Source organism: Amycolatopsis jejuensis (assembly GCF_000717335.1).
GTDB lineage: Bacteria > Actinomycetota > Actinomycetes > Mycobacteriales > Pseudonocardiaceae > Amycolatopsis > Amycolatopsis jejuensis.
In genome coordinates this window covers 114,115-171,785 of sequence record NZ_JNYZ01000016.1, presented here as the reverse complement: position 1 = coordinate 171,785, position 57,671 = coordinate 114,115, and the positions used below count along the sequence as shown (strand labels likewise).

Sequence of the window (57,671 nt, the reverse complement as noted above, 5' to 3'; positions counted from 1 at the left end):
CTCAGCGGCGACACTCGCCGCAACCGCCCGGCCGGCTTCACCGGTGGCAGACACCCGCACCAGCAATTCGCCGCCCCACGGCAACGACTCCGTACCCCGCCGAACCCAGCCACGGCCGAACCGCCAAACCCCGCCCCGACCAGGGTGTCGCCTCCGAGCGGCAACACCGGAGCCCGCCGAAGCAAGACCGCGTAGCCACTCAACGGCGACACCGAAACCGCACCCCGAGCGAGATCCCGTAGCACTCAACGGCCACTCCGACTCAGATGTCTTGCACCGGATTCGTCAGCGTGCCGATGCCCTCGATCGTGATGGACACCGACTGCCCGTCGACGATCGGGCCGACCCCTTCCGGCGTTCCGGTCAGGATCACGTCGCCGGGAAGGAGCGTCATCACGCGCGACACGAATTCGACCAGCTCCGGCACCTTGTGCACGAGATCCGACGTACGGCCGTCCTGCTGTACCTCACCGTCGACTTCGCTGCGGAGCGCCAGGTCGGACGGATCGATCGACGTCTCGATCCATGGTCCGAGCGGGCAGAACGTGTCGAAGCCCTTCGCACGGCCCCACTGCCCGTCGGACTTCTGGAGGTCACGCGCGCTCACGTCGTTCGCCACCGTGTACCCCAGGATCGCACTCGCCGCGCGCGCCGCCGGCACGTTCTTCACCGGCTGCCCGATCACGATCGCGAGCTCACCCTCGAAGTCGACCCGGCCGACGTCTGACGGCCGGCGGATCGGCACATTCGGCCCGACGACCGTCGTCGACGGCTTGATGAACAACATCGGCGCGGACGGCACCTCGTTGCCGAACTCCGCCGCATGCTTCGCGTAGTTCCGGCCGACGGCAATCACCTTCGACGGCAGGATCGGCGCAAGCAGCCGGACATCGGCGAGCGGCCAGCGCTTACCGGTGAAGCTCGGCTGGCCGAACGGGTGTTCCGCGATCTCCAGGACCTGGGCGTCACCGCCCTCGCCCTCGATCGAAGCGAACGCGACACCACTGGGATGAGCAATACGAGCTAGACGCACGAGCGCCAGTCTACGTACCCCCACCGTCACCCGCGCACCCCGAGCACGCACGACAGTCCCCCTCGCGCCAGACCCGCGCGAAAAGACCCATCACGCCACCGAACCCGGCGCACCACCAGCGCCGCGAACGGACCACTCGCTCCGCGGCGAGACACGCCCGTCGCCCCCAATCGACGACACCGCACCATCCCGCGGGACAGACCCGATGCCCAATGAACACCGCCCCAGCGCAGCCAGTACCCGTGCGCGACGCAAGCAGCCACCGCCGAAGCCCAACGACCACCAAAGCACCACAACGGACAAGGCTCAGCACCAAGGCACACGACGCAACGTCAACCCACGCGACACGAACCATCGCACGGCGTCAGCCAACCAGCCGACACCAGAACTGTCGTGCAACACCAGTCGCGGCCAGTCAACATCAAGACCATCGCGCAACACCAAACCCTGGTCAGCCGACACCAAGACCGTCGCGCGACATCAACCCCGGCCAGCCAACACCAAGACCATCACGCAACATCAACCCGGCCAGGCACCCCACGATGACCGCGCACCATCAACCCAGCCAGCAGACCAACCCCAATCACGCCAACCGCCGCAGCCCGCCGACCGACCGGCCCACCTCACCCACCCACCGCGGCCACCCCCTGCTCAGGCACCGGCGTGACAGTCAGATTCTTGTGCACCAACGCATCACACAACGCCAGCCAGCTGGCCTCGACGATGCTGCCGTGCACCCCGACCGTGGTCCATTCGTGTTCCCCGTCACTCATCTCGAGAAGCACCCGCGTGACCGCGTTGGTACCAGGATTGGAGGGCAGGATCCGCACCTTGTAATCAGCCAGCTCAACACTGTCCAACCAGGACAGATGGGGCGTCAGCGCCTCACGCAGTGCAGCGTCGAGCGCGTGCACCGGGCCGTTCCCTTCCGCCGTCGCGATGACCCGGGCTCCCGCGACGTGCACCTTCACGGTCGCTTCGGACACGACCTGCCCGTCCGGCCGGTGGTCGAGCACCACCCGGTACGACTCGAGCTCGAACGGCGGCGCGACCGGCTCCTCCCCGGACACCTCCACGACCTCACGGCGCAGCAGCAGGCCCAGCGAGGCGTCGGCGGCCTCGAACGACCAGCCTTCCGACTCGAGTTCCTTCACCTTCCGCACCGCGTTCGTCAGTGCGTCGGGCCGGCCGGCAAGGTCGACCCCGAGTTCACGTCCCTTGAGCTCGAGGCTGGCCCTGCCGGCCATCTCCGTGACCAGTACCCGCATGCCATTGCCGACAGAAGCCGGATCGATGTGGTTGTACAACAACGGATCCACCTTGATCGCACTCGCGTGCAGCCCCGCCTTGTGGGCGAAAGCGGACGACCCGACGTAAGCCTGGTGGGTGTCGGGTGCGAGATTGGCGATTTCGGCCAGTGCATGGGAGACGCGGGTGAGCTCGGCGGCTCCTCCGGTCGGGAGGACCTCCATGCCGAGCTTGGTCACGAGGTTTCCCGTGACGGCGAACAGGTCGGCGTTGCCGGCCCGCTCCCCGTAACCGTTCGCGGTGCACTGCACGTGCGTCGCGCCGGCCTGGACCGCGGCGACGGAGTTCGCCACGGCACAGGAAGTATCGTCCTGACAATGGATTCCGAGCCGGAATCCGGTCTTTTCCTTGATCTTGCTTACGGTTTCGGCAAGGCAGAGCGGCAGCTGGCCGCCGTTGGTGTCACACAGCACGAGGACGTCCGCGCCGGCCTCAGCCGCTGCGTCGAGCACCCGCAGCGAGGTTTCGGGTGAGTAGGCGTAACCGTCGAAGAAGTGCTCTGCGTCAAGGAAAACGCGTCGCCCTTCGCGGGTGAGGAACGCGACCGTGTCACGCACCATCGCGCACGCCTCGTCGACGTCGACCCGCAGCGCTCGCTCGATGTGCCGAAGGTCCGATTTGGCGACCAGCGTGATCACCGGCGCTTCGGAGTCGAGCAGTGCGCGGACCTGCGGATCCTGCTCGGCCGTGGTTCCCGCCTTGCGCGTGGACCCGAACGCGACGAGCGCGGCATGCTTGAGCGACAGCTCCCCCTTCGCGGCCCGGGCGAAGAACTCCGTGTCCTTCGGCAACGCACCCGGCCAGCCACCTTCGATGAACCCGACACCCAGCTCATCCAGCAGGCGCGCGACGGCCAGCTTGTCCGTGACGGAGTAGGTGATTCCCTCACGCTGGGCGCCGTCGCGCAAAGTGGTGTCGTAGAGGTGGAAGGCATCACCGAGCGGTGTGCCGGCGGGCTCCGTGCGGGTCACGGTGTTCTCCTTGTGGCGGGGCAGAACCTGGTACAGGCAACAAAAAAACCTCCCGCATGGGTGCGAGAGGTTGCGCGCCGGTAGCTCTTGTGGAGCTTCTATCCGGCGCGCACAGCAATAATGATCGAGAACGCGGTCATGCGATCATCATGCCACAGCTTCGCCCGGCTTCCAAGCGCCGGGCGAAGCTTCCCACCTTCTGGGAGCCCTCAGCCGGGCAGTTTCGCCAGGTAGCGGCCGAATTCTTCGACCGCGGACGCGTTGCGCGGGCCCTCCACCAAAGCCGCGTACGGCAGCGCGAAGAACCGTCCTTCCTTGACCGCCGGGATGTCGCGCAGGCCGGGCCGCGAGCGGAGGAAGTTCTCCTTGTCCGCCACGCTCCCGACCTCGCCGCCGTAGTCGTTGATCAGGATCACGTCCGGCGCGCGCTCGATCACGGCCTCCCAGCTGACACTGGTCCAGCTGTCGTCGAGATCGGCGAAGATGTTGGCGCCACCCGATTTGGTGATGATCTCGTCCGGACCGGCGTTGCGTCCGGACGTGAACGGCTGGTCACGGCCGTCGTCGTAGAGGAAAACCTTGGGCCGGGGACGTCCGGCCGGCACCGCGTCCGTGACAGCGGCCACCCGGGCGCGGTAGTCTTCGATCAAACGTTCTGCATGATCACTTACTCCGAAAATCTTGCCCAGATTGCGCATATCCGTATACAGCGCGTCGAGCGGGCGCATGATGCCTCGTTGCTTGCCACTGCCATTGCGGCACGCCTCGGTGAGCAGGTAGCTGGAGATGCCCAGCTTCGCGAGGGAGTCCGGCGTGAAACCGGTTCCCTCCGAGAAGCCGTAACTCCAGCCGGCGAACACGAGGTCGGCACCCGCTCCCTGCACCACCTCACGGTTGATCTTCTCCGCGAGCTTGGGAACTCGGTCGAACTCGGCTTTCCAGGGCGACGATGCCACTCCACCGGACTGTCCTTTGTCGACCACGTAGCCGGCCATCCGGTCCCCCAGGCCCAAGGCGAACATCAGCTCCGTGATGCCGATGTCGTTCGTCACCACTCGAGAAGGAGGTTTCGCCACGGTCAATGGAGTACCGCAGTTGGTCACGGTCACCGGGAATCCCGCCGGTGCGGCTGCACTGTCCTTTTCGGACACTTGAGCACCGCATCCGGTGGCGACGAGCGTGGCTGTCAGCACCATCGCGACTGTCTTACGCATGACTGTCCTCCTGGGACTCGAGACGGTCGAACAACAACTGCGGACGCCCCGAAGCCGGATGCGGCACCACATGCGCACGCACCCCGAACACTTCGGCGAGCAATGCCGGAGTGAGCACCTCGGCGGGAGTTCCGCCTGCCACGAGGCGGCCGTCGTCAAGGACGTGCACCACGTCGCACATCGCGGCGGCCAGGTTGAGGTCGTGGAGTGCGGCCAGCACCGTCGGCCCGCTCACGCGCACGAGTTCGAGAACCTCGAGCTGGTGCCGGATGTCGAGGTGGTTCGTCGGTTCGTCGAGCACGAGGATCCGCGGCTGCTGGGCGAGTGCGCGGGCGATGAGCGCCCGTTGCCGTTCGCCGCCGGACAACGTGAGCACGCCGCGGTCCGCCAGGTGCGTGAGGCCGACCTGGGCGAGCGCGGCCGTGCACAGCCGATGGTCCGCCGCGGTCATGCGATCCAGCAGGCCGTGGTGTGGCAATCGGCCCATTGCCACGACCTCGGCCACGGTGAAGTCGAACTCCGCGGACGATTCCTGCGCGACCGCGGCGATCGCGCGCGCCCTTTTGCGTGCGGCCATGTCGGCAACCGGAAGGCCGTCGACCAGCACCGCGCCGGCCGACGGCGTGAGGACTTGGCAGACGGCGCGCAGAGTTGTCGACTTTCCGCTGCCGTTCGGCCCGAGCAGTCCGACGAACTGTCCTTGGCGGGCTTCGAGAGTCACGTCTTCGATCAGCTTGCGGCCAGCGACCGTCACGCTGATGCCGTGCAGTGAGAGGTCCATTCACGCGCCTCCGAACACGTACGCGCGCCGGCGCATGAGGAGCAAGAACGCCGGGACGCCAACGGCTGCCGTAAGCACGCCGATCGGGAGTTCCTCAGGCGCGGCGAGCACGCGCGCCGCGACGTCCACCCACACCAGGAAAACCGCACCGGCCAGCGGCGCAACGGCCAGGACCCGGCGGTGATCGGCGCCGACGACGAGACGGACCAGATGCGGCAGGATCAGCCCGACGAATCCGATCGCGCCACTCACCGCGACCAGGACTCCCGTCATGGCCGCGCTGACGATGAACAGCAAGGCGCGCAACTTCGCGACGTCGACCCCGAGGGTGGTCGCCGCTTCGTCGCCCATGGCAAGCGCATTGAGCCGCCCGGCGAGTGCCCACAACAGGAGAACACCGGCGGACACCACAATCGCGGCGATCGGCAGCGTGCCCCAGTTGGCGCCCGCGAGACTGCCGAGAAGCCAGAAGAGCGCCGACCGCGCGGCCTCCCCGTTCGGCGCTTGGAAGACGACCACGGTGGTGATGGCGAAAAACCCGTACGACAATGTCGTTCCGGTGAGCACCAACCGCAGCGGGGTAAGCCCTTGCCGCGTACGGGCGACAAGGTAGACGATCAGCGTCGCGCCGAGCGCAGCCAGGAACGCACCGACTGACAAGGCGTAGATCCCAAACGAGGCGAAAACCCCGAACAACGTGACCGCAGTCGCCCCGACCGACGCCCCGGACGAGATACCCAGGACGTACGGCTCGGCAAGCGCGTTGCGGACCATCGCTTGAATCGCGACCCCGACGGTCGCCAGCCCCGCGCCGACGATCACCGCAAGCAGAACCCGGGGCAGCCGGAGGTCCCAGATGATCCGATACTGAGCCACGTCGTCCGGACCGATCGTCCCGCCGAACAGCCCGGCGCGGAGAAACCCCCACGTATGAGTGACGGGCACCGCAACAGTCCCAATCCCGACGGCGACCACCACAGACCCGACCAACACCACCACGAGCCCGGCAAGAACCGGTGCAAGACGCCGTCGCCGCTGAACGGCAACACCCTCGACCAGGACTTCACCACCTGGGGACGCCCGCCGCCCACCTTGAGACTCACCACCCGGCAGCGATGCCTGCCGCCCACCTCGATGCTCGCCAACTACTGGCGACGCCCGCCGCCCACCTTGAGACTCGCCACCTAGCGGCGACGCCCGCCGCCCACCTTGGGGCTCGCCATCTGGCACTGACGCCTGACGACCACCTCGGGGTTCATCGCCCGCCGCCGACGTCCGCCACTCGCCCCCAGGTTCGCCACCCGGCGACGACGACTGCCTCCCGGCTGAGGACTCGCCCCCTGACGACCACGCTCTCCGGTCGGACTGGGACTCGCCGCGCGAAGGTGAAGTGCCTTCGCCCTCGCCGCTGGAAGGCGAATCATCGAGGACCTCGCCTGGAGGAGGCGAACCATTACCGCCATCGCCGATGAAAGGCGAAACACCGCGGGCGTCGCCGCTGGACGACGAAATGCGACCGCCGCCGCTGGATGGCGAACTCCGGCTACCGCCAGAGGCACCCCGAGTCTCGCCGCCCGGAGACAACCCATCCTCGCCGCCAGAGACCCGCCGAATCTCGTCACCCGAAGGCGACCCACCCTCGCCCCTAGAGGCGGCACCCCCAACCTCACCAACCGAAGGCGACTCAGCCTCGCCCCCAGAGCCACCCCGAGTCTCGCCGTCGAAAGGCAACCCACCGACCTCCCCACCGTCAAAACCGGAAGGTGCACCAAATCGGTCAGAGGGCTTGCGAGAGGAAGACGACACCAGCGGAGACCCAATCGAAGTACCGGGCCCGCGGGGTAAAAGACGGCAGCCGCCTGCGTCGAGGAAAACGGCGGGGTGTCGTCTCCCGCAGACCACGACGGGAAAGGACAGGTCGAAAAGGGGGTCGAGCCCCCGCCGGTGTCGGGCTCGCCTTCGGGTCCCAAAAGCTGGGGCGAAGGCCTACCGTTGCGGGTCAGCGCCGGATTTCGACCGGTCTTCCGCGGCGGGGGTTCGAAAAGCCGGGGTCAGCCGGCCGTGCGGACGTTCGACGAGACGAGCGCGGCGAGCCGGTCGCCGATTGCCTGGGTGGCGCCCGGCGAGGACTGGTCGCGCGTGGCGAGGTCGAAGGCCACCGAGGCCTCGATGCGCCGCGCCGCTTCCTTCTGGCCAACGTGGTCCATCAGGAGCGACACCGACAGCACTGCGGCGGTCGGGTCGGCCAGGCCCTGGCCTGCGATGTCCGGGGCGCTGCCGTGCACCGGCTCGAACATGCTCGGGTTGCGGCGGGTGATGTCGAGGTTCCCGCTCGCGGCGAGGCCGATGCCGCCGGTGACCGCGGCTGCCAGGTCCGTGATGATGTCGCCGAAGAGGTTGTCGGTGACGATCACGTCGAACCTCGACGGGTCGGTGACCAGGTGGATGGTCGCGGCGTCCACGTGCGAGTACGCGACGGTGACCTCCGGGTGCTCCAGCGACACCTCCTCGACGATCCGCGACCACAGCGAACCCGCATGCTCCAGCACGTTGGTCTTGTGGACGAGCGTGAGGTGCTTGCGCGGCCGCTCCTCGGCACGGTTGAACGCGTCGGCCACCACGCGCCGCACGCCGAAGGCCGTGTTCACGCTGACCTCGGTGGCGATCTCGTGTTCGGTGTCCTTGCGCAGCAGACCACCGTTGCCCGCGTACGGGCCTTCGGTGCCTTCGCGCACCACGACCATGTCGACGTCACCGGGGTCGGCCAGCGGGCCGCGCACCCCCGGGTACAGCCGCGCGGGGCGCAGGTTGACGTGGTGGTCCAGCTCGAACCGCAGCCGCAGCAGCAGGCCGCGCTCGAGGATGCCGCTGGGCACCGTCGGGTCGCCGACCGCGCCGAGCAGGATCGCGTCGTGCTGGCGCAGCTCGCCGAGCACCGACTCCGGGAGCAGCTCCCCGGTGGCGTGCCACCGCGAGGCACCGAGGTCGTAGTTCGTGATCTCCGCCGTCGGTGCTACCTCACCGAGCACCTTGAGCGCCTCGGAGACCACCTCGGGCCCGATCCCGTCCCCTGGGATCACCGCGAGCCGCATCCACACACCTCCGTAGACCAGGCCATCGGCGCACCGATGGCCCATTCGCACAAAAACGCCAGCAGCGGAAGGTTACCGGCCGTAGACAGGCCGCCGTACCCGCACCACCCTTATGCCGCATCCTCCCACAGGGTGAGACACCTGTTCGGGGGAACGGAAACGGGGGCTTTCCCAGGCCGGACAGCCTGGGAAAGCCCCCGCGTCCCGAAATGCGGCCACTTCCGCGGCGCAGGTCAAGTTCCCCTGAACGGGTGAAGCGTCAGCCGCGTGGAACCGCCGATTCGATCCGCACGACCGAAGCGCGCTGCCCGGCCGCGTTGTGGTGTTCGATTGCCAGCAGGCCCTTCGCCTTGTCCCCGGCGACGGCGGCCTTGTTGCGGTTGACCACCAGAGCTGTACCCGGCTTCGCGACATAACCCAGCGCCGCGTCGCCGCCACCCTGTACCGAGTACGCCGGCGCGAGCGCGTCGAACGACAGCGGCGTGCTCACCTGGTCGATCAACCCGTTCGTGGTACCCGGCGCAACGTAGTACCCGCTGGTGCCGACCGTGTAGCTGATCCGGTGCGTCGGCTTCTTCGGGTCGATCCCGAGCGCGGCGATGCTGACCGGCAGCACCATCACGTTGGAGTCGAACACATTCGTGTCGACGTCGCCGAGCTGTCCGTTGATCGCCTGCAGATCGACCGACGGGAAGCCGGGCTTGGTCAGCGACACCGTGTTGACCAGCAGCACGTCGGTCCCCGTCGCCTTCGTCACGAAGGTTTCGAAGTCCGGCTTGCCGTCACCGGTGGTGTCGATGTCCACGAACGGCACCGTGTTGCTGCCGAGGTTCGCGAAATCGCTCCACGTCGTGATCCCGAACGCCAGCACCGCGTTCTCCGGCTCCCCCTGCGCCTTGGCGAGCGGGGCGGTGGACGCCGCACCGATATACCTCAGGTCGCCGCCCTTGGCAGTGCGGTTGAGCGTGCAGTCGGCCGTGACGTTCGCGTCGCACTCAGGCAGCTGTGGCGATTCGGCCTGCAGCTCGAGCACACTGATCAGCGAGCGGTACCGCTGAGCGCCGCTGCCCTGGTCGACGCCCTTGCCGCCCAGGTTCAGCACCGCCTGGTCGGCACTCGGGCCGAACCGCACACCACCCGGCGTGGTGATCGCCGAAACCGGCTTCGGCGCCGAGTACACAGCCACCCGCAGCGGCACGGTCGTGCCGTTCTTCGGGGTGAACGCGACGCGGCCCGAGGCGTCGGCCACGAACTGCCTGGCCAGCCCGGCCTGCGCGGACGCCATCGTCGGGTCGAGCACCTTGCGCAGCGCCTTCGGGTCGGTGATCTTCAGCGTCACCTTCACCTTCGCGACGCCGCGCGGGTTCAGCTTCACCGAGCTCTGGTCCACTGTGTACTCGACACCCGGCAGGTTGTTGACCGCCTCGTAGCCCACCGAGTACTCGACCGGCTTCACACCCTTGTTGACCACCTTGATGGTCTTCGAAAGTGTGACCGGACCACCCGCCTCGACCGTGCCGAACGTGACGCTCACCGCGCCCGGGTCGTCCTGCACATATGCGAGAACCTGGTTGTCCAGCGCGGCTTTCGCGTCGATCCGGCCCGCGCCGACCCGCTGCGGGCCGTAGACGTGCCCGGCGCCGTCGTTGATGTCATGCACCGCCGTGCCGACGACGTCCGCCTTGACCTCCTCCACGCTCCAGTCCGGATGCGCCTGGCGGACCAGCGCTGTGATCCCCGACGTGTGCGGCGCCGCCATCGACGTGCCCGAAATGACCAGCCGTCCGTTGCCACTGCCGCGGAACGCCGACGTGATCGTGTCGCCAGGCGCCGCGACGTCCGGCTTGACCGACGGACCGCGCCCGCCCCGCGAAGTGAACGAGCTCGGGGTGTCCACAATGGACTGGTCGTAGGTCTGCAGCGTCGTCCGTCCGGCGCCGAACAGGCGCACGCTGAGGGTTCCGGCGGTCAGGCCCGGCCGTACCGCCTGCGTGGCCTTGCCGGTGAGCTGGAACATCGGCACGGCCGCGTTACCCGCGATACCCGCCCCGAAATGCTCCAAAGTGGACGAAAGCAGCGCACCTTTGGCGCCTGCCGCCTGTGCGTTGTTGGCCCGCGCCGCGGAGCCACAGGCGCGCGTGGCGTCGTTGTCGTCCCATTCCAGCCAGACGATCTTGCCCGCGACCTTCGCCTTGTCCTCGGCGGAATAGGCGGTGCAACCCGCGTTGTTGGCCGCCGAGATCGGGACCACCGGCGCGGTGAGGTCGAGCGTGTCGTACCCGGTGAAGTCCTGGCTGTACTGCCCCGGCTGCTGTCCGGCGACCGGCGCCTTGACCTCGATGGCGTCCCGCAGCTCGCCCGCGTCGCGGCTGCTGGCCACGGTGAGCGCCTCCGGGGTGTTGCCCGGCGAACCGGCGATGTCGTTGATGTCGCCGCCGTTGCCCGCCGAGATCACCGGCAGGACGTTGTTCTGCGCGAGCTTGCGGACGAACAGCGAGTCGGGGTCGTCCGGTGCGCCGAAGTCGCTGCCCAGCGAAAGGTTCACGACGTCGAGGTGGTCGGTGAAGTCGCCGTCACCGTCGGGGTCGAGCGCCCAGTCGAGCGCCTGCGCGGTGACGTTGGTGGAACCCTTGCAGCCGAACACCTTGATCGCGTACAGCAATGCCTTCGGCGCGGTACCCGGCCCGATCCGCATGGCGTCGAGGGACTGCTTGTCCAGCTTCCGGTAGTCGCCGGTGAACGTGCTGCCGTCGGCGTTGACGCCGAAGCCGCCGATCGTGCCCGCGACGTGCGTGCCGTGCTCGCCGCACGCGATCGGGTTGGGGTCCGGTTTGGGCGTCGGCGATCCGGTCTTGCCCGCGGAGTCGTAGTCGTCGCCGACGAGGTCGGTCCCGCCGACCACCTTGGCGCTCGGGAAGAGCGGCGACGGCTTGGTGCGGTCCATCGATTTGTACGCCTCGGGCGTACCGGGGCCGCCGAAGTCGGCGTGGGTGTAGTCGATGCCATCGTCGATCACGCCGACGCGGATGTTGTCGCCGAGCTTGCCGGTTTTCTGCCAGCTGACGAGGGTGTTCGTGAGCTGCTCGGAGCTTGCGTTGGTGCGGTTTTTCGGCACGACCGTGCGCACCGACACGACGTCCGGGCGCTCGGCGAGCTGGCGGATCTCGGCCGCGTCCGCGGTGACCACGGCACCGGCGATGGCGTTGGCCGTCTGCGTGACCAGCTTGGTCCCGGCATCCGCGGACCGCAGCTGGCCGACCACGGAGCTGACCGCCGCCGCGACCTCGGCCTTCGCCGCTTTCGCGGCCTCCTTGGCCTTCTCCTTGCCCTTGCCCTCTTCGGCCTTGAACGCGTCGACAGCGGGCTTTTTGGCCAGCTCGACGAACGCGGTGATCTGCCCCTGCGCGGCGCTCAGCCGCGGCGAGAGCTTGCCCTGGACCTTGCCCGCGTCGACCTTGGCCGGGGCGACCGGCTCGGCCAGAGGTGCCCCCTGCGCGGACGCCGAAGGCACCCCGGCGACCGCCGCCGCCAGTACCACCACGGAGCCCACGACCACCGATCGGGCGACCCACCCGGGCAACCGGGTTCTGCTCATCAGTAACCCCTTCTCGAGGCCCGGATCACGACCTGCCCGCACTCCCCACCACAAGCACCCCCGACGGGTGAGCACCGGCGCCGCACCGTGCTCTCACGGCGCGTGGTTCAGCCTCGCGGCAAGAACCTAGCCGCCCGAAACACCTACTTTCGTGCGGAAAAAGCTCCGTTATGCGAATGTTGCCGGTACGGGTGAACAAACAAGACGGCCCCTTCCCCCGGACGGGGAAAGGGGCCGTCTTCCGGGTCTAGCTGAAGTCGACCGCGCGGATGGTGTGCGCGCCGACGGTGGCCCCGATCGGCTCGAGGACGTTGCTGTCCACGTGCCGGTCGACGCGCAGCAGCATCACCGCGTCGGACCCGTCGGTGGTCTGGCTGATCTGTGCCGCCTCGATGTTGATCCCGGCTTCGCCCAGCAGAGTGCCGACGCGGCCCATCACGCCGGGGCGGTCCGGGTACTCGAGCAGCAGCACGTCGCCCTCGGCGCGCAGGTCGAAGTGCCTGCCGTTGACCTCGACGATCTTCTCGACCTCGTCCTTGCCGGTGACCGACCCGGACACGGTGAGCGTCGCGCCGTCGCCGTGCACCGCGCGCACGGTGACCAGGCTGCGGAACTTGGGGCTCTCCGACTCGGTCACGAGCTCCACCTGCACCCCGAGCTCCTCGGCGAGCCGCGGTGCGTTGACGAAGGTGACCTGGTCGTCGACCACGCCGGCGAACAGGCCACGCAGCGCCGCCAGCTGCAGCACCGAGGTGTCCTCGCTGGTCAGCTCGCCCTTGACGGTGACGGTCACCGACGTCGGCGCCTTCGGGTTCAGCGCGGTGAGCACCTGGCCGAGCTTCTGCGTGAGCGCCAGGTACGGCCGCACGTGCTCGCCGACCGCGCCACCGCCGGACACGTTGACCGCGTCCGGCACGAAGTCGCCGCGCAGCGCCAGCAGCACGGACCGGGCGACGTCGGTGCCCGCACGGTCCTGCGCCTCGGCGGTGGACGCGCCGAGGTGCGGCGTGACCACGACGTTCGGCAGGTCGAACAGCGGGCTCTCGGTGGTCGGCTCGGTGACGAAAACGTCGATGCCCGCGCCGCCGACGTGGCCGCTGCGGATCGAGTCGGCCAGCGCCTCCTCGACGATCAGTCCACCGCGGGCCGCGTTGACGATGATCACGCCGGGCTTGGTCTTCTTGAGCGCCTCGGCGTCGATGAGGCCCTTGGTTTCCGGCGTCTTCGGCAGGTGGATGGAGATCGCGTCGGCGCGTTCGAGCAGCTCGTCGAGGGTGACCAGCTCGATGCCCAGCTGGCCGGCGCGCGCGGCCGAGACGTAGGGGTCGTACGCGATGATCTTGGTGCCGAACGCGGCGAGCCGCTGGCTGAACAGCTGCCCGATCTTGCCGAGCCCGACGACGCCGATCGTCTTGCCGTTGATCTCGACGCCCGAGTACGAGCTGCGCTTCCACGCCCCGCCCCGCAGGCTCTGGTCGGCCGCAGGCACCCGGCGCGCGACGGAGAGCAGCAGCGCAACGGCGTGCTCAGCGGCGGAAACGATGTTCGACGTCGGCGCGTTGACCACCAGCACGCCACGCTCGGTGGCGGCCGGAACCTCGACGTTGTCCAGCCCGACCCCGGCCCGCGCGACGACCTTCAGCTGAGTGGTCGCCCCGAGCACCTCGGCGTCGACCTTGGTCGCGGATCGGACCAGGAGCGCGTCGGCGCTCTTCACCGCCTCGAGCAGCGCGGGACGGTCGGTACCGTCCACATGCCGGACCTCTACCTCGTCACCGAACACACTCAGCACGGAGGGCGCAAGCTTCTCCGCAATGAGGACGACGGGTTTGCTGGGCTTGGTCACGATGCAGCTCCCACTATCTGGTCACGAAATCGAGGACGCTCTACCTGCGGCGCACGCCGTTGTGCCCGGATGGGCCGGAGTTTAACCGGGCGGGCCGCCGTCGCGCGCCCCACGTTGGCCACGTCCTGGCAATCCGGCGGCTACTCGGCCCCCTGCCGGCTGGCGGGCGGTTGGTGCGTGGAGATGGGATGCGGTGCGGGGCAAGGGAAGTGTCGCGGGCGGGGCCGGTGGCTGGGTTGTTCGGCACAGGTGTCCACAGAGTGAGACGGGGTGGACGGGGAGTCCTTTTTGCTCTGTTTCCTCTTTGGGCGAGTGGACGGGGCTTGGGTGGGGTTGGGTGGACCGGGCTGAGCTAGCTGGATGGACCAACCTGGCTGGGGTGGCTGACTGAGCTGACGTGCTTGGCTGAGCTGAGCTGACCTCGCTTGGCTGGGGTGGCTGACTGAGCTGAGCTGGGTTGGCTGAGCTGACCTGGCTGGGCTGGCTGGGCTGGCTTGGCGTGGGTGGCTGGGCTGGCTGGGCGTGGGTGGCTGGGCTGGCTGGGCTGGCTGGGCGTGGGTGGCTGGCTCGGCTGCGGGCTGGGCTGGCTCGGCTGTGGGCTGATCAGGCTCGCAGGCGGGCTTCCCGGCGGCGTGGTTCCGGTCGTGCTCCAAGAGCGGCCCGCGGTTATCCACCAAAACCCGCGGCGTCGTCCAAGCCCAGCGACTCCGCGCTGATCTGATCTGTACCGCCCAGTGCCGCGCTGACCTCACCCATCCGACGCTGGCGCCCGTCCGCCCAGATATGTCCGCCCTAACCTCTATGTCCGCCCTCACCTCGCGGACCCTGACAACCATCGGCCCAGACGTGTCCGGTCCCCACCCGTCGTGTCCGGTCCCCACCCATCCGGCGTTAACGCCCGTTCACCCAGACATGCCCGTTCCCCCACCGATCCAACAACCACCCAGCCATATCCAGTCCCAGCGAATAGCCGGTTGACCGAACTCCCACCACATCCGACCGTTTCCCCCTCCCCCACCATCACCCGGGCCACCGCGCCGAACCACCGGATCCCGTGTTGCCGGATCTTTCCCGCAGAGCATTGGAAAACACAGTTCACACCCACCTCGCCGGAAGCTCCGGTTTCCGGAGCCCGGCCGGAAGACAGACGTCACCGCTCCTGGCACCGCATCACCGCCGCCCGACGACCGCCTGCGCTACAGTGGCCTTCGCGCGGCAGGGGCCGCGTCCTGTCCGCGGAAAGGGCCGAGCCCACCCCCGATTCACGAGTTGCCGAGCGATCTCCTTCTTCCCTGCCCGGTGCCGGCGGACCACGGGCGCACGAGGGAAGGAAGGACCCCGATGACCGCTCTGCCCGCACGACCCGACCTCGGCCAGCTTCGCAAGCAGGCGAAGGAACTCGCCCGCGCCGAGTCCGTCGCCCTGTCGGAAGCGCAATTCCGCGTTGCCCGTCGCTACGGTTTCCCCAGCTGGCCGCAGCTGCAGGCGTACGTTCGCCGGATCGCCGAATACGGGCCGGACGTCCAGCACGCCTACCACCAAGACGTCGAGCACTACCGCGGCCGCGCCGGTGGGCTCCTCGCGTCCGCGGAGGACGGGACTCCGGGCGCCCGCGAGGCGTTCGAACGGCACGAACAGCCGTTGAACCGGACCGGTGCGCTGACTGTCGTCGCGCGCGAGCACGGGTTCCGGAATTGGCGGGCGCTGCGGGCGCACGTCGCGGAGTTGCCGAAAAACGGCGAACCGTTCTCACGGGCATATCAGCTGGTCGAAGCCCACGACGTCGACAGTCTTACGGCGTTGCTCGACGAGGCACCGCACCTCGCGAGCGCCCGCGGCACCAACGGCAACGACCTGCTCGGCATGGCGTCCGCGACGCACGACGAGCGTCTCGTACGCATCCTGCTCGACCACGGAGCCGACCCCGCGCGGGCCAACGCGCACGGGTGGACCGCGCTGCACCAGGCCGCGTACAGCAACATGCCACTCATCGCCGACGTCCTCCTCGAAACCGGCGCACCACTCGACGTGTCGGGCCGCGGCGACGGCGGCACCCCGCTGATTGTGGCCTTGTTCTGGGGAAACCAGGCTGTCGCCGAAAAACTGGCAACGCACGAAAAGTCCCCGCACAACCTCCGGGTGGCCGCCGGTCTCGGGGACGCGACGCTGCTGGACGAACTCGTCAGTCCGAAAGGGACACTCGCGCCCGCGGCCGGTGCGCACCGCGAGTTCTATCGCCCGCACAGCGGCTTCCCGTTTTGGCGTCCGAGCGACCATCCGACGGAGATCCTCGACGAGTCACTGAGCTGGGCAGCCCGCAACGACCGGACCGAAGCCTTGCGCACCCTGGCGGCGCGCGGCGCGAACCTGAACGCCGACGTCTACCGTGGCACCGCGCTGACCTGGGCAGCAGCCCGTGGCCACTCAGCGGCAACAGAGACGTTGCTGTCGCTCGGCGTGGACGTCAACCAGGTCGGCACCTTCGGCGGGCCGCAACACGGCGTCGGCGTGACCGCGCTGCATCTGGCTGCCCAAGGCGACCATCTGGAGGTCATCGAGATCTTGGCGAACGCCGGCGCAGACCTGACCGCCCGCGACGCTCTTTGGGACAGCACTCCCGAAGGCTGGGCAGAAGCATGCGACAGCCCCGCTGCGCAGGATTTGCTACACCGCCTCCGCTGACCTTCGCCTTCAGTGAACAAACGGAGTCGTCAGTCCGTATCGTGAACGCGTACCGGACCGACGACTCCGTTTGACCTCTACCGGGAGGACCCATGGCCACCGCGCACGAACTGTTAGACCGGCTTTCCACCGGCATCACCGAGGGCCGTTTCGCCGAACTGTCGCAGCTCTATGCGGAGAACACCGTCGTCGAACACCCGGGCGCGGTGCCGCGTCCAGGACGGCTGGAGGGTCGCGCCGCGGTGCACGACCGGTTCGTCAGCGGCCTCGGGCAGACCCTCCGGCTCAAGCGGCACGACGTGATCGTCCACGAAACCACTGATCCTGAGGTGGTCGTGGCCGAATACCGGTACACCGCGGAATCGCTGCGCACCGGCCGGACGATCGAGACGGCCAACATCCAGGTACTACGTGCCCGCGACGGATTCCTTGTGCACACACGGGATTACCACGATTACCTCAAGCTCGCCGCAGTCCAGGATGCGACAACCGGACTGCTCGAGGCATATGCAGAAGCCCCCGCGTACGAGCCGCCTCCCATCGCGCCACGCCCGGCCGAATCCGGGCCCCCGGACAGCCGGGAGGGAGTGTTCCGGCAAGTCGTATTCGGCGTGTCCGACGGACGGTGGTCCGAACTGCCGGACCTGTACGCGGAAAAGACCGATGTCCGCCACCCGTTCCTGCCCGGCGCCCCCGTCCTCCGCACCCGAGACGACCTCCGCACCCACTTCGCCGCCGGCGCCGACTCAGGTCTCGACATCGAGGTGACCGACCTCGTCCTTCACCTGAGCACCGACCCGGAGGTGATCATCGGCGAGTCCACCTACGTCGGCGAAACCGCGGCGGGCACGCCATTCCAGCTGAACAACATCTTCGCCATGCGCATCCGCGACGGTCAGATAATCGGATCCCGCGATTACGGCGACCACCTGGCGATGGCCGCCGCCACGGGTCAGCTACCCGAACTGATCGCCCGGGTCGCCGAATAACGGCAACACCTCCCCAGGCGCCCACCGGGCGAGCCGGGTACGCCGGGCAGGTGGCACCGCCGGCGCAAGCCGGGCAGCCAGGTCAGGCCGGGTCGTCAGGCCAGGCCAGCCAGGTCGGGCTGGGTAATCAGGCCAGGCCAGCCAGGTCAGGCCGGGTCGCCAGGCCAGGCCAGCCAGGTCAGGCTGGGTAATCAGGCCAGGCTGGGTCGTGTCAGGCTGGGTCGTCAGGCCAGCGAGGTCAGGCGCAGGCGGGTTCCAGGCCCCGTCGCCGATCGATGGCAACGCCAGCCCAAGCCCGATCTGCCACTCACCGGCGGACCGCAGACAGCCGTCGTCGCCGCTCGGCGAACTCCGCGGCACCATGGGTCCCGCCACCGGTTCAAGAGCGACTCCGACTATCACACCCCGAGTCGCCGCTTCGGGGCAACTGCCCAGGCAATGGCCGTCGCCGTTTCGCGGCAAAAGCCTCTGAACTGCGGAAACATTGGGTCGCCCACCATCAACCGCGACCAGCCGATCAACACCGCGCCTGATGCCCGTGACCAGACGCTCGCCATGACGCGAAGCCCGATCCTGGGAGCCTAGACCCCGAAGGCCATCACCCCGAAGCCCAACCCACGGGAGCCCAAGCACCGAAGCTCACCACCTGACGCCCAGACCCCGGGAGCCCCGGACCCGGAAGCCCAGACCTTGAGGCCCAACCTCGGGAGCCCAGACTCCGCAGCCCAACCCCGGGAGCCCAGGCCCCCGAAGCCCCATCACCCCGAGCCCACCACCCGAAGCCCAGCCCCGACGTCACCGAGTCCCCGACCCACCCGGGCCGGAACGCCCCCGCTCCCCCACCACCCGCACAAACGCGGAAGCGACCAAAGCAACCGCCCGATCCCCGTCCCGAGCCAGCTCCTCCAGGACACCCAACGCAACCGACCCAGGCAGCTCGGCAAGTGCCTGCGCCAACCGGATCCGTACCGCGGAATCCGCCGGATGCGCTGCCACCTCGGAAGCCAAAACGCCGACAATCCGGTCCAGCGAACCAGGTTCCACCGCCAATGTCGCCAGTACCTCGGACGCCTCGACGTCGTTCACCCCTTCGACCACCATCGCGACCAACGTCGGTTCGGCGGCCGTTGCCCCTCGGGCGCCCAACGCCAGCGCAGCGTGGCGGCGCACGGGTGCGTCCTGGTCGGCGAGTGCGTCTGTGAGCGCCGCCGTCGCGGCGTCGCCTGGTAGTTCGGCGATTGCCAGGACTGCGCGGCGGCGGATTTCGGCGTTTTCCGAGCGTAACCCGGGTGTCACGCTTGCCACGCCGTCGTCGCCGGAGCGGGCGAGGGCCCATCGCAAGGCGCCCGCGACGTTCGGGTCGGTTTCCGCCAAGACTGCCCTGGCCAGGACTTCAGCGGGGACAGGCATCTCCTCGCCCGGGGCCAGGACGGTCTGCTGCCGCCGGGCGGCGCCGGGCGAGGCGAGCCCGCGGAGGAGCTCGACGATGCGCAGCGCGCCCTCCCATCCCGACGGCGCCGACGCATCGACCGCGCGAAGCCGGTCGAGCAGCTCCTGCTCCCGTTTCAACCGTTCTTCAGTCCGCCGGATCAGGTCGCCGACCAGCGCGGACGGTACGAAAGCCGGGTCCTCCAGCGCGCGGCCGATCTCCCGCAGCGACAGTCCCAGCGACCGCAGGCTCTCGACGTGGAAGATCCGGCGGATGTCGTCGGACGAGTACTCGCGATAACCGCCCACCGTGCGGCCGGTGGGCCGCACCAGCCCGAGGGTGTCGTAGTGCCGGAGCATCCGGGTACTCACCCCCGAGCGGCGGGCGACCTCACCGATCAGCACGCGGCTTCCGCTTCCCGAGTGCGTTCGGGACCCAGCGCGACGATCCGCTTCGCCTCCTCGACGGCCTGGTCGAACCCCGCGTCCGGGTCGCGCAGGAGCCGCTCGGTGACGGCCGCATGCGCGCGGACCACCGGGTCGGCGCTGGTCAGCGCGGTCTCCAAGGCGGGCTCGATCACCGTGCCGAGCGCGATCAATGCGCGGCTGAGGCTCAGCTGCACGTTCCGATCACCGCGACCGAGCTGTGCGGTCAGGTCCGAGGCCAGCGCGGCCTTCTCCCCGTCCGGCACCAGGACGACAGCAGCCCGCCAAGCACTTCGCGCGACCTCGTCGTCGCCGTCTCGCAGCAACGATCGGGTGATCGCGGGCCACACCGTGCGGTCCCCGATCTTGGACAGCGTGTGCAACGCCTGGCTTCGAGCCTGCGCATGCTCGGACTGCAGCTCCGCGACGACCTTGGGCACCGTGATCGCCGTCGGAAAGCGGATCAACGCCCAGGTGAGCATGTCGCGCACGAAGAAGTCCGGCTCGATCGCGCAGCGGGCGACGAGTACGTCGACCAGGCCGGGGTCGTCCGGATGCGTGCCGACGGCCAAAGCCGCCTGCAGCCGGGTCGACGAGTCCGCGGCGGCCAGCGCCTCGACGAGCCGCGCGTAGTGGGTCGGATTCATCTGGATCACCTCCGGCGACCAGTGAAGACCTTGTCACAGTGTCAAGGTCAAACGCCGGAGGATCGCGGGTCAGCCCGGCAGGTCGAATTCGCCGTCCCGGACGCCGCGGGCGAAGGCGTCCCACTCCGAGGGTGTGAAGACCAGCACGGCCCGGCCGGGATCGGTCGGCTGCCGGACGGCGACGTAAGTCACGCCGTCGGAATGCGGGACGAAGGCGTACTCCGCACAGTGCTCCAAGGTCACCCCCGCCGGCTCGGCGCGGATCCACGACGCTCCGGTCAGGTCGAGTTCGTGCCGGATGTGTGCCTTGTCATCGGTCGGCCGGCTCATCGGCACAGCGTATCCGCCGTCCGCGAAACTGCCGGAGACAACTCCCAGGACACAAGAAGGCCCCGTCGCCCGAAAAGGACGACGGGGCCTCCGAAACAGCAAGACTCAGGCGGTCTCGGTGATCGGCCGGTCCACCCACGACATGAGGTCGCGCAGCTTCTTGCCCGTCGCCTCGATCGGGTGCTGGTTGCCCTGCTCCTCGAGCTTCGTGAAGTTCGGCCGTCCGGCCTCGTCCTCGGCGACCCATTCGCGAGCGAACGTGCCGTCCTGGATCTCGCCGAGGATCTTCTTCATCTCCTCCTTCACGGCCGGCGAGATGACGCGCGGGCCGCGGGTGAGGTCGCCGTACTCGGCGGTGTCGGAGATGGAGTACCGCTGGCGCGCGATGCCGCCCTCGTACATGAGGTCGACGATCAGCTTCAGCTCGTGCAGCACCTCGAAGTACGCGATCTCCGGGGCGTACCCGGCCTCGGTGAGCACCTCGAACCCGGTCTGCACCAGCGCCGACGCGCCACCGCAGAGCACCGCCTGCTCGCCGAAGAGGTCGGTCTCGGTCTCCTCGGTGAAGGTGGTCTTGATGACACCCGCGCGGGCACCGCCGATGGCCGCCGCGTAGGACAGCGCGAGCGCCTGCGCGTTGCCGGTGGCGTCCTGCTCGACCGCGATCAGGCAGGGCACGCCCTTGCCGTCGACGAACTGGCGGCGGACCAGGTGACCCGGGCCCTTCGGAGCGACCATCGCGACGTCGACGTTGGCCGGCGGCTTGATCAGGTCGTACCGGATGTTGAAGCCGTGGCCGAAGAAGATCGCGTCGCCGTCCTTGAGGTTGGGCGCGATGTCGTCGGTGTAGATGAAGCGCTGCTTCGTGTCCGGCGCGAGGATCATGATCACGTCGGCCTCGGCGGACGCCTCGGCCGGGGTCAGCACGCGCAGGCCCTGCTCCTCGGCCTTGGCCCGGGACTTCGACCCCTCCGGCAGGCCGATGCGGACGTCGACGCCCGAGTCGCGAAGGCTCAGCGAGTGGGCGTGACCCTGGCTGCCGTAGCCGATCACGGCGACCTTGCGACCCTGGATGATCGACAGGTCGGCGTCGTCGTCGTAGAAGATTTCCACTGCCATGGGAGGTACTACTTCCTCTCTGTACTGCACGAAAACTGGGTCAGCGGGGAGAAGTGGCGGTGATCGAGCGGGCCCCGCGACCCACCGCGACCATGCCGGACTGCACGAGTTCACGGATGCCGTACGGCTCCAGCATCCGCAGCAGTGCACCGATCTTGTCCGACGTCCCGGTCGCCTCGACGGTGAGCGCCTCCGGCGAGACGTCCACCACCTTGGCGCGGAAGAGCTGAACGGTCTCAAGGACCTGGCTGCGCACGGTGGCGTCGGCCCGGACCTTGACGAGCAGCAGTTCGCGCTGCACCGCAGTGCCCGATTCCAGCTCCACGATCTTGATCACGTTCACCAGCTTGTTGAGCTGCTTGGTCACCTGTTCGAGCGGTAGCTCCTCAACGGCGACCACGATCGTCATGCGGGACACCTCGGGGTTCTCCGTGGGCCCGACGGCGAGCGACTCGATGTTGAACCCGCGCCGGGAGAACAGTCCCGAGACCCGGGCGAGCACGCCGGGCTTGTTCTCGACCAGCACGCTCAGCGTGTGCACGGTCATGCCTGTTCTCCTTCCGCGGCGGCGGCCTCGGCGGCTTCCTGCGAGACCTCGTCATCGTCGAACAACGGCCGGATGCCGCGGACGGCCATGATCTCGTCGTTCCCGGTGCCCGCGGCCACCATCGGCCACACCTGGGCATCCTTCCCCACGACGAAATCGATCACGACGGGGCGGTCGTTGATCTCCATCGCCCGCCGGATCGTCGCGTCGACGTCCTCCTTCGTCTCGCACCGCAGACCGGCGCAGCCGAGCGCCTCGGCCAGGAGCGTGAAGTCGGGAATGCGGTGCTTGTGGGTGCCGAGGTCGGTGTTGGAGTACCGCTCGGAGTAGAACAGGTTCTGCCACTGGCGGACCATGCCCAGGTTGCCGTTGTTGATCACGGCGACCTTGATCGGCGCGCCCTCGATGGCGCAGGTCGCGAGCTCCTGGTTGGTCATCTGGAAGCAGCCGTCGCCGTCGATCGCCCACACCGGCGTGTCCGGGAGACCGAACTGCGCACCCATCGCGGCCGGCACGGCGAAGCCCATGGTGCCGAGGCCGCCGGAGTTGATCCACGTACGCGGCTTCTCGTACTTCACGAACTGCGCGGCCCACATCTGGTGCTGCCCGACGCCCGCTGCGTACACCGCGTCCGGGCCGACGAGCTCGCCGATGCGCTCGATGACGTACTGCGGCGACAGCGAGCCGTCATCGGGCCACTCGTAACCGGCCGGGTAGTCCTCGCGCCACGAATCGACCTGCGTCCACCAGTCCGCGAGGTCGGGACGGCCCTGGTCGAACTCGGCCTTCACCGCGTCGATCAGCTCGCCGATGATCTCCTTGCAGTCGCCGACGATCGGCACGTCCGCCTTGCGGTTCTTGGAGATCTCGGCCGGGTCGATGTCCGCGTGGACGATCTTCGCCTCCGGCGCGAACGACTCCAGCTGGCCGGTGACCCGGTCGTCGAACCGGGCGCCGAGCGCGATCAGCAGGTCCGCCCGCTGCATCGACGCGACCGCGGCGACCGAACCGTGCATACCCGGCATGCCGACGTGCTGGCGGTGCGAATCGGGGAACGCTCCGCGCGCCATCAGCGTGGTCGCCACCGGGATGCCGGTGAGCTCGGCCAGCTCGAGCAGCTGCTCGGACGCCTCCGCCTTGATCACGCCGCCACCGACGTACAGCACGGGCCGGCGCGCCTTCGCGATCAGCTTCGCGGCCTCGCGGACCTGCTTGCCGTGCGGGCGCAACGTGGGACGGTAGCCGGGCAGCCGGAGCTCGGGCGGCCAGGAGAACGAGGTCATCTCCTGCAGCACGTCCTTGGGGATGTCCACCAGGACCGGGCCGGGTCGGCCGCTGCTTGCCAGGTGGAACGCCTCGGCGATGGTCCGCGGGATCTCCGCCGGATCGGTGACGAGGAAGTTGTGCTTGGTGATCGGCATGGTGATGCCGCAGATGTCGGCTTCCTGGAAGGCGTCGGTGCCGATGAGGGCCCGCGACTGTTGCCCCGTGATGGCGACGACCGGCACCGAGTCCATGTTGGCGTCGGCCAGCGGGGTGACGAGGTTCGTGGCGCCGGGGCCGGACGTCGCCATGCAGACACCGACCTTGCCGGTCGCCTGCGCGTACCCGGTGGCAGCGTGGCCGGCACCCTGCTCGTGCCGGACGAGGACGTGCCGGACCTTGACCGAGTCGAGGAGCGGGTCGTAGGCGGGAAGAATGGTGCCACCCGGAATGCCGAATACGACCTCCGCGCCGACCGCCTCGAGCGAGCGGACGAGGGACTGCGCACCGGTGACGCGCACCGGGGTCCCTGCCGGAGGGGCGGGCTTCGGACGTGCTCCTGGGACGCCGGGCGCGGTCGGCCCGGGTTTCGCGTCGCTGCGCGACGTGGCACTGGTCATCGGTTCTGCCTCGTGGGTTCTCGGTGTCACTCGTTCGGGTTGTCTGGGCCGTACTTCCGGTCGGGGAACCGGTTTCACGCAACAAAAAACCCCCGCCGACCGTGAGGTCGCACGAGGGTCGCGCGTCGACGCAGCGGAGACTTCCTAAGCGTCGACGCGCTGGGGAAGTACGATGCCGGTCTGCGTTGTCACGGCGCTGACGTTAGTCGCGCGTGCGGGCGAGTGTCAACTCTACGGGACGGCAGTTCCGCATCGTGGGCAGCCAGTACTGCCCCGTTTTCCCTCCCGCAATGCCCGCGCGCGACCCGGGCGCAGGTCACTCCCGGCGGCGGTGCACCATTCCCTGCGTGGCCAAGAAAGAGCAGCACCAGCGCACGGACGAGGGCCGGAGGGCCGTTTTCCGTATCCCGACCACGGCGTACCTGGCGATCGGTCTCCTGACCATCTGTGTGACTCCGGTCGCACTCGGCGAGATCGGCGGATTCCAATGGCTGTACGTGTTCCCGCTCGCGCTGCTCGTGTTCGTCGCCCGCACGCGCACGGTCGCGACGCGGGAGGGCCTGCAGGTCCGGACAGTCTTCGGGAAACGCGACCTGCCGTGGTCGTCGCTCAAAGGCCTGGCGATCACCGGCAAGGCGCGAGTCCGGGCCGTTCTGGGGGATGACACGCAGATCAGCCTTCCCACAGTACGGACACGGCACCTTCCGGTGCTGGCGCTGGTGAGTGAAGGGAAGATCCAGGACCCGTCCGGGGTGCTGAGTGATGAGGAGCTGACGGGTCAGGCGTCGGCGTCGGAGTCCGGGGAAGCTGAGGGGTCTGGCGCGCCGTCGCCTTCTGGTGGCGAAACGCCCGCCGAGGCGTCGCCTTCTGGTGGCGAAACGCCCGTCGGGCCGTCGCCTGCCAGTGGCGAAACATCCTCCGCGCCGTCACCCATCGATGGCGAAACGACCGCCGCGCCTTCGCCCGCTGATGTCGAGACGCCGTCGCCTTCTGGTGGCGACACGCCCGCCGGTCCGGCACCCGCAGGTGGCGAAACATCTTCCATACCGTCGCCTGTCAGCGGCGAGCCACTCACCGCGCCGTCGCCGATGAATGGCGAAACGCCGTCCACGCCGTCGCCCGTCAACGGCGAAACTGCCTTCGCACCGTCGCCCACTGGTGGCGAAATGCACTCCACACCCCCGTCCACGGTTGCCGACCCACCGGCCCCCGCGGAACCCGCAACGCCCGCCGCCTCGTCTCCCGCTGACGACGCCAAGCGGGCCCGCACCGAGACCGGCGGCGCCGAGGGCAAAGCCGGGGAGTAGAATTGGTAGGACCAGTTTGCGGGACCGCCTCATCGACCCGCCTGGTCCAGCCTTCTGACCTGGGAGAATGCCGTGCCGCACCTCCGTTCCCGGACCACCACCCACGGTCGCAACGCGGCGGGCGCACGCTCGCTCTGGCGTGCGACCGGAATGACCGACAGCGATTTCGGCAAGCCGATCGTCGCGATCGCCAACTCGTACACGCAGTTCGTGCCCGGCCACGTGCACCTCAAGGACCTCGGCGAGATCGTCGCCGAGGCGGTGGCCGAAGCCGGCGGCATCGCGCGCGAGTTCCACACCATCGCCGTCGACGACGGCATCGCGATGGGCCACTCGGGCATGCTGTACTCGCTGCCGTCGCGCGAGATCATCGCCGATTCGGTCGAGTACATGGTCAACGCGCACCAGGCCGACGCGCTCGTGTGCATCTCCAACTGCGACAAGATCACGCCGGGCATGCTGAACGCCGCCATGCGGCTCAACATCCCCACCGTGTTCGTCTCCGGCGGGCCGATGGAGGCGGGCAAGGCCGTGGTCGTCGAGGGGATCGCGCAAGCGCCGACGGACCTGATCACCACCATCGCGGCGTCCGCGAACTCGGCAATCGACGACGAGGGCCTGTCCGCCGTCGAGCGTTCCGCGTGCCCGACCTGCGGTTCGTGCTCCGGCATGTTCACCGCGAACTCGATGAACTGCCTCACCGAAGCGCTGGGATTGTCGTTGCCGGGCAACGGTTCCACGCTGGCGACGCACGCCGCCCGGCGCGAGCTGTTCGCCAACGCCGGCCGCACGGTCGTCGAGCTGTGCCAGCGCTGGTACGGGTCCGATGACGAGTCGGCCTTGCCACGCTCGATCGCCACCAAGGCGGCCTTCGAGAACGCGATGGCGCTGGACATGGCCATGGGCGGGTCCACCAACACCGTGCTGCACATCCTCGCCGCCGCGCAGGAGGGCGAGGTCGACTTCACGATCAGCGACATCGACGAGATCGGCCGACGGGTGCCGTGCCTGTCGAAGGTCGCGCCGAACTCCGACTACCACATGGAGGACGTCCACCGCGCCGGTGGAATCCCCGCCATCCTCGGCGAGCTGTACCGCGGTGGCCTGCTGAACACCGACGTCCACGCGGTCCACGCGCCGGACCTGGCCGGCTGGCTGAACGAGTGGGACGTTCGCGCCGAGTCGCCGTCGGAAAAGGCGCTCGAACTGTTCCACGCCGCGCCCGGCGGCGTCCGCACGACAAAGGCGTTCTCGACGGAAAACCGCTGGTCGTCGCTCGACACCGACGCTGACGGCGGCTGCATCCGGGACGTCGAGCACGCCTACACGAAGGACGGCGGCCTCGCCATCCTTCGCGGCAACCTCGCCGAGAACGGCGCAGTGATCAAGGCCGCGGGCATCGACGAGGACCTGTGGCACTTCCAGGGTCCGGCACGGGTGCTGGAAAGCCAGGAGGACGCCGTGTCGGCGATCCTCAAGAAGGAAATCCAGCCGGGCGAGGTGCTGGTGATCCGGTACGAGGGCCCCGCAGGCGGCCCCGGCATGCAGGAAATGCTGCACCCGACGGCGTTCCTCAAGGGCTCGGGCCTCGGCAAGAAGTGCGCCCTGATCACCGACGGCCGGTTTTCCGGCGGTTCGTCGGGCATCTCGGTGGGACACATCTCACCGGAAGCCGCGGCGGGCGGCCTGATCGGCCTGGTCGAGGACGGTGACCAGATCGTGCTGGACATCCACGAACGTCGCCTGGAACTCCTGGTCGAGCCGGAGGTCCTGGCCGAACGCCGGGCGAAGATGGACACGTCGGAACGCCCGTGGCACCCGAAGGACCGGCAGCGTCCGATCACCTCGGCACTGCGGGCGTATGCCCGGATGGCAACGTCGGCAGACACGGGCGCGGTGCGCGACCCGAACCGCTGATCTTTCGATCTCTCGCTGATGATCTTGAGGGTCCTTCGCGGATCCTGAGCGTTCTTCATCCGACGCCCCTGAAGGACATTCATCGGCGACAGGGCCCGTTTCCTTGGCGGAGCGGGCCCTGTCGCCGTTTTGTGGCAGACGCCCACTCGGTTTCCGAGCACTCGCGTGGTGTCAGCGCACACTCATCCGATCTCGACAATCGATCACGCCGGTCTCGACGTGCGCTCACATTCTCGGCAAGCCCGCGCACATGAACGGCTACAGCCAACCAACCGATGCCCCTACACGCCCGCTGGCCGTCCACCGGACGAAATATCCACTCTGACCAGGCTGTCGCCCCCAAACGGCAACGCGCTCCAGCTGCCCGGACCGGCGACCACCCGCAGCCAAATCGGCGCAGCGACACCGCGCCGCGTCCCGATCGGCGCACCCAACGCTGCCACCGATCGACTACACCCGACCGCCCGGCCGTCACCGAGTCAGGACGATGACCACCACCGACGCCGCCGCGGCCAAGAGCAGAGAGATGAGCCCCAGCGGCAACGGCCGCTTCCGCCAAGGCGTGTTCCGTTCCAACGACAGCCGCCCCGCGCCGGTGAAGATCAGGGTCAGCGCGCACACCCCCAGCAGCAGCTCGTACTCCCAGCCCTGCCCGGAACCCTCGAAGAAGCCGCCGTGGAACTTCGCGTAGACGACGTTCGCCGCCACCCCCAGCAGCCCCGCCGCGGCGAGCGGGGTGAACAGCCCGACGATCACCAGCGCGCTTCCCGCGATCTCGGTGATCCCCGTGATCCAGGACAGCAGCGTGGTCTGCTTGTGGTACCCGAACGTCTCCAGCACGTGCGCGAACCCGCCGACACCAGGGCCGCCGAACGCGCCGAACAGGTGCTGCAGCCCGTGCGCGCCCATGATCACGCCGAGGCCCAGGCGCAGGACCAGCAGGCCGAGGCCCAGGCCGCCCTGCCGGGGTTCGTCGTGGTCGTTGCCGGTGGAGTCCTCGACGTCGGACAGCAGGCTGGTCTGGTAGTCGTCCCCTTGACTGGTCACGGGCGAAGGTTAAGGGATCCAGGCGTGGCCTGCGAGCGAGCGCGCCGAGGTCAGGGGCACTTTCAGGGTTCACCCTGAGGGAATGACCGGTAAGAAATGATCAGTATTCGCCGCGCACGAGGTTGCCAGGTAGCTCTCCACCAGCGTACCGGGCGATCTCCGCCGCGGCCACCACGTAAGCACGCCGCCGGACGCCCCGCACCGCGCCCGCGACATGCGGTGTCAACAGGAGGCCCGGCACTGTCCACAACGGATGGCCGGGCGGCAACGGCTCCGGGTCGGTCACGTCGAGTGCCGCCCGTAGCCGCTCAGTGGCGAGTTCCGTGACCAGCGCATTGGTGACCACCACCGGCCCACGAGCGGCGTTGACCAGCACCGCGCCGTCCCGCATTGCCGCGAGGAAACGAGCGTCGACCATGCCCCGCGTCCGTGACGTGAGGGGGACCATCATGACCACGACGTCGTAGTGCGGCAGCAAATCCGGGAGCTCATCGACCCCGTGCACGCCCTCGCGCGCCGACATCCCGACCATCGTGCACCGGACGTCAAAGGGCTCCAGCCGCCTGCGCAACTGCCGTCCGACGTCCCCCGCTCCGACGATCAGCACATGCTGACCCTGCAAAGTGTCGGACGGCTGAGGTGCCCAGCGCCCCGCCCGTTGCGCCGTCGCGTAAACGTCCAGATTCCGGTACATCGACAGCAGGACGCCGACCACCCATTCCGCTGTACTGCCGCCGTGCGCGCCGCGGCAGGTGGACAGCAGGACCCCGTCCGGAAGGCGCCCGATCCAATCGTCCGCGCCGGCGGTGAGGAGTTGCACGAGCTTGAGGTTCGGCAGGTCGTGCCAGAATTCGTCGCCGGACGGCGCGAAGCCCGGGACAAGCACCTCGGCCTTCGCGGCCTCCGGCGGCAACGGACCGCTCCGGTCGTAACGCACCACGTGGACGAGCGGAATCTCGGACAACGCCGCGACGCCCTCGTCGTCCGGGACCAGCACGGTGACTGTCATGATCACCAAGGTAACCACTTACGAGTGGCTCACGCCGCGCCACCTACGCTGGAGTCATCATGCGTACCCGGTTCCGGTGGTCGGCGCCGCTGGCTCTCCTCGCCTGCGGCAGCCTCGTGCTTTCCGGCTGCGCCCGGTTCGACGACACCGCAGCCGGGCAGACGTTCACCCCGGCGCCGGTCCCGAGCCCCGAATCACCACCGCAGGTGCAGGAAAACGGCGACGACTCCGGCAGCGGCCCTCGCTCCGGCCCGGCCCAGCCGCAGCCGTCGCAGGTCCCGCCGCCACAGGGCTGCAAGGACTTCGACAAGGCCGTCATCGCCACCTGCCTGGACACGGTTTCCGCAGTCGCCGGCCTCCCGGGTGAAGGAGCCGCGCCCGCGGCGCTCGCCGGGGAACGGAAAACAGGCCGCGTCCTGCTGGCGAGCTCAGGACACGATGCGGCGCCGTTCGCGCAACTGGACGTCCAGGCCGATGGCGACGGTGGCCTCACCAGCCTGGCCCTGTCGCCGACGTACGTCGAAGACCAGCTTGTCTTCGCCTACGTCACCACGCCGACCGACAACCGCGTCGTGCGCTTCGCCAAGGGTCAACCGCCGAAACCCGTGCTGACCGGAATCCCGAAGGGCCCGACCGGCAACCGCGGAGCCCTGGCCAGCGACGGATCGGGCGCCCTGCTCGTCGCGACCGGCGACGCCGGCAACCCGGCCGCAGCCGCGGATCCGAACTCCTTGGCAGGCAAGGTCTTGCGCATCGACACGTCCGGCAAGCCGGCACCGGGCAACCCCTCCGCCGGATCCGCCGTCTACACCAAGGGCCTGCACTCCCCCGGCGGCCTCTGCGGATCACCCGACGGAAAGCGCATGTGGGTGACCGACCACCCCGCCGACGGCCCCGATGCCGTGTACCGCTTGCAGGCCGGTCAGTCCCTCACAACGCCCGCGTGGACCTGGCCGGACCGCCCGGCCCTTGGCGGCTGCGTCGATTTCGTGGACGCGAACGGCATCCTCGGCATCGCATCGTCGACGGGATTGCAGAACGTACCGGTCAACCGGGACGGCGCCGTCACCGGCAAACCGTCAGTCAGCCTCGACGGCAAGGGCAAACCCCCCACGACGTACGGCCGGCTGTCCGCCATGAGCATGGTCAACCCCCAACTGGCGGTCGCAGGAACCGTCAACAAGGACGGCGGCAAACCGGTCTCCAGTGACGACCGCGTGGTGCTGATCGTGGTGACCGACACCGGCGGAGGCCCGGGCAAGGACTGACCACCGCAGCTCGACCAGCCGTTTCGCAGGGCGGTCTGCCGCTTGATCAGGCATTTCGCAGGGCTGCCCGCCGCTTGACCAGGCATTCTGTGATGCGCTCCCCGGTTTGGCCGCTGAGTGGCGACGGCAGAACCTTCGCCGCGTGAGGACGACGCCGAGCCTTTGCGAGCTGTCCGGTGCCGTCCCTGGATGGCGGGTCCAGGCCTCCCGAGATGGGTGTTGGCCTATCGGAGACGATCCGGCCGCCAGAGGTGACCGGAGTGTTGGCCTATGGGAGGCGATCCGCCCGGCGCGAGCCGACCCGAGTGTCGGCCTCCTGGAGACGACCCGCCAGCCCGAACTGACCCAAGCATCGGCCTCCTCCACACGACCCGCCAGCCCAAGCCGACCCAAGCATCGGCCTCCCGCAGACGTCCCGCCAACCCAGGCCGACCCAAGCATCGGCCTCCCGCAGACGTCCCGCCAACCCAGGCCGACCGAACGCAAGCCCGCCGGAGGCGATCCGCCCACCCTCTGCTGACCCGAGTGCCGCCCCTTCGGTACCCGGACCCGCCCACCCCCTGAGATAGCCCCGCACGCGAACCCGCTCAAGGCATCCCCGGCCCGGTGACACCGTCGCCACTGAGTGGCGAATAGACCGGACTCCATCGCTGACCAGGCCAAACTCCCCGTCGCCACTCAGCGGCGACGACCGGAAGCCCGGCTCTCCGCCCGAACCGCGCGGATGTCGAGGATCGCCAGCGCGACCGACCCGATCGTGAACGCCATCCCCAAATATCGTCCGACTCCACCCGAGATCGTCACTCCCGCGGCTTTCAGGAACGCGCGCTGATCGCTGTCGAACACCCAGTCCAGCGTCGTCCAGCCGATCACCATCAGCAGCAGCACCGCGAGCGCGCCCACGAGCCACAAGTGCGGCAGCCCGCTCACCCGTGCCTTCTTGACCTGCCCGAAAACAACCACCACAACCCCGACGGCGGCCAGCAGCAACGGCGGCACCCACGAGAACAGGTCCGAATGCCAAGCCGTGCGAACGACGTCACTGGGTGGCAACGAGGCGAAGGCATCGCGAACGTCCGGCGTCGCGGTGTCGGCCGACAGCACGGTCCACGGGAGAAACAGCGACCCGACCGCGAGCAGCCCGGCGGCCAGGCCGAGCCACTCCCGCCAGGTGACACGTTTGGCTGAGAACCCCACTCAGGAACCGACGCGTTCGATGACCAGCTCACGCACCCGCTTGGCGTCCGCCTGACCCTTGGTCGCCTTCATGACCGCGCCGACGATCGCGCCCGCAGCGGCGACCTTGCCGCCGCGGATCTTGTCGGCGATGTCCGGTTGGGCGGCCAGTGCTTCGTCGACAGCGGTCAACAGCGCCGAATCGTCGGAGACGACTTTCAGCCCGCGCTTTTCGACGACCTCACGCGGCGAACCCTCACCCGCGAGCACGCCCTGCGCGACCTCCTTGGCGAGCTTGTTCGTGAGCTCCCCGGAGGACACGAGCGCGATCACCTCGGCGACCTGCGCCGGCGTGATCGGCAGGTCGGCCAGCTCGACCTCGCGCGCATTCGCTTCCTGCGCAAGGGTGTTGACCCACCAGCCGCGCGCCTCGTCCGGCGTCGCGCCGGACTCGACCGTTGCCGCGACGAGGTCGACCGCGCCGACGTTCAGCAGGTCACGCAGGGCCTCGTCGGAGAGCTTCCACTCGTCCTGGATCCGCTTGCGCCGCTCCCCCGGCATCTCCGGCAGCGTCGCGCGCAGCTCCTCGACCCACTCGCGCGACGGCGCGATCGGCACGAGGTCGGGCTCCGGGAAGTACCGGTAGTCCTCCGCGGTTTCCTTGGCGCGCCCGGACGACGTGGTGCCGTCGGCCTCCTGGAAGTGCCGCGTCTCCTGCCGGATCGACCCGCCGCCGGCAAGAATCGCCGCCTGCCGCGTCATTTCGTACCGCACCGCGCGCTCGACGCTGCGCAACGAGTTCACGTTCTTCGTCTCTGTGCGCGTTCCGAATTCCGTGGCGTCCTTGGCCATCAACGACACATTCGCGTCGCAGCGCAGCGAACCCTGGTCCATCCGGACGTCGGACACGTCGAGCGCGCGCAGCAGGTCGCGCAGCGCGGTGACGTACGCGCGGGCCACCTCGGGCGCGCGGGCGCCGGTGCCTTCGATGGGCTTCGTGACGATCTCGATCAGCGGCACGCCGGCGCGGTTGTAGTCGAGCAGCGAGTGCTCGGCGCCGTGGATCCGGCCGGTCGCACCGCCGATGTGCAGCGACTTTCCGGTGTCCTCTTCCATGTGCGCGCGCTCGATCTCGACGCGCACGACCTCGCCGTCGTCGAGCGTCACGTCGAGGTAGCCGTTGAACGCGATCGGCTCGTCGTACTGCGATGTCTGGAAGTTCTTCGGCATGTCCGGGTAGAAATAGTTCTTCCGGGCGAAGCGGCACCACTCGGCGATCTCGCAGTTCAGCGCGAGCCCGATCCGGATCGCGCCCTCCACGGCCTTGCCGTTCACGACCGGCAGCGAACCCGGCAGGCCGAGGCAGGTCGGGCACGTCTTGGTGTTCGGCTCGCCGCCGAACTCGTTGAGGCAGCCGCAGAACATCTTCGTGTTCGTGCTGAGCTCCACGTGGACCTCGAGCCCGAGTACGGGGTCGAAACGCTCGACGACCTCCGCGTAGTCCATCAACTCGGCCACGGCAGTCACTTCGTTCCTCCCAGCTCCGGAACCTGGTGCACGAGCGAGCCGCCGGCAGCTGCGTCGCGCGCGGCCTCGTACGCGGCGCCGACGTGGTACAGCCGGTCGTCGGCGAGCGCGGGGGCCATGATCTGCAGGCCGACCGGCAGCCCGTCTTCGTCGGACAGCCCGCTCGGGACGCTCATGGCGGCGTTGCCCGCGAGGTTCGACGGGATAGTGCACAGGTCGGCGAGGTACATCGCCATCGGATCGTCGACGCGCTCGCCGATCTTGAACGCCGTGGTCGGCGTAGTCGGCGACACGAGCACGTCGACCTTCTCGAAGGCCGCAGTGAAGTCTCGCGTGATGAGCGTGCGCACCTTCTGCGCGGAGCCGTAGTACGCGTCGTAGTAGCCCGATGAAAGCGCGTACGTGCCGAGCATGATGCGGCGCTTCACTTCAGCGCCGAAGCCCTTCTCACGCGTCAGGGACATGACTTCCTCGGCGCTGTGCGCACCGTCGTCCGAGACGCGCAAGCCGTAGCGCATCGCGTCGAAGCGCGCGAGGTTAGACGACGCTTCGCTCGGCGCGATCAAGTAGTACGCCGGTAGCGCGTACGTGAAGTGCGGGCACGACACCTCGACCACATCGGCGCCGAGAGCGCGAAGCTGCTCCACCGCAGCTTCGAACGACCGCAGCACGCCTGGCTGGTAGCCGTCGCCACCGAACTCCTTCACGACGCCGACGCGTACGCCTGACAGGTCACCCTTCGCGCCTTCACGCGCCGCGGCGACGACAGGCGGCACCGGCGCGTTGATGGATGTCGAGTCCAACGGGTCGTAACCGGCAATCACTTCGTGCAGCAGTGCGGCGTCCAGCACCGTACGCGCGCACGGTCCGGCCTGGTCGAGCGAAGACGAGAACGCCACGAGGCCATAGCGCGACACTCCGCCGTACGTCGGCTTCACGCCCACAGTGCCCGTGACAGAGCCAGGCTGCCGGATGGAGCCACCTGTGTCCGTGCCGATGGCGAGCGCCGCCTCGAACGCGGAAATCGCCGCTGAGGAGCCACCGCCCGACCCGCCCGGGATGCGCGCGTGGTCCCACGGGTTGTGCGTGGGGCCGAACGCGGAGTTCTCCGTGGACGAGCCCATCGCGAACTCGTCCATGTTCGTCTTGCCCAGGATGACGACGCCGGCTTCGCGCAGCTTGCGCGTGACTGTCGCGTCGTACGGCGGGAGCCAGCCTTCGAGCGTGCGAGACCCGCAGGTCGTAGGCACGCCCTTCGTGGTCAGCACGTCTTTGAGCGCCAGCGGGACGCCGGCCAGCGGCGACACCGGCTGCTCGCCCGCGGCCAGCTGCTCGTCGACGGTCTTGGCCGCGCCGAGCGCGCCCTCGGTGTCGATGTGCAGGAATGCGTGCACGTGGTCGTCCACCGCCGCGATGCGGTCCAGGTGCGCCTGCGCGACCTCGACCGCGGACACCTCGCGCGTGTGGATCTTCGCCGCCAGCTCGGCGGCGGTCAGCTTGACGAGTTCGGTCACTGTTCTTCTCCCAGGATCCGCGGCACCCGGAACCGGCCATCCTCGGCGGCCGGCGCGGCGGCCAGCGCGTCCTTCTGCGCGAGGCTGGGGCGAACGACGTCCTCGCGGAAGACGTTCGTCAGCGGCACGGCGTGCGAGGTCGGCGGAACGTCCTCCGCGGCGACCTGGCTGACCTTCGCCACCGAGTCCAGGATCTGGTCGAGCTGGCCCGCGAAGACGTCCAGCTCGTCGTCGGTGACGGCCAGCCTGGCCAGCTTGGCGAGGTGCGCGACCTCGTCTCGGGAAATGTTGGGCACGCGGGTGACTCCCGGGGTGTGCTGTGCGGGTGCTCTCGGAAGCTGCAAGTCTATGGTGACGGCGTCGGACGGCTCGACCGGGTTGTTCGGGCGGCGGGCACCGGGCAGGGCGTCCCGCTCGTCGGACAGCGGGTCCCCAACGGGTACCCGGTCTGTCACAATCGGCGCCCGGCAAGCGCGTCCCACGACAGGGCTGGGGCGCCTGAGGCGAGAGGGGCGCGTGGTGTCGTTCCTGATCCGGGTCCAGCTTCCGGACTCCCCCGGCACCCTCGGCGCGGTCGCGACCGCGCTCGGCACCGTCGGGGCCGACATCCTGAGCGTGGACGTGGTGGAACGCGGCGGCGGGCTCGCCATCGACGACCTGGTGGTCGAACTCCCGTCCGGCCGGCTCCCGGACGCCCTCATCACCGCGGCGGAGAGCGTGGAAGGCGTCGAGGTCGACGCCGTGCGGCCGTACGCAGGGATTCTCGACACGCATCGGGAGCTGGAGCTCGTCGAGGAGATCGCCGCCCAGCCGAAAGACGGCCTCGACCTGCTCGCCGAAGGTGTGCCGAAAATCATCCGCGCTGGGTGGGCGGTCATCGTCGAACACTCCGAATCGGGTCCTCGCCGTCTCGCTTCGTCGAGCGCGGCGCCGGAGAACCCGGTCACGGACCTGCCCTGGCTGCCGCTGGAACGCGCAACCGTCCTCGACGGCGAGGAGGACTGGGTGCCGGAAACGTGGAAAGAGCTCGGCACCGAGCTGGCTGCGACTCCCCTGGGCAAACCGGGGAAGGCGATGCTGGTCGCCCGGCCGGGTGGGCCTAATTTCCGTGCTGCGGAGGTTGCGCGGCTGGCTCACTTCGCCGGCATTGTCGCGGTGGTGCTGGACGGGTGACCCGGTCTTTGGGCCGTCTGTCCTGATGCTGCCGGCGATGGCCTGCTTCTGGCGTGGTGGCCGGTTGGGCTTGGGCTGGTAGGTGCCCTGTCTCCGGGATGCTGGTAGGCGAACGGTCTCTGGGATTGAGCGCTTTTTGTTGCGCTGAACAGTCAATTCCCCGGCAGGTCATGCGTTGCCGCCGATCGGCGAGTTGCTTCTGCCGATTCGCTGCGCTGCCCGAGAGCATGCGGGGTGCGTGGCAGTGCACGCTTTCTTGGGCCTGGCAGAGGCTGTTTCCTCCGCTCAACCCCCAGTCTGTCCTGCCCAGGACCCGGCGCTGCTTCAGCGCGGCTTGGCACCGGTGCGTTTGTGCCCGCGACCGGTTCACCGGGGCTCACTGGTGGCTGGCCCGTCAGGCGAGGTCAGTACTCAACGACGTAAGAGGTCAGCACTTATCGGCATAAAGCGTGATCACCGTGCTGGCGGCAACCATGGCACCAGGCTTGGGATCCTGCCCTGTCTGACACCAATTCCGGTCAATGATCATAGCCCGGTTCTTCCCGGACGAGTCGACCTCGCGGAGGTTGTACAACCCGGCGGCCTGCATGGCGTCTTGCGCATCCTGATGGTTCATGCCCGACACGTCGGGGACCTTGATCGCAGCAGGCTGGACAGCACTGGCCGGCGCGTTGCCAGTCGCCGCCCCGGTCACGGTGACGCTCACGGTTTCAGTCGTGGCCGTAACGGTAGTGGTGCCGCCGGGTTGCGCATTGCACGCTGTGGCCAGAAGAGCGGCTGCACCGACGACCGGCACAATGGCTTTGACGAGTTTCGGCACGATCACGCTTCCTCACCTGGTTGGCATTCGATGCGTGACAGCTGGGTCGAAACCGGCTAACCGAACGTTACAGCCCATCACCCACCGGCACCAACGCCGTAGCGACGATCAGCCGTCCTTCAGCAGACCGACCGCGCACGAATCGGCAAGGTCTGCGCCGAACCGCCGCTCACCAGGCATCGCCGTCCAACGGCGACGACCCAGCCCGTCGCCAAAATTCGGCAACAGCACCTGACCTGCGAAAATGCCCGTCAGAGATCGTACTCGTAGGCGATCAGGTTGACCCCCGGATGCGGATGCCAGTCCCGTCCCGGAAGACGGCGGAAGCCGATGCGCTCGTACAGCCGGTGCGCCGTCCGCATCACGTCCAGGCTGCTCAGCACCACTTTCCCGACCCCGAGTTCCCGCCCCCGGTCCAGCACAGCTCTGGTGAGCGCCTCGCCGATCCCCCGCCCACGCGCCACCCCCGCGACGGCCAGCATCCGGAACTCCAGCTCCCCCGGCTCGGATATCTCGGCGAGCGCGCTGCCTGGCCGGACCACGGCGACCGACCCCACGACCTGACCGTCCGGATCGACCGCAACCAGCAGCTCGGCATGGTCCGCCCGGCGCGACACATTCCGCAGCTCAGCCTCATACGCCGCGTCGACGTCGAAGAAGCCCTCGCTCCGATACGCCTCAACCGTCACGTCACCGAGCGCCTCGAATTCATCCCGCCGCGCCTGGCGGATCTCCACCTCAGTCATCACCCTCCCCAGTTTCCGATTCGGCGCCGGTATCGAGCGCCAGCTCTGCAGCTGCCTCCGGCCCGCGCTCCAGCAACGCCCGAAACCCGGTCTCGTCCAGTACCGGCACCTTCAGCTGCACGGCCTTCTCGAATTTCGACCCGGGCGAGTCACCCACCACGACGAACGCAGTCTTCTTCGACACCGACCCCGCCGCTTTGCCACCACGCGCCATGATGACTTCTTTGGCTTCGTCGCGGGAAAATCCGTCGAGCGAACCGGTCACCACGATCGAAAGGCCTTCCAGATTCCGCGGAATGGAATCGTCGCGCTCTTCCTCCATCCGGACCCCGGCGCGTCGCCATTTTTCGACGATCTCCCGGTGCCACCCGACTTCGAACCACTCCTGCACGGCATGCGCGATGGTGGGCCCGACGCCGTCGACGTCTGCCAGTTCTTCCTCGCTCGCGTCCTCGATCCGTTGCAGTGAGCCGAATTCCCGGGCAAGTGCCTGCGCCGCAGTAGGACCGACGTGCCGGATCGACAGCGCGACAATCACCTTCCACAGCGGCCGGTCCTTTGCCGAATCGAGGTTTGACAGCAGCTTCCGCGCATTCGCCGACAACTCCCCAGCCTTGGTGCGGAACAACTCCACCTCGGCGAGCGACTCCTCGTCGAGGTCGAAAACGTCACCTTCATCGGCGACCACCCGAGCTTCGAGCAGCGCCATCGCAGCCTCGTACCCGAGCACCTCGATGTCGAACGCACCACGGCCGGCCAGGTGGAACAGGCGTTCGCGCAGTTGTGCCGGGCAGAATCGGGTGTTCGGGCAGCGGATGTCCTTGTCGCCCTCCTTTTGGTAGGCGAGCTCCGTACCGCATTCCGGGCATTCAGTAGGCATGACGAACTCGCGCTCGTCACCGGTCCGCGCGTCGACGACGGGTCCGAGCACCTCAGGGATCACATCGCCGGCCTTGCGGATCACGATGCGGTCGCCGATCAGCACGCCTTTGCGTTTGACTTCTTCCTGATTGTGCAGTGTCGCGCGCGAGACGGTCGAGCCCGCGACCTTCACCGGCTCCGTGACCGCGAACGGCGTGACCCGCCCCGTACGACCAACGCCGACCTGGATGTCGAGCAGCGTCGTGATCGCCTCTTCGGGTGGATATTTGTAGGCGATCGCCCAGCGCGGGGCACGCGATGTTGTACCCAGACGTCGTTGCAGCGCAACCTGATCGACCTTGATCACCACGCCGTCGATCTCGTGCTCGGCGTCGTGCCGATGTTCACCCCAATAGGCGATGTGATCGGTGAGTTCCTTGGCGGTGCGCAGCACTCGCGTGTGCGGCGAAACCGGCAACCCCCACGCCGCCAATGCGTCGTACGCGTGCGACTGCGTGACCGGCTCGAACCCATCACGCTTGCCGAGACCGTGGCAAATCAGCCGCAACCGGCGTTGTTTGGTGATTTTCGGGTCTTTTTGCCGCAACGACCCGGCCGCCGTGTTGCGCGGGTTCGCATACGGCGGCTTGCCTGCCTCGACCATTTTCGCGTTGAGCTCCAGGAAATCCTCGACACGGAAATAGACTTCGCCACGCACTTCCACGAGCTTCGGAACCGGAAACTCGCTGGTACCGCTGAGTTCGTCCGGCACCTGGTCGAGGGTGCGGATGTTGAGCGTGACGTCCTCCCCCGTGCGACCGTCGCCTCGGGTGAGACCACGGGTGAGCTTGCCGTTCTCGTACAGGAGGTTGATAGCGAGGCCGTCGATCTTCAGCTCGGTGAGGTATTCGGTGGACCCGATCTCCTTCTCGACACGTTCGACCCACGTGAGGAATTCGTCGGTGTCGAACACGTTATCGAGGCTCAACATGCGCTCGAGGTGGTCGTGCGCGGTGAACTCGGTGGAGAAGGTGCCGCCGACGTTCTGGGTCGGCGAATCGGGGGTGACCAGCGCCGGATACTCGTCCTCGATCGCCTGGAGGTCGCCGAGGAGCGCGTCGAATTGGCCGTCGGAGACGATCGGCGAGTCCAGTACGTAGTACCGGAACTGATGGCCGCGGATCTCCTCGGCAAGTGCGCCGTGCTGCTCGCGCACGTCGGCCGGCATATCGGTCACGTCCTGGGCGGCCTCCATGGCCGCCGGGTCCTGGGGAAGGTCGGTGCTGCTCACGGATGGTGAGCCTAGCCGGAGGCACCGACACTTTCGCCCGGTTGCTCCGTCAGACTGTGCACCAGCTCCCGGAACGCCAGAAGATCGATCGTGCCCTCCGGCTCGGCTTCCGCCGTCTCGACCCGGCGTAGCCGCTCAGCGGCAACGCGCTCGCCGAGCGTCGCGTCGAGCGGCAGGAACGTCATGGCCGTGCGAGAAGCCTCGTCGAGGTCCGCGAACGCGGGATGGTGTACCGCAACGTCGACGACCCCCTCGTCCACTTGCGCGACGACGCGCACGTCCGCGAGCGAAATCCGGTGCTCGCCGAGATTGACCGTCACCTCAGTCGGATCCGGAACCGGCGGCACCGAGTCGTGGTACTCCCAGATCGCGTCATCCGGCGGCGCAGCGGCCTTCCACTCGTCGGTGTACGGACGCAGCTCAGGATCCTCCTGCCCGCTGACGACGAGCGCGTAAATCGCCCTCCGGCCACGCTCAATCGAGAAGTGCAGCCGCGGGTGCAGCGCCTCGACCAGCACGCACAAGTCGTGCTCGACCCGATGCGGCTCGCCCTCGCCCAGCGCAGCACTGACCTCGGGCAGCAGCTCGTACCACCCTTCCCAGAACGCAGTCGCGGCAGCAGCAGCGTCGGACGGAACGGGCTGCTCAGGCCACGGCGTACGCGGATCTGGCGGTGCGGCTTCGGAAGCGACGGCGGTATCGGCCTCCGAGCGGCGACGACGGAACAAACGCATGATTCGGAATTCCCCTGGTTGTTTCTCTCCGACCGCCACCGTACGCGCCACGACAGCGACACGTCCGCGAAATCACCAGTTCTCGGGTGGCTCCAGAAACCCTTTGCCCAGGTCGCGACTGAGCGCAAGAGCCCGGCGCATCCACTCGTTCGTGGCACCGGCCAGCCCACACGCGGGCGTCGGCACCGCCCGCTCGGCCAGAATCGAGCGGTTGAATCCCAGCCGGTCGACGAGCTTCAGCGCAGGCGCCGCGATGTCCTTCAGCCCGGGCGCAATGGCCGGATCCGTAGCCGGAACGAGGCCGAGGAACAGCGCGATGTCACTGTCCCAAGCCTCGCCGATCTCGTCCAGGAGCTCCGACGAAGCCCCGGCAAGCAGGCTGACATCGAACGCGATAGCGCCCGCGCCAGCTGCCCGCAGCAGCGCGATCGGCGGCCGGCGAGCACAGCAATGAACTACGACCGGCTGCCCGGTCATCGCACGGACGCGTTCGATCGTCGCGGTGAGCAGCTCGCGGACCTCGGGCTCGGGCACCGCGGGGACGTTGCCGTACCCAGACGGCGTAGCCAGGTTGCCGGTGAGAACGGCAGGCAGGCTCGGCTCATCCAGCTGCACGACCACCGGCGCACCGGTTCTCGCCGTGAGCTCCGCGACGTGCTGGGCAAGCCCGTCGAGCAGCGATTCGGTGAAGTCTCGCAGGGCCCCGCGGTCGGTGAGCACCCGGTGGCCACGGGTGAGTTCGATCCCCGCGCCGAGCGTCCAGGGCCCGGCGACCTGGGTCTTGAGCACCGATGGCGCGCCGGCGTTCTCCCGGGCAGCCTGGACGGCGTCGAGGTCCCACTGCAGCAGGTCGTGCCCACGACGATGATCGTGACCGGGCCGCCCGGCGACGCGGTAGCCACTCGGCACAACCTCGATGGCGAGGTCGACCAGCAGCGCAGCCGTCCGGCCGAGCATGTCAGCACCGACGCCGCGGGCCGGCAATTCGGGCACGTACGGGAATCCGGGCAGCTCGCCGAACACGACGGCAGCAGCCTCGACCGGGTCGGTTCCCGGCATGGACCCGATACCCGTCGCAGCGCCCGCGGGCCAAGGTCGTTCAGTCACAGTCCGGATTGTCGCGGAACGGGCAGCCGCCGGCCGAACCGCCCCGCCGATGGAGGTCACCCGGACGCGGGACACCAGCCGGACATTTGCCGCATATCCCTTTGTCAGCACCGAATTCGTGGTCGCCGCGTTAACCTGGATCGTCATGACCAGCTCGGCCCCGCCACCGCCCGGCGACGCATCCGCCAGCGAGCCGCGGCAGGACGGCATGCGTGGAACCCCGCGCCGCCGCGTCACCGGTAGGGCCGTCGAGCGGACTCTGTTCACCGAGCCGGTGCTGATCGTCAGCCGCGAACCGAGTTCTGCTGGTCCCGGCCGAGGGTACGGCGTGTTCGACCGCGACGGCTCCCGGATCGGCGGCGTCACGGTCACGACCCCGGGCTTCCTGAGCAGAGCTGTTCAGCGCTTGTGGAAATCCGGTCGGTACGTCGGCCGCAAGTTCCAGGTCCGCGACGCAGACCAGAGCACAGTCCTCAAAGTGTCCGAACGCGCCAAGGGCCCCCGCGGTACTCGCTTTGTCGTCACCCGTGCAGACGAGACACCGATCGGTGAAATCCTCTCCGCTGATACGGAAAGTCGCCATTTCACCCTGCTCGCTGACGACCGGCCGATTGCGACCATGGTTGCCACCGGCCGACAGGCCCGGGAAATCCTCATCAAGGACCAGACCGGCACCGACGTCGCCCGCGTCGGCCGCCCCGCTGCTGCGGTTTCACCGATCAGCGGCAACGCCTGTCTCGTCGAGATCCCCCGTCAGGTGTCCGAACCGCTGGCCAGCATGATCATTGCAACCACCTTGACGATCGGCGACGCACTCACCACACCTCCTGGTTGACCACGTGACCGTTGTCTCATCCTCGCCAGGTGGACAGGGGGCGGAATACGGCCCAATGTGAGGAACGTCCGGGACATCGGAGTCCCGCCTGGACGGAGGTCGCCGTGGAACCGTCGCCCGAAGGCAGCAACACGAACTGGGCCGACCCCGGGGTCTACGAAGTGGCCGCGGGTGTATACCGGATCCCCTTGCCACTGCCGAACGACGCACTGCGCGCAGTCAACGTCTACGCCATCGCGGACGGCACGAATCTGGTCCTGGTCGACTCCGGTTGGGCGCTGGCCGAGGCTCGCCAGCTGCTGGCCGATGCCCTCAAGGGAATCGGTGCCGAACTGGGTGACGTTCGCGAATTCCTCGTCACCCACGTCCATCGCGACCACTACACCCAGGCCGTCGTTCTTCGGCGCGAATTCGGCAACCGGGTCGCGCTCGGGGAGCTCGAGGAACCATCCCTCAAAGCAAGCGCCAACCCGGACAAGTTTCCGCTCCAGGCTCAGATCGACCTTCTTCGCCGGAGCGGTGGGCAAGACGTAATCACCGCACTCAGCGAGCTATTCGGGTCTGAACCTCAGCACACAGAAGCCGACCTTTGGGAAGAGCCGGACGAGTGGTTGTCCCCAGGCCGGCGAACAGTGCTGCCGGATCGGGAATTCGACGTGGTCCACACCCCGGGACATACCAACGGCCATGTGGTTTTCGTGGACAGCACCGCAGGATTGTTGTTCTCCGGCGACCACGTGCTCCCTCACATCACCCCCTCGATCGGCTTCCAGCCAGTTCCGGCCGAGTTGCCTCTCAACGACTACCTCGGTTCCCTCCGTCTGGTCCGCGGAATGCCGGATCAGCGGATGCTTCCAGCGCACGGACCCGTCGCTGACAGCGTGCACAGTCGCATCGACGAACTGCTTGAACACCACCGTCAACGCCTCGAGACGATGGCAGCCCAAGTCGAAGCCGGAGCGAGCACCGCGTTCGATGCGGCCAGCCGTATCGGCTGGACTCGCCGTGGCCGCAAACTGTCCGAAATGGACGCATTCAATCAGATGCTCGCCGTCTTGGAGACCGGTGCGCACCTGGACCTTCTGACGTCACAGAGCAAACTCGCAGTCGAAGAAGTCGACGGCATTCGCCACTACAAGACCGTGTGACACCGTCGATGGATCGGCATACTGATCATCATGCCTTCACTCCCGGTGCGCCAAGCTCGCCGCAGAGACGTCGAAGCGATCGTGCGAATGCTTGCCGATGACCAACTCGGCGCAACACGCGACTCACCGGACGACCTCGAACCGTACTTGCAAGCGTTCGAAACCATTGCCTCAGACCAAAATCAGCTGCTTGTCGTCGCGACCTCCGAAGACCAGCCCGTGGCAACGCTGCAGCTCACGATCATCCCCGGGCTCGCACGCGGCGGGGCACTTCGTGGCCAGATCGAGGCCGTACGGGTCCGCCGAGATCACTGCGGCGCCGGATTGGGCGCGGAGCTGGTGCAGTGGGCCATCGACGAATCGCGGCGACGCGGCTGCAAGCTGGTTCAGCTCACATCGGACACGACGCGGGCAGCAGCACATCGCCTCTACGAACGATTAGGCTTCACCCCAAGTCACACGGGTTTCAAGCTGCGGCTTTGATCCCTCCTTCCATGCAGCTTGCGCAACCCTGCTCACCTGCCACCGTGCCAGATCGACGCTCCGATGCCAACTGCAGCCCGCACGAGGGGGCCATTCGCTCAATTTAGCTGACAGTGTTCGCATCGATGCGTATCGTGACGTCCATGAGTAACACTCTTCCACCGGCGAATCACGCCGACCAGACCAACACCACCGAAACCGCCGACCTCGCCTTCCTTCTTCGCACTATGCACGCAGATCTCGATCTTTTCGAGCGCTTGCAAGCAGATCAGCTCGTCGCGGTCACGGAGGATGCCGGTCGCCAGATCGCTCGCCTGCAAGCGCTGCAGCTGCATTGCCTGGCAGGCCTGCGAAGACGAAGATCGGACCCGAGCGAGCTCGCTTCCGAACTCGCACTTGCCTTGCATATCACCGACAATCGCGCCGGCGCGATGATCTCTGCTGCGGATGCTCTGGCCCGCCGCCTGCCAAGGACCTTCCGGCTGATGGACAGCGGCCAGCTCGACCTCTACCGGGCCATGAAAGTCACCGACGGCACCAACTGGCTTTCCGATCACCATGCCCGGCTCGTCGACGTCCTGCTCGAGCAACGCCTGGCGGACAAGAATCCGATCCAGATCCGCAAGGCAACTGCTTACGCTGCAATGAAAACCGATCCGGACGGTGCGGCCAATCGGATGGCTCAGCGACGGGGCGAGCGGCATGTCGCGCTCCGGCAGCAAGATGAGAGCACTTCTCAGCTGTCCGTCGAAAACGCCCCGACGGACAAGGCGACAGCGGCGTACCAACGTATCGACAAGATCGCCCGATCTCTCAAAACCGACGGCGAGAAGCGTACCCTGGACCAAATTCGTGCTGATGTCGCAATCGACCTCTTACTCAGCGGTAAGGGCGGCACCCCGGAACAAGCCGAGGTGTACCTGTATGTCGATCTGCAGACATACCTCGGTCTCAACAACGATCCCGGCGAACTGGCGGGACACGGCCACATCCCGGCAGAGCTGGCACGCCACATCGCAACCGGTCCCGATACAACCGTGCGACGGGTCATCACCGATCCGTTGACCGGGCAGGTCATCGAGGTCGGCAAGTTCCGGTACCGGCCGAGCATCGATGTCGACGAGTTCGTCCGAGTCCGCGACCGTGAGTGCCGCCAACCCGGATGCCCTCGTCCGGCTCTGAACTGCGTCACCGAACCGACTGGTCCCGACCCAGCAGACGCCGACTCGACGTTGAGCTACTGCATTCGCCATCGACGTCTGAAGGATCGGTATGACTGGGAATACAAGGTCCGGAAAGACGGGAAACTTGTCGTCACGACGCCGACCGGCCAGGAGGTCGAAAGCACGCCTCCGCCGTTACACGATCCGCGCCCCATACCCGAACACCCTGGACAGGAACGGATGGGCGCGTAAGGAGATCAGCGCGTGCCGGAGATCTTCGCACTCCCGAGCACGAGGTCGCCAGCCTCGTCATCTCGCCGATAGAGGACTACAACTTGTCCCGGCGCCACCCCGCGCAACGGTTCCCGCAGCTGGATGGAGACCTGCCCGCCTTCGCCGACCTCGGCGATAGCCTCGGCAATACCTCCGTGCGCGCGGACCTGCACCGTGCATTCGGTCGGCCCCTCAAGAGCTCGTCCGCTCGGCCAGATGGCCCGATCTGCATCAATGGCTTCCACACCGAGGTCCGCCGACGACCCAACCTTCACCGTGCCCGAAACAGGCTCGAGCGAAAGGACATAACGAGGCCGCCCATCTGCGGCCGGAGCATCGATGCCCAGCCCTTTCCGCTGCCCAACGGTGAACCCGTGTACGCCGGTGTGGCGGCCGAGCACAGCGCCGGTCTCAGCGTCGACGAGCTCACCCGGACGCTCACCAAGCCGCTTCTCCAAGAACTTCTTGGTGTCGCCGTCGGGGATGAAACAGATGTCGTGGCTGTCCGGCTTCCTCGCAACGGACAGACCCCGCTCCTCCGCTTCAGCTCGGACGTCCGATTTCCATGTGTCGCCCAGCGGAAACATCGCACGACGGAGCTGCTCTGGCTGCAATGAAGCCAGAACGTACGACTGGTCCTTACCTTCGTCCGCGCTCCGGCGAAGCTCCAACTCGCCATCGACAGTCGCTAGACGTGCATAGTGACCCGTCGCAACGGCATCGAACCCGAGAGCGAGAGCCTTCTCGAGCAGCGCCTCGAACTTGATCTTCTCGTTGCAAGTCACGCAAGGATTCGGTGTGCGGCCCGCGGCGTACTCGCCGACGAACGTCTCAACGACCTCCTCGGTGAAACGCTCCGCGAAATCCCAGATGTAGAAAGGGATACCGAGAATGTCCGCAGCCCGCCGCGCGTCATGCGAATCCTCGATCGTGCAGCAGCCTCGGGAGCCCATCCGCAACGTGCCAGGCTGGGCCGAGAGGGCCAGATGCACGCCGACGACATCGTGCCCGGCGTCAACCGCGCGAGCGGCAGCGACGGCCGAATCGACTCCTCCGCTCATTGCGGCCAATACCCGCATCAGTTACACCTCTTGCTTCTGCGTCTGTTTGCGCATGCCGGCCAGACCGGCCTGTCGGGCGCGGGTGACAACACCGCCGATCTCGCGGGCGAGCGTGTTCACATCATCCAGGGTGGACGTATGGCCGAGCGAGAAACGGAGCGAGCCTCGGGCCGCAGCGGCGTCTGCACCCATCGCGAGGAGAACGTGGCTTGGCTCTGCAACACCGGCCGTGCATGCCGAGCCAGTGGAGCATTCGATGCCTTTGGCGTCCAGGAGCATCAGAAGGCTGTCACCTGCGCAGCCGGGGAAGGTGAAGTGAGCATGGCTCGGCAAGCGATCGCTGTCGCGGCCATTGAGGATTGCGTCGGGAATCTCGCGCTGGACAGCAGCAACGAGTTCATCGCGCAGCTTCTCGACGCGCGCGACATACTCCGCACGACCGGTCGTCGCTGCGTGTACTGCCGCAGCAAAGCCCGCGATTGCGGGGACGTCGAGGGTGCCGGAGCGCACGCTGCGTTCCTGGCCGCCGCCGTGGAGGACCGGCACGCAGGAAGTGTCGCGGTCGAGAAGAAGAGCGCCGACGCCATACGGGCCGCCGAGTTTGTGACCGGTCAAGGTGAGCGCGGCCGCGCCGGACGTGGCGAAGTCCACGGGGATGGCGCCGACCGATTGCACCGCATCGGTGTGCAGCGGGATCTCGTACTCATTGCACACCGCGGAGAGAGCGGCGATCGGATTGATCGTGCCGACCTCGTTGTTTGCCCACATCACCGTTGCGAGGGCGACGGTCTCCGGCTCCGACTCGATCGCGGCGCGAAGCGTTTCCGGAGAAACGCGGCCCTGATCGTCCACCTCGAGCCAGGTGATCTCGGCACCCGAATGCTGCTCGAGCCATTCGACGGTGTCCAGCACAGCATGGTGCTCAACAGTGCTGCAGAGGACGCGGCGCCGAGCCGGGTCTTCGGCTTTGCGAGCCCAGAAGATGCCCTTGACCGCGAGGTTGTCACTCTCCGTACCGCCGCCGGTGAAGATCACCTCCGACGGACGCGCGCCCAAGGCGGCGGCGATCACTTCGCGTGACTCTTCGACGGCTCGGCGAGCTCGACGGCCCGAAGAGTGCAGCGCAGAGGCGTTGCCCACGGTGGACAAAGCCTCGGTCATCGCCGCCACGGCTTCGGGCAGCATCGGAGTGGTTGCCGCATGGTCGAGATAGGTCATCGCCCTATCAGGGTAGACCGCTGCGGCCTGTGACGAAGCTCGCCCCGGGCCGCGGAGAGGCCTGTCACACCTGCTTGGGCCACCTGCTGGTGAGACCGACGCCCAGCACCGCGAGCGCGACCAGGGCGATGCTGAGCAGACCCATCGCGGATGCAGGCTGTGCGGCGGACGCCACCACGACCAGGAGGACCCCGCCGAGGCCGATGAGCAGGGCCGATCCGACCCAGTCTGCGAGCTGCACGGCCGAGGTATTGAACCCGCGTTCACCCTCTGGTGAGTAGCGCAGCAGGAGGACGGAAATCGCGGGCATCGCGATCCCCATACCGGCGCCGCCGACCGCGCAGACGGCGAAGGCGACCCACGCGGGGAACCACGGTTGGGCGACGAAACCGAACCCGATCAAACCCACGGCGACCAGGGCGAAGCCGGTACGCAGCGACGCCTCGCGTGACCAATCGAGGAACCGGCCTTGGAGCGCGGACGCGGCGGACCAGCCCAGGGCGGTGATGGTCAGCGGAAGTCCGGCGAGTGCCGGACTGTAGCCGTGGACGGCGGTCATGGTCAGCGGGAGGTACGCCTCCATCCCGGCATATGCACCAGCGATCAAGGCGCGTGACGCGACCACTGTGGGCAAGCCTGGGCGGGAGGTCAAGGTGCCGGCGGGCAGGAGCTTCCGCAACGCAACGGCGAGCGCGACAAGTCCTAGGGCGCCGTATGCGACAGCGGTCGGCGAGGGATGTTGAGCAGCCCAGCTCAGCGCGGCCACGCCCAATGCGACGACAACAGCAGCGACGACTCCAGCTCGCCGACCGGCAGCGAGCGGGACGTGGGTCGGCAAACGGCGAATCACGACGAAAAGGAGGGCGACCCCGACAACGACCAGGGGCACCAGGCCGAGGAACACCCATCGCCAGCCGATTGTGACGGTCACCAAGCCGGCGACGGACGGACCGATAACGGCAGGCAGGACCCAGGCCGCGGCGTTTGCGGCGTAGATGACGGGACGCTCGCGGTCGGTGAAGGTCAACGCGATCAGGAGGGAAACGGACACCAGCAGGAGTCCCGAACCGAAGCCTTGCAGTGCACGGCCGGCCAGGAGCATCGGCATGGTGCTCGCTGTGCCCGCGACGATCAGGCCCGCGGCGAACAGCGCCGGACCAATCAGGAGCGCCGGCGCAGGGCCGCGGCGGTCGCCCATTCGCCCGGACAGCACGGTCGCGATGACGCTTGCCACCAGAAACGTCGTGAACGGCCATGAGTAAAGCGCGAGTCCGTGGAGGTCGGCGACGAGGGTCGGCATTGCGGTGGCGACGCCCATGTTTTCGAAGGCCACCAACGTGACCACGAGCAACAGACCGACGGTGACGAGACGATGGTCGCGGCTCCACAGGACGCTTCTTCGGGGCTGCGTTTCGACGGCCTGGCTCATGCCTGCGAGCCTGCAACCTCCAGTCCGGTGGAGGTCAAGTCCGCGTGTCAGGAACCTGTCATTCCAATCCGTAGCCATGCATGGGGAAGCGGACAGGATGCTAAAGGCCGCTGGCCGGAAATCGGCGACGAGGGATCCCAATGTCGCCCCAATACTGGAACGAATCCCTCGGGTGCACGCGTCTTGACCCCGGCAGTTCGGAATGCGCCGGAGTGCGGTTGGCTTGAAATTGGAGGAGCGGAACGCCAGTGCGGAACCTAAGGAGCGTGCAAACCGAGATGCGAGCCATCACTCTTGCCGAATATGGCGGGCCCGAAGTGCTGCAGCTGAACGACGTCCCGGTGCCTGAGCCTGGGCCCGGGCAGGTGCGGGTCGCGGTGCGGCGGGCGGGCGTCAACCCGATCGACTGGAAGATCCGTTCGGGAGCCATGGCGGGCGGCGCTGCCCTCGAGAAGCCGCAGATTCCAGGTCTTGAGGTCTCCGGAGTCGTCGATGCAGCTGGTGATGGGGCCGAGTTGAGCGTCGGAGACGAAGTGTTCGGGTGGTCGGCGACCGGCCCGTACGCGGAGTTCGCGCTCGGCGGAACACTGATTCGCAAGCCTGCGGACCTGTCGTGGGACGACGCGGTGGCGTTGCCGGTGGCTGGCGAAACGGCGTTGCGCGTGTTGCGTCTGCTTGACGTGAAGGCAGGTGAGCTGCTGGTCATCCATGGCGCGAGTGGCGCTGTGGGGCGATTAGCGACACAGATCGCAGTCGCGCGGGGTGTGACGGTGATCGGTTCGGCTGGTCAACGGAATCTCGATGAGGTGAAAGAACTGGGCGCGATTCCGGTGCGTTACGGCGATGGGTGGGCTGAGCGAGTCCGGGAAGTGGCGGATCGACCGGTCGACGCGGTATTCGACACGTCGGGTCATGGCGTATTACCGGAATCAGTCGAATTACGCGGGTCTGCGGACCGCGTGGTGACCATCGCCGACGCGGCCGCATTCGAGCTCGGGCTGCCCTTTTCTTCCGGCGGGCAGGAAGGGCAAACGACCGAGGTTCTGCACGAGATTCTCAGCCAGGTACGGGGTGGACTGCGGATCGCGCAGGGGAAGAGTTACCCATTGGCGGAAGCCGCTGCGGCCCAGGAGGAGAGCCAAGGTGGGCACCCTGGCGGGAAGCTGACTATTGCCGTTTCCTGACTACTGTGGTCCGGCTAAGGTTGATCGTGTTCGCGCCGGTCGGTTGATCCCGGCGGGGCCGGTCCGTGGCGGCTGGGCCTGGGTGTTGCCGCTCAGCGGCTAGGACCTGGCTGACGGCGGTTGCCGCTGAGCGGCGAGGATCCTGGGCGGGTGATTCCGGGGCGGTCGGTCTCAGCTGCCCTCGGGCCGCTGTGGATCGTCGACCTCGGTTGGGGCCTGCCTTTGCTACGGCTAGCTTCGATCGCCCCACGGGTTCGATCGCTGTTGGTTCGATGGCCGTCGGTCTCGATGGCGGTCGGTCTCGATGGCCGCCAGTTCCATCGCCGTCGGTCTCGATGGCCGCCAGTTCCATCGCCGTCGGTCTCGATGGCCGCCAGTTCCATCGCCGTCGGTCTCGATGGCAGCCCGCGGGGACGGCCGCACGACGACGAACGCGACCGACCCGAGGCGTCGCCGAAAAACGGCAACTCCTCCCAGCGCCAGCCTGACCAGGCATTCCGACGTCAGTGCATCACCGAGTGGGAGGAGGAAGTCGAACGGTCGACCCGGACCCGGACCCGGCGACGGCGTTGCGGCGGGATGCGGACCGTGCCGAGGGCCGAGTGGACCGCGGATTCGGCGAGGGCCGCGAGCGAGTGGCGGTCGTCCGCTCGGCCGGGAGCGATCTCGGGGCATACGTGCACCTCAAGGACCAGACCACGTAGTGCGGCGACCCGGCGCAGGGACGCGATGAGCGACTCCGGGCCGATGAACGCGGGCTGGCTGGTCTCGCGGCCGTCGGCCAGGCGGTATCGCAATGCGATCGGGCGGACCGGGACGCCGCCGTCGATGGCGGCCTGGAACGTCGCCGTGGTGAAGCGGCCGGACGCCAGGCCGCACCAGGTCGTGCCTTCGGGGGTGACGTTGACGAGAGCGCCGGCGCGGAGGCTGTCGGCCAGGCGAGACATGGTGTCCGGCAGGGTGCGCAAGCGATTGCGGTCCAGGAAGATGCTGCCGCCGCGGCGGACGAGGGTTCCCAGCACCGGCCAGGAGGCGATTTCGCTCTTCGCGAGCGCACGCATCGGGCGCAGCGCGTTGATGGCGATGATGTCCAGCCACGAGATGTGGTTGTTGACCACGAGGGCGCCTCGGCCGGCTGGGGCGGAGAGGAAGTCCGCGCCGCCCACGACGGACAAGCGCACGCCGAATGCCCTCAGGACCGAGCGGAAAATCCGGCGTAGCAAGCGTTCCCGGCTTCGGCCACGGACCACGAGCAACGCAGGTATGATCAACAGCGCAGTGAAGACCACCGAGGCTGCTGCGGTGTAACGCAAGATCCTGCGGGGCAGGGCGACAGTTGGCGCGCCTTCCGTCAGGCAGGCGTCGCCGCATGGAGACGTCGGCATCCAGGCGTGGCTCATGCCTGCACTCCAAGGAAGAACTTCAGGTAACGCTCGTCGACCTGTTGGAGGTCGAGGAGGACGAAGAAGTCGGCGACGCCGAAGTCCGCGTCGAGTGCGGGCGGGCCGCAGACCTTGGCGCCGAGCCGCACGTAACCCTTGATCAGCGGTGGCAGCATCGCCCGGTCGGGGCGCGGGATCTCCCCCGGCTCCCAAGGGTTCAGCGGTGACACGTGCAGTGACTCGTCCGCGTGATGCTTGGTACGCAACACATCCCAGACGCCTGCCGCGTAGCTTCCGCCTTCGGTCAGCGGAACCGAGGCGCAACCGGCGAGGTAGCGGTGGCCGGACAGCAGCATGTAGCGCGCAATTCCCGCCCACACGAGGCTCACGACGGCGCCGCTGCGGTGGTCCGGGTGGACGCAGGATCGTCCGGTCTCCACGAGCGACGGCCGCAGCGTGGCGAGTGCGGTCAGGTCGAATTCGCTGTCGGAATAGAGTTTTCCGGCCTGCGCGGCGCGTTCCGGCGGAAGCATGCGGTAGCAGCCGACGATCTCGCCGGTGTTGTCGTCGCGGACGACGAGATGGTCGCAGAACTCGTCGAAGTAGTCGACGTCCCGGCCGGGTTCCGGGGAATGCAGCCGCGCCCCCATCTCCTCGGCGAATACCCGGTACCGCAGCTTCTGCGCGGCAACCACTTCGTCGTTTCCATGGGCGACGAGAAGCGAATACCGCGGCGCGCCGGCCGGGAGGTCGGCACCCGCCTGATCAGTGCTGACGAGGAGCTGTGACGACGTCATGGTCAAGGTGTACCTGCCACCATGAAACCGCGGAGAGTGCCAATCGATGACCGATCAGTGCACGTTGAGTTAATTGCCGGTTCTCAGGTTCTTCTCAGGCTGTGGAGACGCTGCCGAATCCACCTTTGAACACGGTCGCCGAGAGGAGGCCAAAGCGATTCCGAGCGCTGGAGGGTCGACCGCCAAGATGCCGGAGCTGCCCCGAACGCTCGAGAGCCGACCCCGGTCGGAAGGCCCGAATACGCGAAAGGCCGCCGCAAGCCAAGCACGCGGCGGCCTTCCGAAGGGAAACGTCAGCCCTTGCGCTTCTCCACAGCCTCGGTCAGCTGCGGCGCGACGTTGAACAGGTCACCCACCACCCCGAAGTCGGCGATCTCGAAGATCGGCGCCTCGGCGTCCTTGTTGACGGCGATGATCGTCTTCGACGTCTGCATGCCGGCGCGGTGCTGGATCGCGCCGGAAATGCCGAGCGCGATGTACAGCTGTGGCGACACCGTCTTGCCGGTCTGGCCGACCTGGAACTGCGCCGGGTAGTACCCGGAGTCGACGGCTGCGCGGGACGCGCCGACGGCCGCGCCGAGCGAGTCGGCCAGCTTCTCGACGACGTCGAACTTCTCCGCCGACCCGACGCCGCGGCCACCGGACACGACGATCGATGCCTCGGTCAGCTCCGGACGGTCGCCGCCCACCACCGGCTCGATGCCGGTGATCTTGGCCGACTTCGCCGGGTCCTGCGCCGGGATCTCGACGGTCTCCTCGGCCGCCGCGCCATCGGCGGCCTCAGCCTCGACGGCACCCGGGCGCACCGAGATGACCGGCGCACCCTTGGCGACCTTGGCCTTCACCGAGAACGCGCCACCGAAGATGGACTGGTCCACGCTGCCGTCGGAGTTGACGTCGACCGCGTCGTAAAGCAGACCCGAGCCCATCCGCAGCGCGACCCGCGCGGCGACCTCTTTGCCCTCGGCGCTGGCGGCGACGAGCACCGCGGCCGGGGACACCTGCTCGGCAAGCTTCGCGAGCACGTCCACCTTCGGGGTGACCAGGTAGCCGGAGGCGTCGTCACCCTCTGCGACGTACACCTTCGCCGCGCCGTGGCCGGCAAGCGCTTCCTTGGCCTTCGCCGCGGTCCCGGTCGGGCCCACCACGACGGCGGACGGCTCACCCAGGGCGCGCGCCGCGGTCAGCAGCTCGAGCGTGACCTTCTTGACATCGCCGTCGACATGGTCGACGAGGACGAGTACTTCAGCCATTTTCCGGAATCCTCCTCGAAACCGTGTCTCAGATGAGCTTCTGCGCGACCAGGTACTCGGCGACCTTCGAGCCGCCGTCGCCCTCGTCCTCGACCTTCTCGCCCGCGGTGCGCGGCGGCTTCGGCAAGGCCTCGACGACCGTCGACCACGCGTTGGCGAGACCGACCTCGCCCGCGTCGATGCCCAGGTCGGCGATGGTCAGCGTCTCGACCGGCTTCTTCTTCGCGGCCATGATGCCCTTGAACGACGGGTACCGCGGCTCGTTGATCTTCTCGCTCACGCTCACCAGCGCAGGCAGGTTCGCCTCGAGGTGGGTAATGCCGTCCTCGGTCTCGCGGTCGGCCTTCACGGCGGTGCCCTCGACGTTCAGCTGACGCACATAGGTCAGCTGCGGCAGGCCGAGCAGCTCGGCCACGATCGCGGGCACGGCGGCGCCGCGGCCGTCGGACGCCTCGTTGCCGGCCAGGATCAGGTCGAAGCCCTCGACCTTGCCGATCGCGGCGGCGATGACCTTCGCGGTGGCGATCGCGTCGGAGCCGTGCAGCGCCTCGTCGGACACGTGGATGGCCTTGTCGGCGCCCATCGAAAGCGCTTTGCGGATCGCGTCGGTCGCGCGGTCCGGGCCGACCGAGATCACGGTGACCTCGCCCTCGCCCGCTTCCTTGATCTTGAGGGCCTCTTCGACGGCCTTCTCGTTGATCTCGTCGAGCACGGCGTCGGCGGATTCGCGGTCAAGGGTGTTGTCGGAACCGGAGAGCTTCCGCTCCGAATAGGTGTCCGGTACCTGCTTGACCAGGACAACGATGTTCGTCATGGGTCTTCTTCGACCTCCCGGTTGGGGCCGGCTCTCGGCCGCGGGACAGTGCTCTACTGGGCGGTAGATTAGGGCCATTCCGGCGGCAAAACCTCGCGAGGTGACGGCATTCACCTGGATGAGCAATCTAATGGGACCATCGTCCCGGTACTCGGCCGGTTAGCCCGACCAGTTCGCCGCTCGCCCGATCGGAGCAACGGTCGCCTACTGGCTGTAGGCCGGCAGGGATTACGCTCCGGCAGCATGTCCGCGCACATCGCCGTAGTCACCGACTCGACCTCGTGCCTGCCCGGGAAGCTCGCCGCCCAGTGGGGAATCGGCGTCGTCCAGGTCCAGCTGCACGTCGGGGGGCACACCGACGACGAGCACCGGTTCGACCGCGGCGAACTCATCCAGACCATGCGGTCCGGTACGTCGGTCACCACCTCCCCGCCCGACCCGGGCGCCTTCTTCTGGACCTATCAAGACGCGGCCGCTTCGGGCGCGTCGGCGATCGTGAGCCTGCACATCTCCGGACGGCTTTCGCAGACCGTGGAAGCCGCCCGGGAAGCCGCCCAGCAGGTCCGGATTCCCGTGCACATCCTCGACAGCGGGACGGCCAGCATGAGCCTCGGGTACGCAGCGGTGTCGGCGGCGCGCGTCGCCGGCGCCGGCGGGAAGCTCGGGCGCGTGCTCGATGCCGCTGAACGGCGAGTACGCAGCGCGACCGAATTGATCTACGTCGACACGCTCGAGTACTTGCGGCGATCGGGACGGATCGGTGCCGCCCAGTCGATGCTGGGCAGCGCGTTCTCGATCAAGCCGCTGCTCACTGTCCGCAACGGCCAGGTGAGCCCGCTCGCGCGAGTGCCCGGAACCAAACGGGCGATGAACCGGCTCGTCGACCTCGCGGTGAAGGCAGCGGGCGACCAGCGCGTCGACCTCGCGGTGACCCGTTTCGGCTCGGACGAGAACGAGGTCGTCCGGCGGCTGAAGGAGCGGATCCCGGGCGCGGAAGAGATCATGGTGGGCGACGCGAGCACTGTGATCGGCGCGCACGTCGGCCCGGGTGCGCTCAGCATCACGGTGTCGCCGCTGAACTGACCACGTCTCGCCGCCCAGGGACGAGAAGCGTGACGAGCGGCAGCGCCACGGTCAACGCCAGCCCGCCGACGATGAGCACCTGGTCGAGCTGCGGAAAGTGCCCGACGTGGCCTGCGTGGTAGATGAGGTGCGGCACGGCGAACAGCAGCGCCGCGCCCGACACCAGACGCGCGACCATTGTGGTGCCCGTCACTGCGGCGCCGACCAGCATCGCGCCGAGCGCCAGGCTGAGACCGCCGAAATCGATGATGAAGTGCTCGTTGTAGGGGCCGTCCATGGACACCCAGCCATGCCGGAAACCGGGAAAGTCCAGGTAGAAGCCCATCGGGTCGAGCAGCGGCCAGAGTCCCTGCACCAGGGTGTAGAGGCCGAGCAGAGTCAGGATGATGCGCGTGATCGTCCGTTGCATACGGCAGGAACGAGACAGCCGCGCGGAACGTGACACGCGCTAGGGTCGCGCAGGTGACCAACGCAGCGACCCGGGCCGAGGCACTGCACCTCACCGGCGAACGGACCGTCCCCGGCCTACCGGAGGAGAATTACTGGTTCCGGCGCCATGAGGCTGCGTATTTTGCGCTGCTCCCCCACTGCGCCGACGCGATGGTTCTCGAAGCCGGCTGCGGCGAGGGGTACGGCGCGAGTCTCATCGCCCGAAAGGCCCGGCAGGTGCTCGCGCTGGACTACGACGTGCCGACCACCGAACACGTCGCGCGCCGGTATCCGGACGTTGCCGTCGCGCGGGCAAATCTCGCGTATCTGCCGGTCCGGGACGGCTCGGTGGACGTGGTAGCGAACTTCCAGGTGATCGAGCATCTGTGGGACCAGGACGGTTTTCTTGCCGAATGTTTTCGTGTCCTGCGCCCAGGCGGGAAACTGCTGGTGACGACCCCGAACCGGCTCACCTTCACGCCGGACAGCGACACCCCGCTCAACCCGTTCCACACTCGCGAGCTGGCACCGTCCGAACTGGACGGTCTGCTGCGCGCGGCCGGGTTCTCCATGGCGACGCTGCACGGGCTGCACCACTCGGAAAGCCTTCGGGCGGTGGAAAATCGCCATGGCGGCTCGCTCATCGACGCTCAGCTCGCGGTGGTGATGGGCTCCCTTCCCGGACAGGCCGCTTGGCCCGCCGACCTCCTCGCAGACGTCGCGGCGATCCGCGCCGACGATTTCACCGTGCACGACCGTGACCTTGACGCGAGCCTCGACCTCGTCGCCGTGGCGGTTCGCCCGTGAACGTCCGGAATTCCGCGCACGAGGGCACATTCTGCCTTGTCCTGCACAGCCATCTGCCGTGGCTGCCGCACCACGGCAGCTGGCCGGTCGGCGAGGAATGGCTGTACCAGGCGTGGACGCATTCGTACCTACCCGTGGTGAACCTGTTGCGCCGCTTCGCCGAAGAAGGCCGGCGCGACGTGCTCACCCTCGGCATGACGCCGGTCCTCGCCGCGCAGCTCGACGACCCGTACGCGATCCGCGCCTGCCACGACTGGGTCGGCCATTGGCAGCTGCGCACGCAGCACGCATCGACGCTCTGGCACGGCGATCCGCTACTCCGCGACCTCGCCGCCGCCGAGCACCAGGCCGCGACGCACGCCACCGACGACCTGGAAACGCGCTGGCGGCACGGTTTCTCGCCGATTCTTCGGTCGCTTGTGGACAGTGACACGATCGAGCTGCTCGGCGGACCGCTGGCGCATCCGTTCCAGCCGTTGCTGGACCAGCGGGTACGACGGTTTGCTCTCCATGCAGGTTTGGAGGACACCGCGCTGCGCGTCGGCCACGCACAAGAAGGTATATGGGCACCGGAATGTGGTTATGCAGTGGGAATGGAGCAAGACTATCACGACGCAGGCGTGCGACGCTTCCTCGTGGACGGACCTTCACTCCATGGTGACACTTCGTCCGCGCATCCCGTCGGCGAATCCGACGTCGTGTGCTTCGGACGCGATCTCGAGGTCACGTACCGGGTCTGGTCGCCGAAAGCGGGCTACCCAGGGCACTCGGCGTACCGGGATTTCCACACATGGGCGCACGAGGTCGGGCTGAAGGCGTCGCGCGTCACCGGAAAAACGGTTGAACCACAAGACAAATCGCCGTATGACCCGGCGCTCGCCGCGGACGTTCTCGGCTCGCACGTCAAGGATTTCGTCGAAACGG

47 protein-coding genes and 1 riboswitch (1 of these 48 running past the window's edge) are annotated in these 57,671 nt (G+C 67.9%); of the genes, 14 read left to right on the top strand and 33 right to left on the bottom strand.

Features of this window, described 5'->3' with window-relative positions; translation table 11 throughout:
* Positions 1-262: 262 nt before the first annotated feature.
* From OO71_RS23455 to serA, 8 genes are all read right to left on the bottom strand, one after another.
* The gene (locus tag OO71_RS23455) at positions 263-1,033 is read right to left on the bottom strand and encodes a fumarylacetoacetate hydrolase family protein (RefSeq protein WP_033292004.1); all 771 of its coding nucleotides are present in this window, start codon (positions 1,031-1,033) and stop codon (positions 263-265) included.
* A 623-nt stretch (positions 1,034-1,656) separates the two neighbouring features.
* Entirely contained in the window at positions 1,657-3,312 is a 1,656-nt protein-coding gene (cimA, locus tag OO71_RS23450) for a citramalate synthase (protein ID WP_033292003.1), read from the bottom strand.
* 209 nt (positions 3,313-3,521) lie between these two features.
* Entirely contained in the window at positions 3,522-4,526 is a 1,005-nt protein-coding gene (locus OO71_RS23445; RefSeq protein WP_033292002.1) for an ABC transporter substrate-binding protein, read from the bottom strand.
* The gene (locus OO71_RS23440) at positions 4,519-5,307 is read right to left on the bottom strand and encodes an ABC transporter ATP-binding protein (protein ID WP_033292001.1); all 789 of its coding nucleotides are present in this window, start codon (positions 5,305-5,307) and stop codon (positions 4,519-4,521) included. Before OO71_RS23440 ends, OO71_RS23445 begins: the two co-directional genes overlap by 8 nt.
* A complete protein-coding gene (locus OO71_RS23435) occupies positions 5,308-6,285 on the bottom strand; it encodes a FecCD family ABC transporter permease (RefSeq protein ID WP_425388697.1) in 978 nt (325 codons plus the stop codon).
* 944 nt (positions 6,286-7,229) lie between these two features.
* Positions 7,230-7,357, bottom strand: a riboswitch (cobalamin riboswitch).
* 1 nt (position 7,358) lies between these two features.
* Entirely contained in the window at positions 7,359-8,399 is a 1,041-nt protein-coding gene (locus OO71_RS23430) for a 3-isopropylmalate dehydrogenase (RefSeq protein WP_033292000.1), read from the bottom strand.
* 259 nt (positions 8,400-8,658) lie between these two features.
* A complete protein-coding gene (locus tag OO71_RS23425) occupies positions 8,659-11,994 on the bottom strand; it encodes a S8 family peptidase (protein ID WP_033291999.1) in 3,336 nt (1,111 codons plus the stop codon).
* Between the two features lie 247 nt (positions 11,995-12,241).
* Positions 12,242-13,840 (bottom strand): phosphoglycerate dehydrogenase, encoded by a 1,599-nt coding sequence (gene serA, locus OO71_RS23420; RefSeq protein WP_033291998.1) that lies wholly within the window; start codon positions 13,838-13,840, stop codon positions 12,242-12,244.
* Positions 13,841-15,181: 1,341 nt separating this feature from the next.
* Between serA and OO71_RS23415 the strand changes: the two genes are divergently transcribed.
* Positions 15,182-16,522, top strand: coding sequence for an ankyrin repeat domain-containing protein (locus OO71_RS23415; protein WP_033291997.1), 1,341 nt, complete (start codon positions 15,182-15,184; stop codon positions 16,520-16,522).
* A gap of 92 nt (positions 16,523-16,614) precedes the next feature.
* A complete protein-coding gene (locus OO71_RS23410) occupies positions 16,615-17,511 on the top strand; it encodes a nuclear transport factor 2 family protein (RefSeq protein WP_033291996.1) in 897 nt (298 codons plus the stop codon).
* 795 nt (positions 17,512-18,306) lie between these two features.
* Here OO71_RS23410 and OO71_RS23405 read toward each other — a convergent pair.
* The 6 genes from OO71_RS23405 to OO71_RS23380 form a co-directional block, all read right to left on the bottom strand.
* On the bottom strand, positions 18,307-19,344 hold the full coding sequence (locus OO71_RS23405; RefSeq protein WP_033291995.1) for a MerR family transcriptional regulator: 1,038 nt from the start codon (positions 19,342-19,344) through the stop codon (positions 18,307-18,309).
* Entirely contained in the window at positions 19,338-20,012 is a 675-nt protein-coding gene (locus OO71_RS23400) for a HEAT repeat domain-containing protein (protein ID WP_033291994.1), read from the bottom strand. The genes OO71_RS23405 and OO71_RS23400 overlap by 7 nt, the downstream gene beginning before the upstream one ends.
* Before the next feature lie 69 nt (positions 20,013-20,081).
* On the bottom strand, positions 20,082-20,342 hold the full coding sequence (locus tag OO71_RS23395) for a DUF397 domain-containing protein (RefSeq protein WP_033291993.1): 261 nt from the start codon (positions 20,340-20,342) through the stop codon (positions 20,082-20,084).
* A gap of 105 nt (positions 20,343-20,447) precedes the next feature.
* Positions 20,448-21,461 carry a ketol-acid reductoisomerase gene (ilvC, locus tag OO71_RS23390; protein WP_033291992.1) on the bottom strand — a complete coding sequence of 338 codons (1,014 nt, stop codon included), beginning with the start codon at positions 21,459-21,461 and terminating at the stop codon, positions 20,448-20,450.
* Positions 21,462-21,501: 40 nt separating this feature from the next.
* A complete protein-coding gene (gene ilvN / locus OO71_RS23385; RefSeq protein WP_033291991.1) occupies positions 21,502-22,008 on the bottom strand; it encodes an acetolactate synthase small subunit in 507 nt (168 codons plus the stop codon).
* Complete coding sequence (locus OO71_RS23380; protein WP_033291990.1) at positions 22,005-23,891, bottom strand: acetolactate synthase large subunit; 1,887 nt, start codon at positions 23,889-23,891, stop codon at positions 22,005-22,007. The genes ilvN and OO71_RS23380 overlap by 4 nt, the downstream gene beginning before the upstream one ends.
* A gap of 347 nt (positions 23,892-24,238) precedes the next feature.
* On the opposite strand from OO71_RS23380, the gene OO71_RS53145 reads away from it, so the two are divergent.
* Positions 24,239-25,198 (top strand): PH domain-containing protein, encoded by a 960-nt coding sequence (locus OO71_RS53145; protein ID WP_342669946.1) that lies wholly within the window; start codon positions 24,239-24,241, stop codon positions 25,196-25,198.
* A gap of 72 nt (positions 25,199-25,270) precedes the next feature.
* Positions 25,271-27,115: a dihydroxy-acid dehydratase gene (gene ilvD / locus OO71_RS23370; RefSeq protein WP_033291989.1), complete on the top strand. Its 1,845-nt coding sequence runs from the start codon at positions 25,271-25,273 to the stop codon at positions 27,113-27,115.
* Positions 27,116-27,586: 471 nt separating this feature from the next.
* On the opposite strand, the gene OO71_RS23365 is transcribed toward ilvD, so the two are convergent.
* Positions 27,587-28,162 carry a DoxX family protein gene (locus OO71_RS23365; RefSeq protein ID WP_084145208.1) on the bottom strand — a complete coding sequence of 192 codons (576 nt, stop codon included), beginning with the start codon at positions 28,160-28,162 and terminating at the stop codon, positions 27,587-27,589.
* Positions 28,163-28,262: 100 nt separating this feature from the next.
* Complete coding sequence (locus OO71_RS23360) at positions 28,263-29,171, bottom strand: 2-hydroxyacid dehydrogenase (RefSeq protein ID WP_033292032.1); 909 nt, start codon at positions 29,169-29,171, stop codon at positions 28,263-28,265.
* Between the two features lie 59 nt (positions 29,172-29,230).
* Here OO71_RS23360 and OO71_RS23355 point away from each other — a divergent pair, with 59 nt between their 5' ends.
* The gene (locus OO71_RS23355; protein ID WP_033291988.1) at positions 29,231-30,439 is read left to right on the top strand and encodes a PQQ-dependent sugar dehydrogenase; all 1,209 of its coding nucleotides are present in this window, start codon (positions 29,231-29,233) and stop codon (positions 30,437-30,439) included.
* A 678-nt stretch (positions 30,440-31,117) separates the two neighbouring features.
* Here the strand turns inward: OO71_RS23355 and OO71_RS23350 are convergent.
* From OO71_RS23350 to gatC, 4 genes are read right to left on the bottom strand one after another with little or no spacing between them, the layout of a single operon-like run.
* Entirely contained in the window at positions 31,118-31,636 is a 519-nt protein-coding gene (locus OO71_RS23350; protein WP_033291987.1) for a hypothetical protein, read from the bottom strand.
* Positions 31,637-33,142 (bottom strand): Asp-tRNA(Asn)/Glu-tRNA(Gln) amidotransferase subunit GatB, encoded by a 1,506-nt coding sequence (gatB, locus tag OO71_RS23345; RefSeq protein ID WP_033291986.1) that lies wholly within the window; start codon positions 33,140-33,142, stop codon positions 31,637-31,639.
* Positions 33,139-34,656 (bottom strand): Asp-tRNA(Asn)/Glu-tRNA(Gln) amidotransferase subunit GatA, encoded by a 1,518-nt coding sequence (gene gatA, locus OO71_RS23340; protein ID WP_033291985.1) that lies wholly within the window; start codon positions 34,654-34,656, stop codon positions 33,139-33,141. Before gatA ends, gatB begins: the two co-directional genes overlap by 4 nt.
* Entirely contained in the window at positions 34,653-34,952 is a 300-nt protein-coding gene (gene gatC, locus OO71_RS23335; protein ID WP_033291984.1) for an Asp-tRNA(Asn)/Glu-tRNA(Gln) amidotransferase subunit GatC, read from the bottom strand. The genes gatA and gatC overlap by 4 nt, the downstream gene beginning before the upstream one ends.
* Positions 34,953-35,175: 223 nt before the next feature.
* On the opposite strand from gatC, the gene OO71_RS23330 reads away from it, so the two are divergent.
* A complete protein-coding gene (locus OO71_RS23330; protein ID WP_033292031.1) occupies positions 35,176-35,829 on the top strand; it encodes an ACT domain-containing protein in 654 nt (217 codons plus the stop codon).
* A gap of 427 nt (positions 35,830-36,256) precedes the next feature.
* On the opposite strand, the gene OO71_RS23325 is transcribed toward OO71_RS23330, so the two are convergent.
* The 5 genes from OO71_RS23325 to OO71_RS23305 all read right to left on the bottom strand — a co-directional run bounded on the left by OO71_RS23325 (position 36,257) and on the right by OO71_RS23305 (position 41,388).
* A complete protein-coding gene (locus OO71_RS23325; RefSeq protein WP_245633757.1) occupies positions 36,257-36,655 on the bottom strand; it encodes a PASTA domain-containing protein in 399 nt (132 codons plus the stop codon).
* A gap of 245 nt (positions 36,656-36,900) precedes the next feature.
* The gene (locus OO71_RS23320; protein WP_033291983.1) at positions 36,901-37,395 is read right to left on the bottom strand and encodes a GNAT family N-acetyltransferase; all 495 of its coding nucleotides are present in this window, start codon (positions 37,393-37,395) and stop codon (positions 36,901-36,903) included.
* The gene (gene ligA, locus OO71_RS23315) at positions 37,388-39,511 is read right to left on the bottom strand and encodes an NAD-dependent DNA ligase LigA (RefSeq protein WP_051791993.1); all 2,124 of its coding nucleotides are present in this window, start codon (positions 39,509-39,511) and stop codon (positions 37,388-37,390) included. The genes OO71_RS23320 and ligA overlap by 8 nt, the downstream gene beginning before the upstream one ends.
* Before the next feature lie 47 nt (positions 39,512-39,558).
* Positions 39,559-40,281, bottom strand: coding sequence for a hypothetical protein (locus OO71_RS23310; protein WP_033291981.1), 723 nt, complete (start codon positions 40,279-40,281; stop codon positions 39,559-39,561).
* 72 nt (positions 40,282-40,353) lie between these two features.
* Positions 40,354-41,388, bottom strand: coding sequence for a uroporphyrinogen decarboxylase/cobalamine-independent methonine synthase family protein (locus OO71_RS23305; RefSeq protein WP_033292029.1), 1,035 nt, complete (start codon positions 41,386-41,388; stop codon positions 40,354-40,356).
* Positions 41,389-41,533: 145 nt separating this feature from the next.
* Here OO71_RS23305 and OO71_RS23300 point away from each other — a divergent pair, with 145 nt between their 5' ends.
* The 4 genes from OO71_RS23300 to OO71_RS23285 all read left to right on the top strand — a co-directional run bounded on the left by OO71_RS23300 (position 41,534) and on the right by OO71_RS23285 (position 45,269).
* Positions 41,534-42,223 carry a hypothetical protein gene (locus OO71_RS23300; RefSeq protein ID WP_245633756.1) on the top strand — a complete coding sequence of 230 codons (690 nt, stop codon included), beginning with the start codon at positions 41,534-41,536 and terminating at the stop codon, positions 42,221-42,223.
* 104 nt (positions 42,224-42,327) lie between these two features.
* Positions 42,328-43,371: an MBL fold metallo-hydrolase gene (locus tag OO71_RS23295; protein ID WP_033291980.1), complete on the top strand. Its 1,044-nt coding sequence runs from the start codon at positions 42,328-42,330 to the stop codon at positions 43,369-43,371.
* Positions 43,372-43,401: 30 nt separating this feature from the next.
* Positions 43,402-43,854 carry a GNAT family N-acetyltransferase gene (locus OO71_RS23290; protein ID WP_033291979.1) on the top strand — a complete coding sequence of 151 codons (453 nt, stop codon included), beginning with the start codon at positions 43,402-43,404 and terminating at the stop codon, positions 43,852-43,854.
* Between the two features lie 143 nt (positions 43,855-43,997).
* Positions 43,998-45,269: a DUF222 domain-containing protein gene (locus OO71_RS23285; RefSeq protein ID WP_051792003.1), complete on the top strand. Its 1,272-nt coding sequence runs from the start codon at positions 43,998-44,000 to the stop codon at positions 45,267-45,269.
* A gap of 5 nt (positions 45,270-45,274) precedes the next feature.
* Here OO71_RS23285 and mnmA read toward each other — a convergent pair whose 3' ends face one another.
* The 3 genes from mnmA to OO71_RS23270 all read right to left on the bottom strand — a co-directional run bounded on the left by mnmA (position 45,275) and on the right by OO71_RS23270 (position 48,998).
* The gene (gene mnmA, locus OO71_RS23280; RefSeq protein ID WP_033291978.1) at positions 45,275-46,369 is read right to left on the bottom strand and encodes a tRNA 2-thiouridine(34) synthase MnmA; all 1,095 of its coding nucleotides are present in this window, start codon (positions 46,367-46,369) and stop codon (positions 45,275-45,277) included.
* A 3-nt stretch (positions 46,370-46,372) separates the two neighbouring features.
* The gene (locus tag OO71_RS23275) at positions 46,373-47,569 is read right to left on the bottom strand and encodes a cysteine desulfurase family protein (protein ID WP_033291977.1); all 1,197 of its coding nucleotides are present in this window, start codon (positions 47,567-47,569) and stop codon (positions 46,373-46,375) included.
* Positions 47,570-47,633: 64 nt separating this feature from the next.
* Positions 47,634-48,998: an MFS transporter gene (locus OO71_RS23270; protein WP_033291976.1), complete on the bottom strand. Its 1,365-nt coding sequence runs from the start codon at positions 48,996-48,998 to the stop codon at positions 47,634-47,636.
* Between the two features lie 278 nt (positions 48,999-49,276).
* Between OO71_RS23270 and OO71_RS23265 the strand changes: the two genes are divergently transcribed.
* Positions 49,277-50,182 (top strand): NADP-dependent oxidoreductase, encoded by a 906-nt coding sequence (locus tag OO71_RS23265; RefSeq protein ID WP_033291975.1) that lies wholly within the window; start codon positions 49,277-49,279, stop codon positions 50,180-50,182.
* Positions 50,183-50,685: 503 nt separating this feature from the next.
* On the opposite strand, the gene OO71_RS23260 is transcribed toward OO71_RS23265, so the two are convergent.
* The 4 genes from OO71_RS23260 to OO71_RS23245 all read right to left on the bottom strand — a co-directional run bounded on the left by OO71_RS23260 (position 50,686) and on the right by OO71_RS23245 (position 54,428).
* On the bottom strand, positions 50,686-51,582 hold the full coding sequence (locus OO71_RS23260) for a lysophospholipid acyltransferase family protein (protein ID WP_051791991.1): 897 nt from the start codon (positions 51,580-51,582) through the stop codon (positions 50,686-50,688).
* Positions 51,579-52,361, bottom strand: a complete 783-nt coding sequence (locus tag OO71_RS23255; protein ID WP_033291974.1) for a GNAT family N-acetyltransferase — start codon at positions 52,359-52,361, stop codon at positions 51,579-51,581. Before OO71_RS23255 ends, OO71_RS23260 begins: the two co-directional genes overlap by 4 nt.
* Before the next feature lie 293 nt (positions 52,362-52,654).
* Complete coding sequence (locus tag OO71_RS23250) at positions 52,655-53,614, bottom strand: electron transfer flavoprotein subunit alpha/FixB family protein (protein WP_033291973.1); 960 nt, start codon at positions 53,612-53,614, stop codon at positions 52,655-52,657.
* Between the two features lie 28 nt (positions 53,615-53,642).
* The gene (locus tag OO71_RS23245; RefSeq protein WP_033291972.1) at positions 53,643-54,428 is read right to left on the bottom strand and encodes an electron transfer flavoprotein subunit beta/FixA family protein; all 786 of its coding nucleotides are present in this window, start codon (positions 54,426-54,428) and stop codon (positions 53,643-53,645) included.
* 243 nt (positions 54,429-54,671) lie between these two features.
* Here OO71_RS23245 and OO71_RS23240 point away from each other — a divergent pair, with 243 nt between their 5' ends.
* Positions 54,672-55,511, top strand: coding sequence for a DegV family protein (locus tag OO71_RS23240; protein WP_033291971.1), 840 nt, complete (start codon positions 54,672-54,674; stop codon positions 55,509-55,511).
* Here OO71_RS23240 and OO71_RS23235 read toward each other — a convergent pair.
* On the bottom strand, positions 55,489-55,920 hold the full coding sequence (locus OO71_RS23235; protein WP_033291970.1) for a hypothetical protein: 432 nt from the start codon (positions 55,918-55,920) through the stop codon (positions 55,489-55,491). The two genes, OO71_RS23240 and OO71_RS23235, sit on opposite strands and share 23 nt — an antisense overlap.
* Positions 55,921-55,973: 53 nt before the next feature.
* Here OO71_RS23235 and OO71_RS23230 point away from each other — a divergent pair, with 53 nt between their 5' ends.
* Positions 55,974-56,747 carry a class I SAM-dependent methyltransferase gene (locus OO71_RS23230; RefSeq protein ID WP_033291969.1) on the top strand — a complete coding sequence of 258 codons (774 nt, stop codon included), beginning with the start codon at positions 55,974-55,976 and terminating at the stop codon, positions 56,745-56,747.
* On the top strand, positions 56,744-57,671 hold the 5' portion of the coding sequence (locus tag OO71_RS23225; RefSeq protein ID WP_033291968.1) for a 1,4-alpha-glucan branching protein domain-containing protein. Its footprint extends 602 nt past the window's final position; 928 of the gene's 1,530 nt are visible here — the first part of the coding sequence; it begins with the start codon at positions 56,744-56,746; its stop codon lies beyond the right edge, outside the window. Before OO71_RS23230 ends, OO71_RS23225 begins: the two co-directional genes overlap by 4 nt.

Coding starts and splice junctions, on each gene's coding strand:
- OO71_RS23445 (WP_033292002.1), bottom strand. CDS start 4,526: ATGCGTAAGACAGTCGCGATGGTGCTGACAGCCACGCTCGTCGCCACC.
- OO71_RS23440 (WP_033292001.1), bottom strand. CDS start 5,307: ATGGACCTCTCACTGCACGGCATCAGCGTGACGGTCGCTGGCCGCAAG.
- OO71_RS23430 (WP_033292000.1), bottom strand. CDS start 8,399: ATGCGGCTCGCGGTGATCCCAGGGGACGGGATCGGGCCCGAGGTGGTC.
- OO71_RS23425 (WP_033291999.1), bottom strand. CDS start 11,994: ATGAGCAGAACCCGGTTGCCCGGGTGGGTCGCCCGATCGGTGGTCGTG.
- OO71_RS23415 (WP_033291997.1), top strand. CDS start 15,182: ATGACCGCTCTGCCCGCACGACCCGACCTCGGCCAGCTTCGCAAGCAG.
- OO71_RS23410 (WP_033291996.1), top strand. CDS start 16,615: ATGGCCACCGCGCACGAACTGTTAGACCGGCTTTCCACCGGCATCACC.
- OO71_RS23400 (WP_033291994.1), bottom strand. CDS start 20,012: ATGAATCCGACCCACTACGCGCGGCTCGTCGAGGCGCTGGCCGCCGCG.
- OO71_RS23395 (WP_033291993.1), bottom strand. CDS start 20,342: ATGAGCCGGCCGACCGATGACAAGGCACACATCCGGCACGAACTCGAC.
- ilvC (WP_033291992.1), bottom strand. CDS start 21,461: ATGGCAGTGGAAATCTTCTACGACGACGACGCCGACCTGTCGATCATC.
- ilvN (WP_033291991.1), bottom strand. CDS start 22,008: ATGACCGTGCACACGCTGAGCGTGCTGGTCGAGAACAAGCCCGGCGTG.
- OO71_RS23380 (WP_033291990.1), bottom strand. CDS start 23,891: ATGACCAGTGCCACGTCGCGCAGCGACGCGAAACCCGGGCCGACCGCG.
- OO71_RS23360 (WP_033292032.1), bottom strand. CDS start 29,171: ATGACAGTCACCGTGCTGGTCCCGGACGACGAGGGCGTCGCGGCGTTG.
- OO71_RS23355 (WP_033291988.1), top strand. CDS start 29,231: ATGCGTACCCGGTTCCGGTGGTCGGCGCCGCTGGCTCTCCTCGCCTGC.
- OO71_RS23320 (WP_033291983.1), bottom strand. CDS start 37,395: ATGACTGAGGTGGAGATCCGCCAGGCGCGGCGGGATGAATTCGAGGCG.
- ligA (WP_051791993.1), bottom strand. CDS start 39,511: ATGGAGGCCGCCCAGGACGTGACCGATATGCCGGCCGACGTGCGCGAG.
- OO71_RS23310 (WP_033291981.1), bottom strand. CDS start 40,281: ATGCGTTTGTTCCGTCGTCGCCGCTCGGAGGCCGATACCGCCGTCGCT.
- OO71_RS23300 (WP_245633756.1), top strand. CDS start 41,534: ATGACCAGCTCGGCCCCGCCACCGCCCGGCGACGCATCCGCCAGCGAG.
- OO71_RS23290 (WP_033291979.1), top strand. CDS start 43,402: ATGCCTTCACTCCCGGTGCGCCAAGCTCGCCGCAGAGACGTCGAAGCG.
- OO71_RS23285 (WP_051792003.1), top strand. CDS start 43,998: ATGAGTAACACTCTTCCACCGGCGAATCACGCCGACCAGACCAACACC.
- mnmA (WP_033291978.1), bottom strand. CDS start 46,369: ATGCGGGTATTGGCCGCAATGAGCGGAGGAGTCGATTCGGCCGTCGCT.
- OO71_RS23275 (WP_033291977.1), bottom strand. CDS start 47,569: ATGACCTATCTCGACCATGCGGCAACCACTCCGATGCTGCCCGAAGCC.
- OO71_RS23270 (WP_033291976.1), bottom strand. CDS start 48,998: ATGAGCCAGGCCGTCGAAACGCAGCCCCGAAGAAGCGTCCTGTGGAGC.
- OO71_RS23265 (WP_033291975.1), top strand. CDS start 49,277: ATGCGAGCCATCACTCTTGCCGAATATGGCGGGCCCGAAGTGCTGCAG.
- OO71_RS23260 (WP_051791991.1), bottom strand. CDS start 51,582: ATGAGCCACGCCTGGATGCCGACGTCTCCATGCGGCGACGCCTGCCTG.
- OO71_RS23255 (WP_033291974.1), bottom strand. CDS start 52,361: ATGACGTCGTCACAGCTCCTCGTCAGCACTGATCAGGCGGGTGCCGAC.
- OO71_RS23250 (WP_033291973.1), bottom strand. CDS start 53,614: ATGGCTGAAGTACTCGTCCTCGTCGACCATGTCGACGGCGATGTCAAG.
- OO71_RS23245 (WP_033291972.1), bottom strand. CDS start 54,428: ATGACGAACATCGTTGTCCTGGTCAAGCAGGTACCGGACACCTATTCG.
- OO71_RS23240 (WP_033291971.1), top strand. CDS start 54,672: ATGTCCGCGCACATCGCCGTAGTCACCGACTCGACCTCGTGCCTGCCC.
- OO71_RS23235 (WP_033291970.1), bottom strand. CDS start 55,920: ATGCAACGGACGATCACGCGCATCATCCTGACTCTGCTCGGCCTCTAC.